This is a genomic window from Stenomitos rutilans, from assembly GCF_059505485.1.
This window is the reverse complement of record NZ_JCACKR010000116.1, coordinates 269,814-327,142: the sequence shown is the minus strand read 5'-3', so window position 1 is coordinate 327,142 and position 57,329 is coordinate 269,814. Positions and strand designations below refer to the sequence as shown.

General features: G+C 51.1%; 60 protein-coding genes (1 of these 60 only partly in view). 16 read left to right on the top strand and 44 right to left on the bottom strand.

Annotation, left to right across the window (positions count from 1 at the left end; all coding sequences use genetic code 11):
* Nucleotides 1-421, top strand: partial view of a hypothetical protein gene (locus AC5JLP_RS25295; RefSeq protein WP_496070602.1) — the final stretch only. It extends 914 nt beyond the left edge of the window; 421 of the gene's 1,335 nt are visible here — the last part of the coding sequence; its start codon lies beyond the left edge, outside the window; its stop codon occupies nt 419-421.
* 18 nt (nt 422-439) lie between these two features.
* Here the strand turns inward: AC5JLP_RS25295 and AC5JLP_RS25290 are convergent, their stop codons facing one another.
* Together AC5JLP_RS25290 and AC5JLP_RS25285 are read right to left on the bottom strand one after the other, a co-directional pair.
* The gene (locus tag AC5JLP_RS25290) at nt 440-2,350 is read right to left on the bottom strand and encodes a hypothetical protein (RefSeq protein WP_496070601.1); all 1,911 of its coding nucleotides are present in this window, start codon (nt 2,348-2,350) and stop codon (nt 440-442) included.
* A 32-nt stretch (nt 2,351-2,382) separates the two neighbouring features.
* Nucleotides 2,383-6,177, bottom strand: a complete 3,795-nt coding sequence (locus AC5JLP_RS25285) for a hypothetical protein (protein WP_496070600.1) — start codon at nt 6,175-6,177, stop codon at nt 2,383-2,385.
* A gap of 1,125 nt (nt 6,178-7,302) precedes the next feature.
* Here AC5JLP_RS25285 and AC5JLP_RS25280 point away from each other — a divergent pair.
* Nucleotides 7,303-8,004 (top strand): Crp/Fnr family transcriptional regulator, encoded by a 702-nt coding sequence (locus AC5JLP_RS25280; RefSeq protein WP_496070599.1) that lies wholly within the window; start codon nt 7,303-7,305, stop codon nt 8,002-8,004.
* A 16-nt stretch (nt 8,005-8,020) separates the two neighbouring features.
* On the opposite strand, the gene AC5JLP_RS25275 is transcribed toward AC5JLP_RS25280, so the two are convergent.
* Complete coding sequence (locus AC5JLP_RS25275) at nt 8,021-8,386, bottom strand: metal-sensing transcriptional repressor (RefSeq protein WP_496070598.1); 366 nt, start codon at nt 8,384-8,386, stop codon at nt 8,021-8,023.
* Between the two features lie 252 nt (nt 8,387-8,638).
* On the opposite strand from AC5JLP_RS25275, the gene AC5JLP_RS25270 reads away from it, so the two are divergent.
* Entirely contained in the window at nt 8,639-9,841 is a 1,203-nt protein-coding gene (locus AC5JLP_RS25270; RefSeq protein ID WP_496070597.1) for an HhoA/HhoB/HtrA family serine endopeptidase, read from the top strand.
* Nucleotides 9,842-10,134: 293 nt separating this feature from the next.
* On the opposite strand, the gene AC5JLP_RS25265 is transcribed toward AC5JLP_RS25270, so the two are convergent.
* On the bottom strand, nt 10,135-10,347 hold the full coding sequence (locus tag AC5JLP_RS25265) for a hypothetical protein (protein WP_496070596.1): 213 nt from the start codon (nt 10,345-10,347) through the stop codon (nt 10,135-10,137).
* A gap of 124 nt (nt 10,348-10,471) precedes the next feature.
* Between AC5JLP_RS25265 and AC5JLP_RS25260 the strand changes: the two genes are divergently transcribed.
* Both AC5JLP_RS25260 and AC5JLP_RS25255 read left to right on the top strand, forming a co-directional pair.
* A complete protein-coding gene (locus AC5JLP_RS25260) occupies nt 10,472-10,780 on the top strand; it encodes a hypothetical protein (protein ID WP_496070595.1) in 309 nt (102 codons plus the stop codon).
* Nucleotides 10,781-10,872: 92 nt separating this feature from the next.
* Nucleotides 10,873-11,055, top strand: coding sequence for a hypothetical protein (locus AC5JLP_RS25255; RefSeq protein WP_496070594.1), 183 nt, complete (start codon nt 10,873-10,875; stop codon nt 11,053-11,055).
* A gap of 193 nt (nt 11,056-11,248) precedes the next feature.
* On the opposite strand, the gene AC5JLP_RS25250 is transcribed toward AC5JLP_RS25255, so the two are convergent.
* The 3 genes from AC5JLP_RS25250 to rimO all read right to left on the bottom strand — a co-directional run bounded on the left by AC5JLP_RS25250 (nt 11,249) and on the right by rimO (nt 15,025).
* A complete protein-coding gene (locus tag AC5JLP_RS25250; RefSeq protein WP_496070593.1) occupies nt 11,249-12,079 on the bottom strand; it encodes a 3'-5' exonuclease in 831 nt (276 codons plus the stop codon).
* A gap of 41 nt (nt 12,080-12,120) precedes the next feature.
* A complete protein-coding gene (locus AC5JLP_RS25245; protein ID WP_496070592.1) occupies nt 12,121-13,563 on the bottom strand; it encodes a DEAD/DEAH box helicase in 1,443 nt (480 codons plus the stop codon).
* Between the two features lie 106 nt (nt 13,564-13,669).
* Nucleotides 13,670-15,025 (bottom strand): 30S ribosomal protein S12 methylthiotransferase RimO, encoded by a 1,356-nt coding sequence (rimO, locus tag AC5JLP_RS25240; protein ID WP_496070591.1) that lies wholly within the window; start codon nt 15,023-15,025, stop codon nt 13,670-13,672.
* Nucleotides 15,026-15,470: 445 nt separating this feature from the next.
* Here rimO and btpA point away from each other — a divergent pair, with 445 nt between their 5' ends.
* The gene (btpA, locus tag AC5JLP_RS25235; protein WP_496070590.1) at nt 15,471-16,316 is read left to right on the top strand and encodes a photosystem I biogenesis protein BtpA; all 846 of its coding nucleotides are present in this window, start codon (nt 15,471-15,473) and stop codon (nt 16,314-16,316) included.
* A gap of 19 nt (nt 16,317-16,335) precedes the next feature.
* On the opposite strand, the gene AC5JLP_RS25230 is transcribed toward btpA, so the two are convergent.
* Nucleotides 16,336-19,035: a non-ribosomal peptide synthetase gene (locus tag AC5JLP_RS25230; RefSeq protein WP_496070589.1), complete on the bottom strand. Its 2,700-nt coding sequence runs from the start codon at nt 19,033-19,035 to the stop codon at nt 16,336-16,338.
* 465 nt (nt 19,036-19,500) lie between these two features.
* On the opposite strand from AC5JLP_RS25230, the gene AC5JLP_RS25225 reads away from it, so the two are divergent.
* Both AC5JLP_RS25225 and AC5JLP_RS25220 read left to right on the top strand, forming a co-directional pair.
* Nucleotides 19,501-20,247, top strand: a complete 747-nt coding sequence (locus AC5JLP_RS25225; protein ID WP_496070588.1) for a DUF6875 domain-containing protein — start codon at nt 19,501-19,503, stop codon at nt 20,245-20,247.
* A 34-nt stretch (nt 20,248-20,281) separates the two neighbouring features.
* Nucleotides 20,282-20,638 (top strand): aminoacyl-tRNA deacylase, encoded by a 357-nt coding sequence (locus AC5JLP_RS25220; protein WP_496070587.1) that lies wholly within the window; start codon nt 20,282-20,284, stop codon nt 20,636-20,638.
* A gap of 315 nt (nt 20,639-20,953) precedes the next feature.
* Here the strand turns inward: AC5JLP_RS25220 and AC5JLP_RS25215 are convergent, their stop codons facing one another.
* Together AC5JLP_RS25215 and AC5JLP_RS25210 are read right to left on the bottom strand one after the other, a co-directional pair.
* Nucleotides 20,954-22,252, bottom strand: coding sequence for a S41 family peptidase (locus AC5JLP_RS25215; protein ID WP_496070586.1), 1,299 nt, complete (start codon nt 22,250-22,252; stop codon nt 20,954-20,956).
* Between the two features lie 190 nt (nt 22,253-22,442).
* On the bottom strand, nt 22,443-23,486 hold the full coding sequence (locus AC5JLP_RS25210) for an extracellular catalytic domain type 1 short-chain-length polyhydroxyalkanoate depolymerase (protein ID WP_496070585.1): 1,044 nt from the start codon (nt 23,484-23,486) through the stop codon (nt 22,443-22,445).
* A 436-nt stretch (nt 23,487-23,922) separates the two neighbouring features.
* Between AC5JLP_RS25210 and AC5JLP_RS25205 the strand changes: the two genes are divergently transcribed.
* The 4 genes from AC5JLP_RS25205 to AC5JLP_RS25190 all read left to right on the top strand — a co-directional run bounded on the left by AC5JLP_RS25205 (nt 23,923) and on the right by AC5JLP_RS25190 (nt 29,027).
* Complete coding sequence (locus AC5JLP_RS25205) at nt 23,923-25,911, top strand: protein kinase domain-containing protein (RefSeq protein ID WP_496070584.1); 1,989 nt, start codon at nt 23,923-23,925, stop codon at nt 25,909-25,911.
* Between the two features lie 407 nt (nt 25,912-26,318).
* Complete coding sequence (locus AC5JLP_RS25200) at nt 26,319-26,600, top strand: hypothetical protein (RefSeq protein WP_496070583.1); 282 nt, start codon at nt 26,319-26,321, stop codon at nt 26,598-26,600.
* Between the two features lie 64 nt (nt 26,601-26,664).
* Complete coding sequence (locus AC5JLP_RS25195; protein ID WP_496070582.1) at nt 26,665-28,665, top strand: ABC transporter ATP-binding protein; 2,001 nt, start codon at nt 26,665-26,667, stop codon at nt 28,663-28,665.
* Between the two features lie 197 nt (nt 28,666-28,862).
* A complete protein-coding gene (locus AC5JLP_RS25190) occupies nt 28,863-29,027 on the top strand; it encodes a hypothetical protein (protein WP_496070581.1) in 165 nt (54 codons plus the stop codon).
* 126 nt (nt 29,028-29,153) lie between these two features.
* On the opposite strand, the gene AC5JLP_RS25185 is transcribed toward AC5JLP_RS25190, so the two are convergent.
* The 33 genes from AC5JLP_RS25185 to rplC form a co-directional block, all read right to left on the bottom strand.
* Nucleotides 29,154-30,467, bottom strand: a complete 1,314-nt coding sequence (locus AC5JLP_RS25185; RefSeq protein ID WP_496070580.1) for a DUF4336 domain-containing protein — start codon at nt 30,465-30,467, stop codon at nt 29,154-29,156.
* A 214-nt stretch (nt 30,468-30,681) separates the two neighbouring features.
* Nucleotides 30,682-33,495, bottom strand: coding sequence for a TIR domain-containing protein (locus AC5JLP_RS25180; RefSeq protein WP_496070579.1), 2,814 nt, complete (start codon nt 33,493-33,495; stop codon nt 30,682-30,684).
* A gap of 538 nt (nt 33,496-34,033) precedes the next feature.
* Entirely contained in the window at nt 34,034-35,146 is a 1,113-nt protein-coding gene (gene prfA, locus AC5JLP_RS25175; protein WP_496070578.1) for a peptide chain release factor 1, read from the bottom strand.
* A gap of 130 nt (nt 35,147-35,276) precedes the next feature.
* Nucleotides 35,277-35,534, bottom strand: coding sequence for a 50S ribosomal protein L31 (rpmE, locus tag AC5JLP_RS25170; protein ID WP_496070577.1), 258 nt, complete (start codon nt 35,532-35,534; stop codon nt 35,277-35,279).
* Nucleotides 35,535-35,632: 98 nt separating this feature from the next.
* Nucleotides 35,633-36,043 (bottom strand): 30S ribosomal protein S9, encoded by a 411-nt coding sequence (rpsI, locus tag AC5JLP_RS25165; protein WP_496070576.1) that lies wholly within the window; start codon nt 36,041-36,043, stop codon nt 35,633-35,635.
* Entirely contained in the window at nt 36,043-36,498 is a 456-nt protein-coding gene (gene rplM / locus AC5JLP_RS25160) for a 50S ribosomal protein L13 (protein ID WP_496070575.1), read from the bottom strand. Before rplM ends, rpsI begins: the two co-directional genes overlap by 1 nt.
* 69 nt (nt 36,499-36,567) lie before the next feature.
* Entirely contained in the window at nt 36,568-37,416 is an 849-nt protein-coding gene (gene truA, locus AC5JLP_RS25155) for a tRNA pseudouridine(38-40) synthase TruA (RefSeq protein ID WP_496070574.1), read from the bottom strand.
* Between the two features lie 5 nt (nt 37,417-37,421).
* Nucleotides 37,422-37,772 (bottom strand): 50S ribosomal protein L17, encoded by a 351-nt coding sequence (gene rplQ, locus AC5JLP_RS25150; RefSeq protein WP_496070573.1) that lies wholly within the window; start codon nt 37,770-37,772, stop codon nt 37,422-37,424.
* Nucleotides 37,773-37,843: 71 nt separating this feature from the next.
* Nucleotides 37,844-38,791 carry a DNA-directed RNA polymerase subunit alpha gene (locus AC5JLP_RS25145; RefSeq protein ID WP_496070572.1) on the bottom strand — a complete coding sequence of 316 codons (948 nt, stop codon included), beginning with the start codon at nt 38,789-38,791 and terminating at the stop codon, nt 37,844-37,846.
* A 151-nt stretch (nt 38,792-38,942) separates the two neighbouring features.
* Complete coding sequence (rpsK, locus tag AC5JLP_RS25140) at nt 38,943-39,338, bottom strand: 30S ribosomal protein S11 (RefSeq protein ID WP_106256517.1); 396 nt, start codon at nt 39,336-39,338, stop codon at nt 38,943-38,945.
* A gap of 177 nt (nt 39,339-39,515) precedes the next feature.
* Nucleotides 39,516-39,899 (bottom strand): 30S ribosomal protein S13, encoded by a 384-nt coding sequence (gene rpsM / locus AC5JLP_RS25135; protein ID WP_496070571.1) that lies wholly within the window; start codon nt 39,897-39,899, stop codon nt 39,516-39,518.
* An 89-nt stretch (nt 39,900-39,988) separates the two neighbouring features.
* Nucleotides 39,989-40,102, bottom strand: a complete 114-nt coding sequence (rpmJ, locus tag AC5JLP_RS25130) for a 50S ribosomal protein L36 (protein WP_190342481.1) — start codon at nt 40,100-40,102, stop codon at nt 39,989-39,991.
* Nucleotides 40,103-40,224: 122 nt separating this feature from the next.
* A complete protein-coding gene (gene infA / locus AC5JLP_RS25125) occupies nt 40,225-40,452 on the bottom strand; it encodes a translation initiation factor IF-1 (RefSeq protein WP_496070570.1) in 228 nt (75 codons plus the stop codon).
* A 212-nt stretch (nt 40,453-40,664) separates the two neighbouring features.
* Nucleotides 40,665-41,213, bottom strand: a complete 549-nt coding sequence (locus AC5JLP_RS25120; RefSeq protein WP_496070569.1) for an adenylate kinase — start codon at nt 41,211-41,213, stop codon at nt 40,665-40,667.
* Complete coding sequence (gene secY, locus AC5JLP_RS25115; protein ID WP_496070568.1) at nt 41,213-42,520, bottom strand: preprotein translocase subunit SecY; 1,308 nt, start codon at nt 42,518-42,520, stop codon at nt 41,213-41,215. The genes AC5JLP_RS25120 and secY overlap by 1 nt, the downstream gene beginning before the upstream one ends.
* Before the next feature lie 147 nt (nt 42,521-42,667).
* On the bottom strand, nt 42,668-43,129 hold the full coding sequence (gene rplO, locus AC5JLP_RS25110; protein WP_496070567.1) for a 50S ribosomal protein L15: 462 nt from the start codon (nt 43,127-43,129) through the stop codon (nt 42,668-42,670).
* Nucleotides 43,130-43,229: 100 nt separating this feature from the next.
* A complete protein-coding gene (gene rpsE, locus AC5JLP_RS25105) occupies nt 43,230-43,751 on the bottom strand; it encodes a 30S ribosomal protein S5 (protein ID WP_496070566.1) in 522 nt (173 codons plus the stop codon).
* Between the two features lie 106 nt (nt 43,752-43,857).
* Nucleotides 43,858-44,220, bottom strand: coding sequence for a 50S ribosomal protein L18 (rplR, locus tag AC5JLP_RS25100; RefSeq protein ID WP_496070565.1), 363 nt, complete (start codon nt 44,218-44,220; stop codon nt 43,858-43,860).
* 2 nt (nt 44,221-44,222) lie between these two features.
* Nucleotides 44,223-44,762, bottom strand: a complete 540-nt coding sequence (rplF, locus tag AC5JLP_RS25095; protein ID WP_496070564.1) for a 50S ribosomal protein L6 — start codon at nt 44,760-44,762, stop codon at nt 44,223-44,225.
* A gap of 69 nt (nt 44,763-44,831) precedes the next feature.
* Nucleotides 44,832-45,233, bottom strand: coding sequence for a 30S ribosomal protein S8 (gene rpsH, locus AC5JLP_RS25090; protein WP_496070563.1), 402 nt, complete (start codon nt 45,231-45,233; stop codon nt 44,832-44,834).
* Nucleotides 45,234-45,256: 23 nt separating this feature from the next.
* On the bottom strand, nt 45,257-45,802 hold the full coding sequence (gene rplE, locus AC5JLP_RS25085) for a 50S ribosomal protein L5 (protein ID WP_496070562.1): 546 nt from the start codon (nt 45,800-45,802) through the stop codon (nt 45,257-45,259).
* 166 nt (nt 45,803-45,968) lie between these two features.
* Nucleotides 45,969-46,316 carry a 50S ribosomal protein L24 gene (gene rplX, locus AC5JLP_RS25080; protein ID WP_496070561.1) on the bottom strand — a complete coding sequence of 116 codons (348 nt, stop codon included), beginning with the start codon at nt 46,314-46,316 and terminating at the stop codon, nt 45,969-45,971.
* Nucleotides 46,316-46,684, bottom strand: a complete 369-nt coding sequence (gene rplN / locus AC5JLP_RS25075) for a 50S ribosomal protein L14 (RefSeq protein WP_106256528.1) — start codon at nt 46,682-46,684, stop codon at nt 46,316-46,318. The genes rplX and rplN overlap by 1 nt, the downstream gene beginning before the upstream one ends.
* Nucleotides 46,685-46,696: 12 nt before the next feature.
* Entirely contained in the window at nt 46,697-46,948 is a 252-nt protein-coding gene (gene rpsQ, locus AC5JLP_RS25070; RefSeq protein ID WP_496070560.1) for a 30S ribosomal protein S17, read from the bottom strand.
* 109 nt (nt 46,949-47,057) lie between these two features.
* Nucleotides 47,058-47,213 carry a 50S ribosomal protein L29 gene (rpmC, locus tag AC5JLP_RS25065; protein WP_496070614.1) on the bottom strand — a complete coding sequence of 52 codons (156 nt, stop codon included), beginning with the start codon at nt 47,211-47,213 and terminating at the stop codon, nt 47,058-47,060.
* 63 nt (nt 47,214-47,276) lie between these two features.
* Complete coding sequence (rplP, locus tag AC5JLP_RS25060) at nt 47,277-47,696, bottom strand: 50S ribosomal protein L16 (RefSeq protein WP_496070559.1); 420 nt, start codon at nt 47,694-47,696, stop codon at nt 47,277-47,279.
* Between the two features lie 70 nt (nt 47,697-47,766).
* On the bottom strand, nt 47,767-48,498 hold the full coding sequence (gene rpsC, locus AC5JLP_RS25055) for a 30S ribosomal protein S3 (RefSeq protein ID WP_496070558.1): 732 nt from the start codon (nt 48,496-48,498) through the stop codon (nt 47,767-47,769).
* Between the two features lie 79 nt (nt 48,499-48,577).
* The gene (gene rplV / locus AC5JLP_RS25050) at nt 48,578-48,937 is read right to left on the bottom strand and encodes a 50S ribosomal protein L22 (protein ID WP_496070557.1); all 360 of its coding nucleotides are present in this window, start codon (nt 48,935-48,937) and stop codon (nt 48,578-48,580) included.
* A 41-nt stretch (nt 48,938-48,978) separates the two neighbouring features.
* Nucleotides 48,979-49,257, bottom strand: a complete 279-nt coding sequence (rpsS, locus tag AC5JLP_RS25045) for a 30S ribosomal protein S19 (protein ID WP_496070556.1) — start codon at nt 49,255-49,257, stop codon at nt 48,979-48,981.
* 22 nt (nt 49,258-49,279) lie between these two features.
* On the bottom strand, nt 49,280-50,143 hold the full coding sequence (rplB, locus tag AC5JLP_RS25040) for a 50S ribosomal protein L2 (RefSeq protein ID WP_496070555.1): 864 nt from the start codon (nt 50,141-50,143) through the stop codon (nt 49,280-49,282).
* Between the two features lie 73 nt (nt 50,144-50,216).
* Entirely contained in the window at nt 50,217-50,519 is a 303-nt protein-coding gene (locus AC5JLP_RS25035) for a 50S ribosomal protein L23 (RefSeq protein ID WP_496070554.1), read from the bottom strand.
* Nucleotides 50,512-51,144, bottom strand: a complete 633-nt coding sequence (gene rplD / locus AC5JLP_RS25030; protein WP_496070553.1) for a 50S ribosomal protein L4 — start codon at nt 51,142-51,144, stop codon at nt 50,512-50,514. Before rplD ends, AC5JLP_RS25035 begins: the two co-directional genes overlap by 8 nt.
* A gap of 56 nt (nt 51,145-51,200) precedes the next feature.
* Entirely contained in the window at nt 51,201-51,836 is a 636-nt protein-coding gene (gene rplC / locus AC5JLP_RS25025) for a 50S ribosomal protein L3 (protein WP_496070552.1), read from the bottom strand.
* A 187-nt stretch (nt 51,837-52,023) separates the two neighbouring features.
* On the opposite strand from rplC, the gene AC5JLP_RS25020 reads away from it, so the two are divergent.
* From AC5JLP_RS25020 to AC5JLP_RS25005, 4 genes are all read left to right on the top strand, one after another.
* On the top strand, nt 52,024-52,182 hold the full coding sequence (locus tag AC5JLP_RS25020; RefSeq protein ID WP_496070551.1) for a hypothetical protein: 159 nt from the start codon (nt 52,024-52,026) through the stop codon (nt 52,180-52,182).
* 293 nt (nt 52,183-52,475) lie between these two features.
* Nucleotides 52,476-52,952 (top strand): NAD(P)H-quinone oxidoreductase subunit N, encoded by a 477-nt coding sequence (gene ndhN, locus AC5JLP_RS25015; RefSeq protein ID WP_496070550.1) that lies wholly within the window; start codon nt 52,476-52,478, stop codon nt 52,950-52,952.
* 197 nt (nt 52,953-53,149) lie between these two features.
* Nucleotides 53,150-54,409, top strand: a complete 1,260-nt coding sequence (locus tag AC5JLP_RS25010) for a Light dependent period protein LdpA domain-containing protein (RefSeq protein WP_496070549.1) — start codon at nt 53,150-53,152, stop codon at nt 54,407-54,409.
* A 100-nt stretch (nt 54,410-54,509) separates the two neighbouring features.
* On the top strand, nt 54,510-56,480 hold the full coding sequence (locus tag AC5JLP_RS25005; protein ID WP_496070548.1) for a R3H domain-containing nucleic acid-binding protein: 1,971 nt from the start codon (nt 54,510-54,512) through the stop codon (nt 56,478-56,480).
* A gap of 129 nt (nt 56,481-56,609) precedes the next feature.
* Here AC5JLP_RS25005 and AC5JLP_RS25000 read toward each other — a convergent pair whose 3' ends face one another.
* Nucleotides 56,610-57,104 (bottom strand): hypothetical protein, encoded by a 495-nt coding sequence (locus tag AC5JLP_RS25000; protein ID WP_496070547.1) that lies wholly within the window; start codon nt 57,102-57,104, stop codon nt 56,610-56,612.
* Nucleotides 57,105-57,329: the final 225 nt, after the last annotated feature.

Below are 57,329 nucleotides of genomic sequence, written 5' to 3'. Positions count from 1 at the left end.
GGCCGCCAAGATCTTTGCTCAAACAGCGCAGCAGCTTGATCCAAAGAGTCCTCATACGGCGATTGAGTGGGAAGAAAACCAAAAGCAATGGGCAACGGCGATCGATCGTCTCGAAAAAATCGACTTTAAAGACCCTGACTATCAGCAAGCTCAAACACTGCTGGCAAGCTACACACAAAGCCTCGGCAACGCAGAGATTCGGCTAAAAACTGAGCAAGCATCTACACAAGCCTTTGAGGAAGCGCAACGGCTACGAAACGCTTTGTTTGATACGATTCCAGCCAATGCAACAGCGCTTAGCCCATCCCAAACCGGTCAACTTCGAGTCATCGCCGATACGCTAGATGATGTCAAACCTGGTACCACCGTCTACACCAAAGCACAGGTAATGCTCAAAGCAGCTAACAGTCGCCTCAAATAGAGTTTCATCCCTCATCCTTCATCCCTCATCCCTTGCTTCAGCACCTAGCTCGATCGATAACGGTTCCGCTAACGTCTGATGCGCGTTTGTCAGAATGGCTGTCAGGTAGTGCTGAAGGCGATCGCGCATCTCAGGATAGAAGCCATAAAGCTGGTTGCTCTCTCTAGAAAACAGTGGTTTTGCTGCCAATGCCTGGTAATCAGCATTTTGGTCTACTTCGACCAGCAAACTCGCAGTCGCCCTGGAAGGCAGTAGCCCCTCTGGTAGATGCCCTTCGAGCAGGCTGAGAATTTGGCGCTGACAGAAATTGGTGTTAATACCTTGATTTTCTAGCAGTTGCAGAATGCGTCCAACCGAAAGCGGTTCCTGCGGCAAAATCCGCACCAGTTCATGCAGTAGGAAATAGTCGCTGTACTGATGGCGCACGGCATCTAGCATCTGTGGGTAGAGAGGCAATGTTGCCAAGCCCTGAGCAATTAGGCTAACCGCTTCTGACGTGTCATGAGCTTGAATTAAGCGCATGTTTGGTAGCTTTTGTTTGAGCCAGTAGGCGATCGCAGGCAGTGCTGTGGTTCTGCCTGTGCAAATCACTTGCTGTACAGACTGTACGGCAATACCACTCTGGTTAAGCAGTACATTGAGGTCTCGATTGAGCTGTTGAAGGTAAGGCACCATGACTCGGCTGTGCAGGTCTTGCTGACTAACTGTCCATTGCTGGTCATTGAGCTTAAAGGTGGCCGTATCTTGATGGTGCAGAGCCAACTTGAGCTGTCTAGCTGCATTTAGCAAATGTCGTCCCAGGTCGCTACTGCGTAATCTCTGCTGCAAGCGATCGCGGGCTTCCTGATCTGGCTCACCCGGTAGCGGCAAGTCTAGGCTTTGTAAATCCAAGCTGTCCCAGTTCCAGGCAGAAGGATATAGAATTTGGCAAATGATGTCCTGGTCAATCGCGTCTCCAGCATAGGCAAGGCTACGCAGGTAGAGGTGTTCGCGGGTTAGCCATTGACGATCGAGTGGCACATCAACCAACAAGAGTTCAGTGAATGTCGCACCAGCATTCATGACCAGCGTGCCCCCTTGCAGTGGCTCCTGAGGATGGCTGTAAGACGTACCCGCAGAAGACGGCTGACTTGCGGATAACGACGGATCGGATAGAGTGCCAACCAAAGCGGCGATCGCGTCTTCGACAAAGTAAATCTGCTCAGCACTGTCAACTAACCCTGTTACAAGCACCGCCTCTCGAAGATTAAAGCAGTAGGTATCCGACCATCCTGTAGGGCACCCGATGACAACGCTACTAATGCGTGCGATCGCCGCTTGAAACGCTTCTGGCGACAGTTCTGGAGTGGTGCTTGTTAAGCCAGCCACGCTTCCCTGCAATGTTTTGAGGAGCGCGACCAAGGCTTGCTGAATCCATCCTAGAGCAAGCCGTTGTTGATCCGACCATTGGAGCATTGGCTGCCACTGCTGAGTTTGTTCCTGCCAGTAGGGGATGCCCACTTTAAGTAAAGGCTTGAAGTTGCTCAGCAGCAGTCCTTCGGGCGCTTCCAATTGGGTGTCAATGGTAAATTCTGACTCTAACGCCTGATACCCCAAGGCAATAGGCACTTCGGGCGAGTGCTGTAGCTGTGTACCAGATAAATAGGCGATCGCAGGCAACCCAGACAACGGTGGCTGATCCAATGGCGCGGTTTCTTGCCAGACGATTGGGTAGAACTGCCCCGTCTGTAGACGTAACAAAGCGGCTGAGATTTCGGTCGTTCCAAGATCAACCCCCAGACACCAAAGGGAATCTGTGTCCTCTGTGGTTGCTTCTGTGGGCGGCTCGAATACCGTTCCCCCAATCTGTGGCTCACTGTTCTCCGGCTCAATAGTTTGCGGCTCAACCGTCTGCCCGATCGTTTCATCGGGGGGCAATTTTGGCTGCACGATGAGCGTCGAAGGATCTGAGTGATCAGGGGCTAGCTCATCCCCTTTTTTTTTTCAGGATCTTGGCTGTCTGCCCTATCATCACTGGCAGGTGATATTGGCTCGTCAAAGGCTCCCATCAGGCTGGCAAATGCCTGCTCTAGCGTGGCTGGTTCAGCGCTAGATAGGTCGGGTTGGGAGGATTCAGTTGACAGCTTTTCAGGTTCTAATGAGGGCGGTTGCAAGATTGGTGGTGTAGTTAAGTCTAACGCTGGATCTTCCAAAGAGCTGTCTGCAAACAAATCGCCCACTTGCTCTAAGGAGAAGGGCGTTGGAACTGCTTCAGAAAATGGCTCCGTCAGAGATGCTGCCTCTTCCGTCGATCGCACATTCAAAACAGGGCTTGCTTCTGAAGGCTTCTCTATAAAGAGACCACCAACCTGTTCTAGCGTAAACGGAGCCACAGGGGATGGCTCTAGCGATTGTTCTACAGGGGGAGCGATCGGCTCTTGAATGCCAATGTTAGTAGGAATATTAGTAGAAGGCACCTCAGCAGAAGGCACTTCAACAAAGAGATTGCCCACTTGTTCAAAGCTGAACGCAGCAGTGGATGCTGCTGGTTCTTGTGGTGGAGTTGTCGGTGCCACCTCAGGTGCCGGAGGTGTGTCTGCAACAGGCGGAACATCGGCAAACAGGCTGTCTACACCGTCTAACGTGAATGGTAGGGGCTGATCGGTTTCGGTGGGCGTTGATGGCAATGGCTCTGAAGGAACTCCTGGCACATCACCAAACAGATCATCCATGCCTTCGAGCGTAAAGGGAAGGGGCTGGCTAGCGGTAGGCAATGTCGGGGTCAACGGTGTCGTATCTGCCAGAGGGTCGGCAAATAAATCACTCATGCCCTCAAGCGTAAAGGCAGTCGATGGCTCTGCTGGCGGCGATACTGGCGGTGCAATAGGGACAACCGGAGGTTCTGTAGGCGTATTGGCAAACAGATCATCCATGCCTTCTAGAATGAATGCATCCGGCTGTGCCGCGATCGCCCCCTGGTTAACCTCAGGTGGTTGTGGTGGCGGTGGCGGTAAGACGCTAGAACCTTCATCCAGTGCAGCACTCCAATCCTCCAGCGATGTTGAGTCACCAGGTGCAGGTTCATCGGTCACGGTTGGGTCTGCGAAGAACGCTGGCTGATTCGCTTGTGGTTCGCCTACATAGGACAAATCAGACGGATCGCCGATCGCATCTTCTAGATTGAAAAGGTCTTCGCTCAAGCGGTTGAGCGTGCTTTCGTCCAACCACAATTCGGGATCGGGTTCTTCCTCAACGGCTTGGAGCGGCAGTAAGTCTTCTTCAGGAGATGCAGGCGTGTAGCGATCTTCCGTTAAGCGATCGCCGCCTGCCCCCTCAGAGGGAAGCGTTCCAGCAGTTGGCACAGGTAAAACCACCGGGGAAACATTGGCGGGAGGCACAGGCAAGGACTGGCTAGGCGTTTCTGCCGATGCCTCGATCGGGGCTTCTAGAGACACTTCCTCAGGTGGAGGAGTCTCGTCAAATAAATCAGTCAGAGTCGCAATTTCGTCGTGAGGCTGAGGGTCTCCAGCACCAGAAGGGCTGTCGGACACAGCCTCTGATACCACTTCTGAAGTTGGTTCTGCAACCAAGCTTTGCGGCTCGCTCGGAGCGATTGCTGCATCATCAAATGGGGGAAGATCATTCGTTTGGCGATCGCCCGTGACCACAGCGTCTCCAAGACCGAGTGGATCGTCGCCAGCAGGAGGCATATCCAGCGCGTCTAAATCGACCTCAGCATCATCAAGATCCCAACCGTCTAGTAGCTCATCTTCCAACAGCGCTGCTGGAATGTCTGGTTCGGCAAGCGGGTCGGTTGCTTTCCCAAGCAAATCCCAACCGAGTGTCGGATCAGCACTGGTAGACACCGAGGGCGGTACAACTACTGCCTCAGCTAAAGCCTCCTTAGGTGCCTGGGCTTCAGCCGGGAGCGTATTAATTGGTTGTAAGGTTGATGACGGCACATCTAAGGACTGAGCTTGAGGTTGAGTATCAGATGGCGCGATCGCATCAGCCGTCAAAAATGCTTGGTCTGTTGAGATTGAAGCATCTGTAACTGGAGTCTCTACAACTGGACTCTCTACAGCAGGCGTATCTGTAATTTGAGTCGCGACTTGCTCAGCGGTTGATGGCTCAGCCGCGATCGTCTGGTTTCCAAACAAGCTCTCATAGAACTCATCCAGTTCATCCTTTGCATCGTCAGGAATGCTGTCAGTCGTTGTGTCGCTGGGTAATGTAGAAGGACTGCTGAGCATCCGATCGATCTGGGCATCCGCATCTGCAACAGAGGTTGGTTGCTCCTGTAATTCTGAACTTAACTGCTCTAGCAGTTTTAGCGCGGCATCAATGTCTGCCGTGTCTTCAACGCTCGTCTCACCAAATGAAGGCTCAGCTACATTCGGTTGGCCTGATATAGCCGACGGTTCAGGTGCAAGTATTGGTTGAGGCGGTAGATTTGTGCCCAGCAGATTGGCATCTAATTCTAGGAGTGCGTTGACATCCTGAGCAGCCAATTGGTTGAGGTCAAATCCTTCTAGATTTAATTCAGCAATTTCTAAATCAACAGTAGATTCACCCTCAACGCTGCCAGCAGAACGAAGCCAGGAATCGATCGCGCTGTCTACAGGCTCAGCCACGGGAGGCGTGGTAGCTGCATCGGCAGGAACATTGCTGGAAAGCTCAGTACCAGGAAACGGCAGAGCCAGCGGTCGTACTGTATCAACACTGTTAGGCGATGCTGAGGCGTTAGGCTGTTCCAAGAACGATGGTACAGATGGGTTTGAAGACGATTGAGCCGTTTGTGCCGCCCTAGAGATTACTCTAGACAGAGGAAGAGTCCCTCGTGCAGAATCCAGACTTGAGAGCGTAGATGGCTGCAAGTAGGAAGAAGCTTCCTGACCAAGCTGACCCGCTAAATGGCTAATCAGGGCCGTAAACATCATCTCGCCCTGCTGTCCCAAGCTGTGCATTTTATTCAGCCCTTGAGACAGAGACTCTTCATACGCCTGTACATTGCGCTGCAAAGACTCAAACACCACGCTCAACGTGGAGTCCAGTTTAATCAGCAACTCGTCCGATTGTGATTGGGGAACCTGAATATTACCAAGCCCTGGGTAGGGTGCATCTGAGGTCGGGGCCACGACTGGAGCCGAGCCTGTCAACGCCAAGTTCGCGCCATAGGGTAATGATTGCTGCTGATTGCTACTCCGCAGAGATTGTGCCACTTGTTGCGGCAGTGTCTCTTGCAGCCGAGTCATCAACGCCTGCAAAAACTCTGCAATGACCTGCTGCTGTCCGGGTAACTGCCCTGCATACCCCTGACGCTGTGCCTCAAGCTGACGAATTTCTTGAACTAAGGCTTCTCGCTGCTGGCGCAACATCTCAACATCTGACTGAAGCGGCTGCATCAGGTTAGAGCGCAGATATCCCATTTCCTGAGCCAGCGCCTGCAACATTTGTTGGGCAGCAGCTTCACTTTGACCATAGGGCAGCGAGCGCTCAGCCTCTGCGCCTGCCTGGGGCGACTGGTAAGACCCTTGCGCTGGTTGATAGTAGATGTCATGCGCCAGTAAATCTGGTCTAGCGCCTGATGGCTCAAACCCTTCGCCAGCCATTTGCCGACGTTGAAAGGTCACTAGATAATTGCGCACACGCTCCAGAATTTGACGCTGCTGCGTCATCTCTCCAGACACAACCCACGGCAGACGGGGCGTTGTTTTCTGAAGCACACTGTCGATGTCTGTAATGAGCGCTTGAATTTGATCCTTCTGAGAAGTCACAATGTAACCCCTGACGAGTACTGAGCAGTAGCAGGCTGAGATGTTGCTGCCACTTCTAATATAGTTAGGCTTCCCGGAACAGCCCAAATTATGCCCTGGCTGAACTTGAAACCCCAAGTTGAGATGGCGATCGCACAGGCTAAAAGGCAGTCTAACCGGACGTTTAGTCCTATACTTGAACCACCTTGAACTAGAAAGGCACCTTAACGTTTAGTAACCTTAAAGGACATAGCCCTGAAGAACAAGCGTGCTTTCTGTCTAATGCGTCTGGTTACAAAGCGTAAGCCGTGGCTGAGTTTAAACCGCTTACACGTATGAATGATCTCTGTTGAAGATCATTTTCAGGTCGTTCAGTACCGCCATATCTGGACAAAGTGTACGTCAGGAAACTCGAAACGTGACAAATTCTCCTAAAAATACTGAGACAAAATTCGCGTCCAGACCGACTATTACCCAATTCGTGTCAAACTCGCCGCAAACGCAAAGCCGTCTTCGTGTAGAATACCCGGCCCCCGATACCCGACACCCCTCACCCGCCTTTAATAAAGCTGTAGCTTACTCGATCGAGACCTGTTGTAAAGCACCTGATCACACGGCACCTTCATACCACAACGCACTAGTGGGACTGCAATTCTGATGGACTAAAATCATTGCAGTGCCACACATCCCTTCACTGCGTTAAGCCCCAAGCATTAAATCCAGCGCTTTATGGCCTGAGTCTGCACCTGAGGATTCAGCAATAATAACTAGCACCGGGTATACCTTAGGTTATTATTGCTATAAAGCTTATCTGCCTGTCACATCTGTGCCAAGCTTCAAAAGCCTTTCTTGGTCATATTCCTGTTTATTGTCATAGTAAAGCAGGCTTGACCCGTGCATCACACCCTCCTTGGTTGCCCTTGTGCGCCTGTGGACAATCGCTCCAGACTCTAAGAAAAAAGAAAACGGCTCATTCAACGCTTGACCTTTTTGACAAACAGCGCCGCCTTTAACCGCTCAAGTTTTAGTCCATTGGGCCAGTGCCGGGCACAAGATTAAAATGGCGACTTCATTGTCAGGTTTATCGACCAGATTTGCACCCTTGCACTATCATTTACCCTGACTTGAGAATTACGACGCGGCCCCATGGAAGATCGGTATAATCCCAGAGATGCTCACGCAAACATATCGATTCGCTCAGCGCCCTTCTTTGAAGGACTCCCAGAGCTTGCGGTCGAGAAAGCTACCGCTCAGGTCGTGATGCGAAGCCACCCAGCAAATCAGGTCATTCTGCTGGAGAATGACTGGGGTAGCTCGGTCTATTTTATCTTGAACGGGTGGGTCAAAATCCGCACGTACAACTTGGATGGGAAGGAAGTCACGCTTAACATTTTGGGCAAAGGCGAGTTGTTTGGTGAAATGGCTCCTCTGGACGAAGTGCCGCGATCGACGGATGTGATTACCCTGGCACCCACTGTCATCGGTAACATGCCTGCCCAGGATTTTGTTAATTTGCTGCATACCGAACCACAGTCAGGCATTCGGCTCGCCCAGCTCATGGCACGTCGCCTGCGTCAGGTTAATCGTCGCTTGCGGTTACGCGAGTCTGACAGCACCTCACGCGTTGCAGACATCCTCCTGTTTCTGGCCGACGGGCAAGGCAAAAAAGTCTCCACGGGCACCGAAATTCCGAACTTACCGCACCGTGAATTGAGCAGTCTTAGCGGACTGGCGCGGGAAACCGTGACGCGTGTGTTGAGCAAGCTAGAGAAAAAGGGGCTGATCCTGCGCGATCGCGATACCCTCACCATTCCCGATCCGCATGCGTTAGAGCGCCTGATGATCTAAATCGAATCGCTGACAGCTAAAGCAAAAAGCGATCGAGGGCGGCCTTTAGTTCCTCAATTTCGGTTTCGATGTTGCCTTCTTTGGCAGCACGACCAATACACTCAGTCAAATGCTCATCCAGGATAATGCGGGCCACACGATCGAGTGCACCTCTGACAGCAGCAACCTGCACCAGCACATCGGGGCAGGGGCGGCTCTCTAACACCATTGTTTTAATCCCTCGAATATGCCCCTCAATGCGTGATAGCCGATTGACCACACGCTTGAGCGATTCTTCACTATGAACATGGGCATGATGAGCTGTGCCGTGCTCGTGGCGATGCAGAGGCTCATCCTCAAAGTGGTCACTATCTCGGCTCAGAGGACGTTCAGAGGTTGCCATTTAGAGTTGATGAAGTGGGCAAGGTTGACGGGTCAAACCACATATACATGCGATTCTAGCCCAGGTCGCCCACGAGACAGCATCAGTCGGCACAGTTTCAAGGCGTACAGTTAAAGGCTACACCTGTCAAAATGAGGAAAGGCTACGGTTACTACAACCTGGTTAAAGGCGATATCTGCCAAAATAAGCCGTGGTTTTGCAGTCAAAATAGATTAACACTTCAGCGACATTTGCTATTTGTAGGTCGATGCCATGCGATTCTCAACCCTTTCTCGCTCATTTCACCGCTCTTTGATAACGGTTCTAACCATTGGCTTGGCAGTGACGTTACTGCTGGTCACGCCTGCTCAGGCGAATTCGCTGCCGGATGCTGTTGCCGCGCCCTCGATCGCCGCTGTTAACCCAGCGCAGATCCCCGATACTGCTGGACAGGGTAGCTTCGTTGCCAAAGCAGTCAACCTCGTTGGCCCAGCCGTGGTTCGCATTGACACTGAGCGAACCGTCACTCGTCGCAGCAGTCCCGATCCACTCATGGAAGATCCGTTCTTTCGGCGCTTTTTTGGCGAAGAAGGTTTTCCGCAGTCGCCCCGTGAGGAGCATCTAAGGGGGCAGGGATCAGGCTTTATTATTGACCGTAGCGGCGTAATCTTGACGAACTCCCATGTGGTGAATGGGGCAGACAAGGTGACCGTGACCTTAAAAGACGGGCGCATCTTTGAAGGCAAGGTGCGTGGGGCAGACGAAGTGACAGACCTCGCGGTGGTTAAAATTGACGGCAGTGACTTGCCCGTCGCCTCGCTCGGTAACTCTGACCAGATTCAAGTGGGAGACTGGGCGATCGCTGTTGGCAATCCTTTAGGGTTAGACAACACGGTCACGCTAGGCATTGTGAGTACACTGAAGCGCTCCAGTGCCCAGGTTGGCATTCCTGACAAGCGCCTAGACTTCATTCAAACCGATGCTGCCATTAACCCAGGGAATTCTGGCGGCCCGTTGGTCAATGACCAGGGGCAAGTGATTGGGATCAACACCGCTATTCGTGCCGACGCGATGGGCATTGGGTTTGCGATTCCCATCAACAAAGCGAAAACCATTAAAGACCAACTCGCCAAAGGTGAACGTATTGTGCATCCATATCTGGGCGTGCAGATGACCGTGCTTACCCCAGAATTGGCGCGACAGAACAACAGCGATCCAAACTCGGCGTTTATGGTGCCAGAGGTGAATGGCGTGATTGTCGTGCGGGTGCTTCCCAATACACCTGCTGCCAAGGCGGGTCTACGTCGTGGTGATGTCATCACTCAGGTTGATGCCCAATCCATTACAACGGCAGAGCAACTACAGACGATCGTGGAAAATAGTCGCCTGGGTCAAACGCTACAGGTTAAAGTGCAGCGGGGTGATGTTACCAAGCAGCTACCAGTAAGAACGGCTGAATTGGAAGATGCTGCCTGAGCTAAGTGTGAAGGTAGAGGGCAGAAGAAAGGCGGAGAGAGTGGGGAGTCGAGAGTGGGTTAACGACTGACTGCTGACTGCTGATCGCTAAAGCAGTTGTTGGTTTTTAGTTGTTAGTTTTTAGAAAAAAGCTGATCGCTGACCGCTGACGGCTGATCGCTGACCGCTCTCTAACTCAAAACTGTTAAAGCTTGGTCGAGTGCTTCGTGCGTTCGAGCCTTTGCTGAACGCAGTAGCTGCTTGAGTTTTGACCAACAGAGTTTAAGCGGTGACAAGTTGGGGGCATAAGGCGGCTAAAACACAACCTTGGCTCCCACTGATTCAATGGCCGCTTGCACGACCTCAGCATAATGCACTGGCAGAGTATAGCCCTCAGCACGATCACCCCTACCCACAGTGGCGGCAGCAGCTCCTGGATATTCGCTTTTGGGCGGTTGATGATCATAATCATCAATTTTCAACGCAGTTAATTGAGTTAGCTTCCCGCGATCGCCTGAAATAATCATTCATCAAACTTCAGATTTACTCAGAGTCAAATGCCGATTGCAGAGCGTACAATCTTGCTATTTCTATGTACGATGATACCGCCGATTTCTTGCTGAACACTTCTCAGCCGACTTCGCCAGTTGGTTGCTGGGTAAACCTGTCACCCTGACAGAAATTCAACCCTCTGAACTCTCCCTCGACCCAATTCGCGCCGATGCCCTAATTTTCCTGGAGTCGGACGAATCCATTTTGCATCTCGAATTTCAAACGCTCCCCAAGGACAATATTCCGTTCCGTGTTTTAGATTACCGTGTACGAGGGTATCGCAGAAATCCAGCCAGATCCATGCGGCAAGTCGTAATCTACCTGAAACAAACGGGATCAGAGTTGGTTTATCAAACCAGCTTTGCGATGGAGCGCACTCATCATGAGTTTGAAGTGGTGCGCCTGTAGGAGCAACCTGCGTCACTGTTCCTGCAATATCCTGAGCTGATTCCTTTTGCCGTTCTGGGTCAAAGTGCTATCGCATATTACGGAGAGACATTATGCAGGAATCCACCGTCTATCGTTCGATCTTGTCGGAAGGAGGAGTTAAAAAACAGCGAGGAATCGCTATTAATCTCTTGCGTAGAGGAGTTGCGATCGACATTATTGCACTTTCCACAGGCTTATCAATTCAAGAAGTTGAGCAGCTTCAGCAGCAAATGAACGAATCCGCACAAAGCTAAAGGCCAAACTTGGTCAATGTGCGGGCAGTTGCTTGTGAGGCAGCGGCATAACAACCCCAATGCAGCGGACGAACAAAGTCTGTGCGCTTTGTTTCAGTCGTATCTGTCGCTGCTGATTGGGAACGTTAGCGCACAAGTAGGTTGGCTTCGCTGTCAGTGAGCAGTACGAAATGAAGCTGACGGCTGATCGCACTCACAACCACGAAAGCTGGATGGGTTCGAGCTGCTCTAAAACAACACGCTCCACGCGGCCACGTTGGTACATGGGCGTTTTGTGCCGACCCACGAATTTGGGAAAAACACCTGCTTTCTCAAGGCGCGATCGCGCCTGTTTACCCGAACAGCCTAGAAGCGCCGCCGCATCACCTAACGGCAACCACTGTTGAACAAACCGCTTGAGTAGCACCTCGTCTGGCTCATTTTGCACTTCGGTGAGCAGTCGTTCTGCAAGGAGCCAGCAGGCGATCGTATCGGCTTCGGCACGATGAGAATGCCCAACCGGAAACTGAAAATGTTTTACTAAATCGGGCAGGCTTCGGGATGGCAGATCGGGCAGCATCAGGCGAGCGAGAATCACAGTACAAAGCTGTTCAGCGGGCGATCGTGAAAACTCAATCCCTAATTGATCAAACTCTGCACACAAAAAAGCATAGTCAAATGCTAGATTGTGCGCGGTCAAGATGCCTGTGTTGAGTAACGGAAGATAGCTGTGCCAAACCTCTTCGGCGAGAGAAGCCTGATCGACCATTGCTTGATCAATCCCCGTAAACCGAGTGATCATCGCAGGTACAGGCACCTGTGGATTCACCAGATGCGTCTGCTGATGCAAAATGCCCTCTGCCAGCGTCGCGTGTAAAACGGACACCTCAATGACACGGCAACCACCAGAAGCACGATGCCCTGTTGTTTCCACATCTACCACAGTAAAGGACTGTTGGCTGACGCGACGATAGAACGCAAGCAAATCGGTTGACAACACGGGCAATGCCTCAAAGACGCTCAAACAAAACGGTAGGGTGTGCATTGCACACCCTACAGCTAACTACCTGCATCGTTCAGGTACTGTTATCGATCAAACGATGGTGACACCTGGTTTTCTGAGTTTCCAGTGTTGCGACTGCGCTTCACTGGCTTGGGCTTGGGTGAACCATGTCCACCACTGCTAACGCTTTGGGGTGGCTCGTCTGCATGGTCTTGCTGATTTGAGCGCATCCAGGTCGGGCGCGTCTGATCGTAGGCCATTTGCAAAGCGGCAGCGGCGATCGCATGGGGTTCGTATTCTTCTGACAGTTGCGCGACGATGGGCAAGAACGATGCCATCCGTTCGCCCACTAGAGCTTCCCGGATCTGACCCTGGAGCTTGTCAATTTGACGGGCTTCAATCTGAGCGCGAGTGGGAATGGAAACCACTTCTAACCGCTGGCGCATGTGATACTCAATGTCGCGCAGCTTACGGCGATCGAGGGAGTGGATCAGAGAGATTGCCGTTCCTTCCTTCCCAGCGCGTCCTGTACGACCAATGCGATGGACGTAATTTTCCACGCTGTCGGGCAAGTCGTAGTTAATCACGTGCGTCAGGTCATCGACGTGAATACCGCGTGCTGCAATGTCGGTTGCTACTACCCAACGTACTTGGCGCTGACGGAACCGGAGCAGCAGGCGCTCACGCTGAGACTGACTGAGATCGCCGTGATATTCATCCACGCTGTGACCAGCCGCTTGCAGTTGACTCGTGAGTTCTGCGGCAGCTTTCCGGGTGCGCACAAAGATCAGTGCGGCCTCCGGATCTTCTAGTTCCAAAATGGGCTGAAGGGCGCGCGCCTTCGTCCAACCACGGGGGATCATGTAAGCAACCTGATTAATGCGAGTCGGTGCTGTTTTCGGTTGCTCGATCGTCACCGTAATAGGCGATCGCAGAAACTTGGTCACTAACTTCCGCACCGAGGGTTCCATCGTCGCAGAAAAGAAGGCCGTTTGGCGCTCGATCGGTGCCTGACTAAGGATTCTTTCCACATCCTGAATGAAGCCCATGTTGAGCATTTCATCTGCTTCATCCAGCACCATCCAGCTCAATTGATTGAGCTTAAGATCACCCCGGCTAAGAAGGTCTAGCACCCGTCCAGGTGTACCTACTACAATCTGGGCACCGCGCTCTAGGCGCGAAATTTGCTGGTCGATCGCCTGTCCACCGTAAATGGTAACGACTTTTAGGCGGCGATCGTCGATAAAACCACGGATCGCTTGCCCTACCTGCATGGCTAACTCGCGGGTTGGAGTCAAAATAAGTGCCTGTACGGCTGGTAGCTTAACATCAATGCGATCCAAGATGGGCAGTGCAAACGCGGCTGTTTTGCCAGTACCTGTTTGAGCTTGTCCAACCACATCACGCCCACACAAGAGATGGGGAATCGCCTGTGCCTGAATCGCGGTAGGAACCGTAAAGTCCATCGCCTCCAGGTGACGGATACGAGCTTCGGAAAGACCAAGGCTATGAAACGAAAGGGTCATTGAATCTCCTAATTAAGAGTATGAGAGTACGTTGATTGCAAAGAATTGACAGCAAAAAGATGACGCAAGCAGGCTTGAGCAGATGCATTCAGCCCGCATCATGAACTCAAGGAACCGCCAGCGGCTGCATACGAATGAGGTCAGCCGCCATCGCAACATGACCGTATAGGTCATACACATCGGCATCGGCGATCGCCACCGGAACCAGCAATCCCAGGGCGGCGTGACCCTGGACATACACTAAGCCATCAACATCGGGGGAGAAACGAGCAGAGCGACCAATCAATTCGCCTGTTTCAGGGTTTTCTTGCTCGATCAACACATCAACCACCTTGCCCACTTCTAGCCGATTTCGCTTGAGTGAAATCGGCTGCTGAGCAGTCATCAAAGCATCCCGCCGCGCATCCATCACAGTCTGAGGAAGCTGATTGGGCAGGTGATAGGCAGGTGTGCCCTCCTCTGCTGAGAAAGTAAAAACACCCACATGGTCAAATTCATGGCGCTGGACAAATTCCAACAGGTGCTGAAAGTGCTCATCGGTTTCACCGGGAAACCCAGCAATGAACGTCGTCCGCAGTACAGCGTTGGGGATCGCGGCTTTAATGCGATCGATCACCCCATCATTAACGCGCCCTTGCCACGGACGATTCATTGATCGCAGCACATCAGGATGAGAGTGCTGAAGCGGTAAATCGAGGTAGGGCAAGACATTAGAGGTTTCCTGAATAGCGGCAATGATACGGGGCGTCAAGCCAGTTGGATAAGCGTAGTGCATCCGAATCCAGGGAATATCAACTTTACCCAATGCTCGCAAAAGTTCTGCCAGCCGAGGTTCGCCGTAAATATCCAGCCCGTAGTTTGTAGTGATTTGGGAAATCAAAATAATTTCCCGCACACCTTCAGAAGCTAAGCGTTCTGCTTCTGCGACGATGGATTCAATGGGGCGCGATCGCTGCTGGCCTCGGAGGTGAGGAATGATGCAAAAAGCGCACCTATAGTCACACCCCTCGGCAATTCTAAGGTAAGCGACACCCTCAGTGGTCGTGCGATAGCGAGGCGTAGTCTCATCAGCGATGTAGGTTGGTTCTTGAGAAACTTCCTGTACACGCTCTCCCGCTTCCGCCCGCTCAATGACGTTAACAATCTTGTGATAATCACCTGTTCCAACCAATGCAACGGCTTCCGGGAGTTCTTCTAAAAGCTGCTCCTGAAAGTGTTGCGCCATACAGCCTGTAATCACAATTTTTTTATCTGCTTCTGCCAGTTCTACCAGCGTGCGCACAGATTCCTCACGTGCTGCCTGGATAAAGCTACAGGTATTGACAATGACGTAATCGGCTAATGCTTCGTTGGTATCGACTTCGTAACCCGCCTGGACGAGAAGTCCCAGCATATGCTCTGTATCAATTCGGTTTTTCTCGCAGCCTAAATGTGCGACGGCAATCGTTGGCTTGTTGCCCATGAAATCCTATAACGGGTGGAATGGGAAGGGTAGTCAGTCGGTAAGCTGTAGCGATCGCTCATGCGACGGATTAACCCTTCGCCTCAAACTCGATAGCAGCGTGTAGAGCCACTATTTATCGCAATCGCCCAGATGTCAACAATCACTATGGTAGCGCAAAAACGGAAATATTACGATACTTTACGCAAGGGTCGATCCGCCTTCAGGAACGTCATTGTCGCTTTGCTAGCGTAGACCTGAGTGAATGGACATGCCCGACAACATCTTTACTATCTACTCATACTAGCGCATGATACGCTGCGTCTGAACCGAGGATGGTGAAGCAAGAGGTAACAGTACTTAGTGGTTCGATCGTCGATCGCGATTGACCGCAGATACAGGGGCAGTAAAAAGTTATGATTTTAGCAACCAGACCCGTTTCAATGAGTCCGAATTCTTAACGCACGTGGACTTAACTCAAATTTTCAAGACTCCGAATCCGATTATTGGTGTCGTCCATTTACTCCCGTTGCCCACATCGGCACTCTGGGGCGGCAGCCTGAAGACTGTCATTGATCGCGCCGAACAGGAAGCGACTGCTCTTGCTTCGGGTGGTGTGGATGGCATCATTGTCGAAAACTTTTTTGATGCACCCTTTCCCAAGGATCATGTCGATCCGGCTGTAGTCAGTGCGATGACCCTCGTCGTGCATCGCTTGCAGCAGATGGTGACCTTACCAATCGGCCTTAACGTGCTGCGAAATGATGCACGAAGTGCACTAGCGATCGCGACCTGCACCCAAACCCAATTTATCCGTGTCAATGTGCTCACAGGGGTGATGGCGACCGATCAGGGCCTCATTGAAGGCAATGCCCATGAATTGCTCCGCTATCGGCGTGAGTTGGGCAGCGATGTCAAAATCTTTGCGGATGTATTGGTCAAGCACGCTCGTCCGCTGAGTTCGCCCAATTTGACAGTTGCCGTGCAAGACACGATCGAGCGCGGTTTGGCCGATGCCGTGATTCTGTCCGGTTGGGCTACGGGAAGTCCACCCAATCTGGAAGATTTAGAACTCGCCACCGCTGCGGCCAATGGCACACCTGTTTTGATCGGGAGTGGTGCCGATTGGGAGAATATTTCAACCTTGATGCAGGCGGCGAACGGCGTGATTGCATCAACATCCCTCAAGCGGCATGGTCGCCGCGAACAGCCGATCGATCCTATTCGGGTCAGCCGTTTTGTAGAAGCGACTCGTCGTAGTGTTGCGGCGCTGGAAACGAAAGCCGTGCCATCTGTCCCCTTGCCCTCCTAATGCGATCGAGCCATTGAATTCAATTGATCGCGTCCTCACCTTGAGCTGAATCAAGATAAATCTGTAGCCCTTCTGCTAAAAGCTGAACAAAAGGCTCGAAGACCACATTAAAATGGTTGCACGGCAACTCATAAACCTCAACGCTATCAGCTAGCTTCGACCAACCTAACAAGGCATCAATCCTATCGGAAATCAAACGCTGCGCTGCCTCAGGTGGACGAACCGCTTTCAAAAGAGTAATCTGTCCCGGATAGGTTTGAGGAACATAGTTTTTCACCAACTGCTCATAAGCGGCTTCGAGCATCACAATTTCAGGACTAGGCTGTTGAGCCAAAGACAATGATTGACCGTCTGAATTTTTCTGAACTTCCTGCGTCAGTACCTTCCAGCCATAGTGCACTTTTTCCTTCAAGCGGCGCTTTTTTAGCTCAGCCCGATGTATGGGCAATCGTTTGAGCATATTAAGGTAGGTTGGTGTCCGCTTGAACCACGGCTTCCTCAAATTGTAGGTATCAACCATCGCTAGTAGGGCGATGCGCTCCCCTTGAGCGGCAAGTTGTCTCGCCATTTCATAGGCAACTAAACCCCCAAAGGAATAGCCCAATAAAAAATAAGGGCCGCTCGGCTGAAGTGCTCGTATCTCTTCGATATAGTCAGCGGCTATTTCTTCAACCGAGAGCTTGGAGAGGAGACTAACATCTGTTGTACGCGGTTGTAACCCATAAACAGGTCGATCGGGTTTCAAATGGCGCGCGAGTGGGAAATAATTCAACACATGGTGGTTTCTGGAGTGGATGCAGAAAAGAGGTGGTTTGATCCCATGCGGTTGAATCACAACCAGCGGCTTTTGGGTCATGGTTAAATCCTGCCGCCGTAAGCACTCAGCCAGGTTTTCTACCGTTGCTGCTTCCTGAAAGACAGCTAACGGTAGTTTTTGTCCGCGCATCGTTTCAATTTGGGCCAAGACGCGGGTTGCTAGCAGAGAGTCTCCCCCTAATTCAAAGAAGTTGTCTTTCACCCCGATCGGACGGACGTTTAGAATCTGCTCCCAAAGCTGTGTTAAATCATTTTCTAAAGCATCTTTAGGTGCTTCAAATGCGTTATCTAAGGCAACTTCTGATTCTGGGGCCGGCAGAACTTGGCGATCGAGCTTACCACTCGCATTTAGGGGCAAGGTTTTGAGCACAACGAAGGCAGAGGGCACCATGTATTCAGGAAGCTTTTCCTGCAAAAAGCTGCGTAACTCAGCGGTCGTTGGCACGGCTGCTTCAGATGGCACGACGTAAGCTACTAAACGATGGTTTCCTGGTGAATCTTCACGGGCAACAACCACAGTTTCAGTCAGCAAAGAATGCTGCTTGAGCGCAATTTCAATTTCGCCTAACTCAATCCGAAAACCCCGGATTTTCACCTGATGGTCAATTCGCCCCAGAAACTCAACATTGCCATCGGGCAAATAACGTGCCAAATCTCCCGTTTTGTAGAGACGGGCATTGATTTGATTGCTGTGTAGAGAAACGAACTTTTCAGCCGTTAGATTGGCACGGTTGAGGTAGCCACGAGCCAACCCGGCACCACTAATGTGTAGCTCACCGGATTCTCCAGACGCTACAAGTTGAAGGCGTTCGTCAAGAATATAGATTTGCGTGTTGGCGATCGCCCGACCGATAGGAGCAATTTGATGAGTGAAGTGAGGTTGACACGTCCAAAACGTCGCGTCGATCGAGGCTTCAGTTGGCCCATACACATTGTGTAACAGCGTACTGGGCCGAAAGCGCTGATAAAACTGTTCAATCAACTCAGACGGTAGCGCCTCTCCGCCACAAAAGACGTGTTTTAAGGAGGTGCATTGAGCAATCGATGGTTGGGCTAGTAATGCACGCAGCATAGAAGGCACCAATGCCATGACAGTGATCTGCTGCTGAGCCATTAACTGGATGAGATAGACAAGGTCTTTTTGCCCACCTGGAACTGGCAAGACTAGCTGCGCCCCGAACGATAACGGCCAAAAGATTTGCCAAACAGATGGATCAAAGCTGAAGGAAATAGATTGTAAAACTCGATCTGCTGGTGTGAGGGAAAAAGTAGTTTGTCTCCAGTAAAGTTGGTTCCAGATACCCACATGGGGAATCATGACCCCTTTTGGTTTGCCCGTTGAGCCTGAGGTGTAGATCACGTACATCAGGTTATTGGCGATCGCTCGTCCACTGGGATTTTTTAAAGTAGTTTGGCGCGTTTCCTCCCAATCTGAGTTTAAGCAGACAACTTTAGCAGGGGAGGCAGGCAGGCTGTCTACCAGATGTGCCTGAGTCAAAATGACAGGTACTTGAGTATCGTCCAAAATGAATGCCAAACGCTCTGCTGGGTAGGCGGGATCAAGCGGCACGTATGCTCCACCCGCTTTAAGAATACCGAGCAATCCGACAATCATCTCTAACGAGCGTTCAACACAAATGCCAACGAGTACTTCAGGGCCAACTCCTTGCTGGATCAGTTGGTGTGCCAGTTGATTGGCTCTTTGGTTCAACGCCCAATAGGTGAGGGTTTGGTTTTCAAAGACAACCGCGATCGCCTCAGGTGTTTTTTCCACCTGCGCTTCAAACAAAAGATGGATACATGTAGCCTGGTTGGTATCAATACGGATACCCTGCCTCATGGAAGGTCGCGTCTGGCGATCGGTTGTCAGAAGGCCACCCGATGGCTGTTCTTCCCATTGCATACTGTTTCGCTCCATCTTCACATTTGGCAACGGCCTCTTATTACCCAACGTTTCACTCCTGCCCTGGTTTGGCAGTCATTTCGCCTTCAAATTTGTTCAAACTTTATTGTTCGCAATAGTGCATAAAGTTTTGTTCAATCAAAGCAATCGCACGTAGGCGATCGCTCAACAAACGAGCCAATCTGTACCCATAAATTGCCCAAAAGAATATCTAGGATGTCTACGTTGAGCTAACTTTTCCCCGAAAGTTTCTCAAGTTATTTCGATAAGCCTTCTAAGTCAATCAATGGGGATGTGATGAACGCTCCAGACGGTGTCAGTACCATGTTCGCTACGTTTTGCTAGCGGCAGTGTTTTTTGTGCCTACCAGCTAACAGTTCATTCTCCAGCAGTCAATTTTTTGACCTGGCGAAGCGCTACTCAGCCTGACGCACTAAACCGTTAACGTTCTACGGACTTAAGAGCATGCAGCTTTTTGCACCTGCTGATCTCGATCAGCTTCAGCCAGATTTGGCTTACTTCACTGAAATGACAGAGTGGGTCAAAAATTTTTTGGGGAGACCTCATCCTGACTTAGGTCGATCGGGGCCTGTCTGTCCGTTTGTGCCCCGTGCCTTACAACTTGATACGATTCGGTTAGCGGTCATCCGTACCCAAGCAATGGGTCAATCTCAGATTGAAGAGATTGTTCGCCGTTATCGCGATCAGTTTTTAGAGCTAGAGCCTCAAAGCGGAGAAATGGCGTTTTATAAAGCAATTATGCTTGTTTTTCCAGACGTTTCCCCTGAGCAAGCACCTGAACTCATCGATGCTGTGCAGCAGAAGCTCAAGCCCTTTTTTGTTGAGCAGGGCCTCATGATTGGCGAGTTTCATCAGCAGAATGAAACGCCGGGGCTGCACAATCCCCATTTCCGCCCTCTACGCAGCCCGATTCCAATGTTGGCTATTCGGTTTATGGCAGAGTCAGACCTTCCCTTCCTGGAGCGCATGAGCGACCAACCTCAACTTCGAGTGAGATATCTGCAAGCGTATTTAGAACGCATGAGTTCCATCATTAAGGATGAAGCGAAGCTTAGCCATGCCCGAAAAGCACTGGCACTAGCACAGGCGCAACTTGCCCAAGGTCATCCGGTCACGATTCCACAAGACTACTTAGCCGCACCTAAGGTCAGCAAATGTCCTTTTGCTCGTTTAGCACGAGCGTTTGGGTAACCTGTCTACAGCTTTAAGCGTCAGAGTAGCCGTTATGCACGATCGCATCCAAAAAATTCTGGATGAGTTCAAAACTCCCTATCAAGTGCATATTCACAAGGACTTGCTGATACCAATTCGCAGCCCTCAAGACGTTGCTCAAGCGTTGGGTTACGAGCTTTCTCGCATTACAAAGACGTTATTGCTGGAGACAAAAGACCGAGAATACCGTTGTCTGGTGGTTGCTCCGATCGAGACGCGCTTAAATTTGCACCAGGTTGCTGAGCAGGTTGGTTGTAAACGGTTGCAAATAGTAGAGAGGACGGCTCTTTTAGAGTTACTCCATTATCCTCCCAATGGTGTTTCTCCCATCGGGGCCAATTCAATTCCTGTCCTGATGAATCGGCATTGAATGGACTCTCCAACTATATTGATCGGCGCAGGTGAGGCGGGTGTTGAGATTGAGCTATCCCCTCAATCGCTTCAAATGATCACCAACGCAATGCTTTTGTTACCATAATGGGCTCTGCCAGCACGCTTCTACCCTTGACTGACAAATCTTTGAGCGATCACCTGTCCTGCCCTGCATAGAAGTCCTGGCTCACAGAAGAAAGTCCTCTGTAGGCGTTTCATACCGTCACCCAGATTTTCATCACGGGCGGGTGAGCAACGGAGCCATCAGCCTTTCAGGAGTTCTGTCAGTCAATCAGCTTCTGCACTGTATGGTTCAGCGTAGAACGGCTCTAACGGGAGTACCTGTCTGAGTTGGAGCCGCTGCCTTGGTTTGAATTAGTTGCCCCAGGCTCACGAGCGCTGTAGCGTATTGGGGATCAGCCGTTGTCGCCACCTGTCGTTTTTGCACTAACGCCTTCTTTTGGGCATCGGTTAGCCCGACGACGACATCGGGCGTGATCCCAACGTGATTAATATCTCGACCTTTGGGGGTGTAGTACTTTGCGATTGTGAGCTTAATTGCAGAACCATCTCCCAGAGGCTGCACAGCTTGCACCAAACCTTTGCCAAATGTGCGCGTGCCTACCAAAACGGCACGCCCATCATCCTGAAGCGCACCCGCGAGGATCTCGCTGGCACTAGCAGAGCCACCGTCTACCAACACCACTAAGGGTTTTTGGGTCAGCGATCGCCCTTCTGTCTCATAGCGTTCCTTCACGGCTTGCCGATTGACGAGCGACACGATCGGGGTTTGCTCCATCCACATGCTAGCAATCTTGAGACTGGCATCTAGCAAGCCGCCCGGATCGGATCGCAAATCAAGGACATAGCCTTGAACGTTTTGCTTTTCAAGCGCCACAATGGCTCGGCTCATCTCAGTCGGAGCCGTTTGCGTAAATTCGGGCAGACGAATGTAGCCAATCTTGCCAAAGTCGGTTGTTTGTGTGCGATAGGAGACTGGATTCAGCGTAATGTTGGCTCTGGTGAGCTTAAAGGTCAAGTTTTGATGCCCTCGAAGAATCGTCAGTACTACCTGCGTACCTGCTTCTCCTTTAATTTGCTTGACGGCATCATTAATGTTCATTCCTTGCGTCGATCGTCCGTTGATCTTGGTGACCACATCAGCGGGTAAGATGCCTGCTGCCGCTGCCGGAGACTGTTCAATGGGGGCAACAACGGTTAACGCTTTCGTTTTTTCATCCGCTGCCAGTTCCAACCCCACACCAGAGAGATTGCCGCTAATTTCAGTGTTCAGCGCATTGTATGCCTGTGGTTCAAAAAACTCGGTGTAGCGATCGCCCAGCTTCGATACCATTTGCTGAATCGCTTTATACGCTTGCTCCCTAGAACTATAATTGCGACCCAAGTAATCCTGCCTGACGGCTTTCCAATCTTGCTGGTTAAAACTGCCGTCCACATAGTTTTGATCCAGAATGTGCCAGACCTCATCAACGAGCTGTTTTGGACTGGGTTGTGGCTCAGCCCAGCTTTTTGAAATACTGGCAGCGCCTGTAACAAGGACGGTCGTAGCTGCTAGGACGGCAGTTCTGGCGAAAAATTTTTGCGTAGTCATACGTTGATAAAACGAAGGGGACTAGGGACGTTTACGTTGGTCACAAGTAAGCAGCAAGGCAAAACAATATTGTGTAGAACGTTAGACTGTGCATTGCCGCTGGAGGTTCAATGTAATCTCAACCAATACTCTCAACTTAGGCATTCAAACAAACTTAGGGGTAGCAGCTTTAGTTTTCGATGCTGAAAGACTAACGAGAAGCAGCAGACAGCGTTTGCTTCGTTGTACTATCTTGCTGTGATGCTGTCGCTATCAGAGTGTGGCGCTGAAAGAACGCCCAGATCATTTGACTGGCATCTAGAAACTGCGATCGCCCGTAACCGCCACCAGGCCAAATATGAGTTGCTCCATTCAAGGCTACCAATTGCACGGTTGAGTGAGCTTGACAATTGGTGTAAGAGGAAGAGGTTACAAGTCGGTCAGCGCGTTGTTTCACGGTTACGGGTGCTCCACAACCATTATGTTTTTGCCAGAAATTAAATACAGCGGGAATGGGTGGAATGGAGAGATTACGACCTACTCGCACATCGGGCGGCTTACCACCTTGCCAGGGCACCACAGCATCAGCCGTGCCGTTAATCATTAACATCGAGACAGGTGTTTTGGTCTGGCATTTGGCTTGAAACTGCTCTGGTAAGGAGGCTGCAACCGTTGCAAAAGCGGCAATTTGTCCTGGATTCTCGCAGGCAAGCTTTTGAACTAAAATGCCACCATTGGATAACCCTGTCGCGTAGATGCGCTGATGGTCGATCGTGCGCAGTTGACCCAAATGAGCTATCAGCGCTTGCACAAAGGCAACGTTATCTTCTTGAGTCCCTGCCTGCCCCGATACATTCCACTTTGCATTGATGCCATCGGGGTAAACGATGATAAAACCTTCCTGATCTGCAAGCTGATTGAGTCCAGTGTGAGTTGCCATATCTTTGCCTGTGCCCTCTGATTCATGGAACGCCAAGACAAGTGGCAATGGCTGACCAGCTTTGTAAGTCGGTGGCGTATGCAGGTAGTAAGTACGCCGAATGCCCTGATCAATCAGCCCTCCCATAAAGTCTGTTTTGGCTGGTTGATGGGCAAAGGCACTCATCGGTTGAGCAGCAGGTGCAGTCTCGTTCTGGGTGAGTGTCACTTTCTCAGCGGCTGGTTCAGTTTGGATATGGTAACCCGCTGCCAAACCTAGTAAGAGAGCAGCCATCGAAGACGTAACCAGGACAGGTTTTGGCAAGGGAGAACTCATGGTAGGCGTGATAACAGCTTTAACGGCAGCGTTTTTCAATAGGCGCTTAAGCAGAGCAGTGAGCAGATTAACCTGATCGCTAGCTTTATGAAGCGGGGATGCAACGGAAGAGAAGCCGTTGCGCCTCAGTCTAAGGTAACAATGACTTAAACAAACCATTCGCTTGGCAGATCTGTCTACCTGATGATGGTTACCACTAGGTGAGGCGGCGTGTTTCCGACCGTTAGACCGCAGATGGTGTAAAAACGTTCAGTCTCTACTGTCTATGTACAGATGGTATGGCTAGAAAGCTATTACAATGCAAACCAGTTGCGCTCCTTTGCTGATCGTTGGTTTCATGTGCGATCGTGTCAGTGAGTCTTGGCGATCGCGCACGACTTTAGTGTAGAACGCAGCGAATTAGGGAAAATAGAGTACAAGTTCCTGGTGCATACGTATGACCTGCTGCCTCAATCCGGACTGCCAGCATCCCCAAAACGCTGATGATGCCGAGTTTTGCCTTAGTTGTGGCACTAAGCTGATACCATCGCTGCGAGGACGGTATCGAGTCATACGACCGATCGGACAGGGCGGTTTTGGACGAACGTATCTGGCAGAAGACGACGATCGCCTCAAAGCACGGTGCGTCATTAAGCAGTTTTCGCCTCAATTGCAAGGGACTAAATCGCTTGAAAAAGCTGTCAAGCTTTTTGAGCAAGAGGCCGTGCGACTTTATGAACTGGGCGAACATCCTCAGATACCGGCGCTACTGGCGTATTTTGCACACGACAAACGCCTTTATTTAGTACAGCAATTTGTTGAAGGCAACACGCTGTTGCAAGAACTGGCGCAAAATGGCGTCTTTATTGAACAACGTATTCGTGAAGTGTTAGCAGGCATCTTGCCGATTCTCAAATTCGTTCACGATCATCAGGTTATTCACCGCGACATTACACCGTCCAACATTATTCGTCGCAAGTTTGACAACAAGCTGGTGCTGATTGATTTTGGTGTTGCCAAACTTCTGTCGGTGGAAGCGTCTAACCAGCCGGGTACGAAGATTGGCACTGAGGGTTATGCACCGATCGAACAGTTGCGTAGTGGTAGAGCGTATCCAGCTAGCGATATCTATAGTCTGGGTGCAACGTGCTTGTTTCTGATGACTCAGGTTAAGCCAGAAGACCTCTACGACCCGTTGCAAGGGCGCTGGCTTTGGCGAGAACGTTTAAACGAAAAGGGACGGACGATCAGTGAGCCGATCGCGCAAATCTTAGACAAGATGCTGAAAGATCTGGTCAGCGAACGCTATCAATCTGCGGATGCGGTGATGAAAGATTTGCGAACAGCCTTATCTCGCCCTCCGATTGGGGCTACAGTTTCCCGTTCAAGACAACCAGCAGGCCAACCACCGATCGCAGCGTCGCTTTCTGGCAGCGCGATCGCGTCGCAGCCTGTGAGTCAATCCCAAATGGGGCAACCTCGGGTGTCTGGTACGCCACCTTCTAGACCACCCATTTCTAAACCTTCCGTGTCGAAGCCGCCACTTTCGAGTGCGCAAAAATGTCACTGCTTACATACCCTCGTTGGGCATTCCCGCTGGGTTACGGCAGTTGCCATTAGCCCTAATGCTGAGACGATCGCCAGCGGCGGACTGGACGACAATATTAAAATCTGGAATCGTGCTACAGGCGAACTGTTACGAACACTCACAGGTCACAACAAACCTATCAACTGCCTGAGCATTAGTCCCAATGGGCAGATTTTGGTGAGTGGCAGCGACGACGACACGATCCGTCTTTGGCATTTAGCGGATGGAAGACTGCTGCAATCGCTCACTGGACACACGAGAGATGTCAACTCAGTAGTGATCAGCGCCAATGGTCAACTGCTTGCCAGCGGCAGCGAAGATCGCACCGTGCGGTTATGGAAACTGACAACAGGTGAAGCTCTACGTTCATTTTCAGGTTTGGCGGGCATGGTGCGATCGGTGGCTCTCAGTCCTGATGGTCAATTCCTTGTCAGCGGTGGTTTGGATAATCAAATTAAGCTGTGGAGTCTCAAGACTAACGCCCCTGTGCGCACACTGCCGAACGGTCACTTTAATTCAGTCAATGGTGTTGTCATTACGCCTGATGGCAAAACCCTGGTCAGTGCCAGCAAAGATAAAACAATTAAAGTATGGGATCTTGCGAAAGGTGTAGTAGTGCGAACCCTTTCAGGACATATGGATTCGGTCAACGCGATCGACATCAGCCGCGATGGCAAACTCCTGGTCAGTGGCAGTAGCGATACCACTATTAAGCTCTGGAATCTGGAAATCGGCACTCTGATCGGTACGTTGACGGAACACATTAGCGCTGTGAATGCAGTCGCTCTTTCAGGCGATAGTAGTGTGTTGGTTAGCGGCAGTTCGGACAGCAAAGTGAAGGTTTGGCAGTTGGGATGAGAAGAAGGCAGGAGGCAAACGATAAAAAGGATAATTTTGAGTAGCGCTTTGCGCCGCTGAGTCTAAAAGACACGCTTCGCGAACGCTAGAAAGTCTTGAGTTCAATTCCTGTCCAAGATCTCATGTGGCAGACGTTGCTGGTAAGAAGTTTTTGTAGCTGCTGGATCGCTGCTGATCGATGGCTGATAGAGAATACCTTTCACCTGCTGACTGCTAACCACAATCATTGCTCACAACGTTCTTTTTTTGTAAAGCTCAACTCAGGGATACAAACAGTATCATTTGTTACGAAATCTCTTCGTCTATCTGCGTCTTTAGATAGATATTGTCCAATCTCAGGCGCAGGGGTGAGGGAGTATGCTCAAAAATATGGGTAGTCTAGAGGATATCCCTTCACACGCACCCTTATGGACTCTGTGCAGTACCCGTTTGGGAAGATTCATTATCTGTTTCGGAAAGCTGATCATGCCAAGTGGCATCGGCAGGAGAGTAAACGGCATATTCTACGATCGCAACTAGGCTTTACTGATGTGGCCCCCACCCGACCGAAACCATGTACTGGCTGTACAAACTATCACGGTGTGACGTATGGGTACAGCCGTGAAGCTCGCACGCCGCTAATTTGTGGATTTCATCCCTACGGTTGGGAGCGTGAAAGTGAGTGTCCTGACTGGTGTGGAGCACATTAGGGTGGAAAGTTAGCTAGAGTGGTTGGCAGTCTATTGCATCAACCATTCTGCTGCGAGGTCTGTTTTGGCTCGGTTTACTGCTCGTCCCTCTTCTCAGAAAGCGAACTCACAGGACGCGATCGCAGGCTCTCGCCAGTCGCACTCAACGACTTCTACTCAAAACCGTCATTGGCAGAACGCGCATTCACTCAAACGCCTGCTGGATTATGGGCAGCGCTACCATCAGCACACTCGCTGGGCGATCGCCTGCTCGATTCTCAATAAAGTCTTTGACCTGGCTCCTTCGGCACTGATCGGTACGGCGGTTGATATCGTTGTACAGCAGCAAAACTCGGTACTTGGTCGCTTCGGTATCAAAGATCTGTTTACGCAGCTGCTGATTCTCTCAGTCCTAACGTTCTGCATTTGGGGGTTAGAGTCAACGTTTCAGTATGCTTACGATCGCCTGTGGCGTAACCTGGCGCAAAATATTCAGCACAACTTGCGGCTCGATGCCTACGCTCACTTACAAGAATTAGAACTGGCTTATTTTGAAGAGCGCAGTACAGGTGGCTTGCTATCGATTCTCAATGACGATATCAACCAGCTAGAGCGCTTTTTGAACGGCGGCGCGAATGACATTTTGCAGGTCAGCACGACTGTCATCATTATTGGTAGTGTGTTCTTTATTTTGGCTCCCAGCGTGGCCTGGATGGCAATGCTGCCAATGCCGCTGATTGTATGGGGATCGGTGATCTTTCAGCGACGTTTGGCTCCACGCTATGCTGATATGCGCGAGAAGGTGAGTTTACTCAACGGTCGTCTGTCCAATAACTTGAGCGGCATTACGACGATTAAAAGCTTTGCAACAGAGGCATATGAAACGCAGCGGATTGCCCATGATAGTGAGGCGTATCGTCGGAGCAACCAACGCGCGATCGCCCTCAGCGCCGCGTTTGTTCCCTTAATTCGCATTCTTGTCTTGATAGGTTTTTTGGCAACGCTGCTTTACGGGGGGCAACTGGCGATCGCAGGTAGACTTTCTGTCGGTAGCTATAGCGTGTTGATTTTCTTGACCCAATCGCTGTTGTGGCCGCTGACTCGTCTCGGTGAAACCTGTGATTTATATCAGCGGGCAATGGCTTCGACAAAGCGGGTGATGGATTTGCTGGATACGCCGATCGCGATTCATTCGGGACATTTGTTGGTGGGGAGCCAGCAGTCAGCCAGCAGCCAGCAGCCAGCAGCTTTTCAGGACAATAATGCGAATGGAAAGGGAAACGCTAGCGGTGAGTGGTCACGCATCCCAACAATGAACCATTCAGAACCGACCACTCCGATTCAAGGTGATATCTACTTTCGTGATGTGACCTTTGCTTACACCGATCGTCAACCTGTGATTGAAGAGTTGTCGTTGCACATTCCAGCAGGTAAAACGACGGCGATCGTAGGCGCAACGGGATCAGGCAAAAGTACGCTGGTAAAACTGCTGCTGCGACTCTACGAAGTGCAAGCTGGAACGATCATACTGGACGGTGTGGATCTACGGGAATTGGAACTGCAATCGCTGCGACGGGCGATCGGATGGGTGAATCAGGATGTGTTTTTATTTCACGGCACGGTAGCAGAGAACATTGCTTACGGAAGCTTTAAGGCAACTCCGGCTGAGGTTAGAGCTGCGGCTGAGATTGCTGAGGCGCATGAGTTTATCCAGCAATTGCCGCAAGGCTACGACACCATTGTGGGCGAACGAGGGCAAAAGCTTTCGGGTGGACAACGGCAACGGCTGGCGATCGCTCGTGCCATTTTGAAAGATCCGCCGATTTTGATTCTAGATGAAGCAACGTCTGCAGTGGATAACGAAACAGAGGCAGCTATTCAGCGATCGCTGGAACGCATTACGGTGGGTCGTACCACCATTGCGATCGCTCATCGACTATCAACCGTGCGGAATGCCCACTGTATCTACGTAATGGATCACGGCAAACTGGTGGAATCTGGCAATCACGAAACGTTGCTAAAGAAACACAGCATTTACGCTAGCTTGTGGGCGATTCAAACTGGCGTAGCACTTGAGGAGCAGTAAGCGGCTCTTAGTCAGAGGATCGATTGTGAGTGAAAAAGAGCTAACCATTGACAGTTGATCGTAAACAGCTTTTCTAGCACGCTCTATTCTATGAACTGACTAGAGAAAAATGACAACTTGGTGACTGTCACATTTAACTTTACGCAAAATTTATACTCCCCCTAGAATCTGAGGACATTTCATTGGGGCTGCTTTTTATGTCTGCGATCGCAACGACGTTGGTGTTCCTTGTTGTGACATTCGGAGCTAATGCTTTTGTCACAATTTTTATGACTGCAAATCACGATGGCATTCCAGGGCGGCGTTTAGGAGGTGGTACTCGTTACGAAGCACCATCGCTGCCTTCCACGATTGATGCCTAGCTACGCAGACGATGGGTAAGGCAATCCGCAGCATGTGTCAAACGAGTTTTACACTCGCTCGGCTCGCTGCTCGGTTCTTGCCTCGATCAGGATGCATCCACCACCAAAATCATTCACGCCAAAAGCCTAGCTTAGCGGCTCCGCAAACGGTTCAGCTTTACCAAAACTTCTCATTTGTCGACTGACCTTCTCTTTCGCTGGTGGTACGATACCGAGGCGATTCAAGGTTTCATCGAGATCTCTAAGCAGGGCAAAGTCCTCTTCAGGCAGGAATTGAGCGTCGTTTCTGGTCATCCCTTCGCCAATTGCAGGAGCCTGTTCTAAGAACGCAAACGCCTGTCGGAATTGCTGTGGGTCTGCCTGAATAGGCGCATCAAAATGACAGGGAATAATTTGCTGAAACGCCCACTGAGTAAGGATATCTGCCCAATCGAGCGTTTCTTTTGGTGCTCGATTAAGAATCAAGGTTTGCAGAACAGGGGCGACTAGCAAGCGTCCATTGCCCCGTAAAGCTTTGAACGATCGCGGCCAATTATCGTGCCATTGAAACGGAAACAGCCCGAAATAGGCTTTTTTGGAGCGATCGGCGGCGTTCAAGGCGTTCGCGATCGTCTGCTTCAAACTCATTACAGACAACACGCTGGGTTGAAAAAAGAGTGTAAAAAGTGCAATACGCTGCCATCCTTTGCGGCGATGAGCAGGAGTGTCTACGACGACATCTGCTGCACACTCTCTGGCGTGAAAGAGCAGTGGATAGGGATCTAACTGCACGATCGCGGGTGGTTCAGCAGGAATGGAGACGATCGAGTCGGTAACGAGTAAGGTGCGCGTTTGTCGATGGAAAAAGGCCACTTCTTCAAACTGTCCTGGCCCAAGGGCGATCGGCCCTAGAATGGCGTAATCAAACTCATCTGCAAATGGAGCCTTGCGGCTGTCATCTGGAAGCGCGTGTGTACGTTTGGCAGGCAAACCCAGCCAACTTAGTGGCAGGTTCAGGGGAAAGCTCCACTGGTGGGGGGCCACAAACACTTGAGCATGAGAAAATTGGCGAGCAAATGGCCCGACGAAGACCTTATGTTCAATCCCCGAAATGGTAGGTAAAATGATGTACTTTACGTCGCCATGCACTGCGACTAATTCGTTCACGAGCCGCAAGCATTCTGGAGTGGGCGCTACGGGTGCGTAGACTAGAAGGCCGCCTGTCTCAAGCTTGACGATCGTCATCCGAATGGGCACCACCACGTAGAAGATGCCCTGAATCTGGTCAAATGTCCAGAGCGTGTCTCTAATCACCTCTGTACGCAGTGTTCGTCGCTGACTGTAAGGATAAAGCGGTACTGCCAACCAAAACCGCCATAACCAATCGCTGGAGTGCTGCTTTTGCAGCTCTGCGTCTGGTCGTATATTGTGTTCCTGCTGTTCGATCGTGGGTTTTTCCACGCCACGATTCCTCCCATACCAATGCTTGCGCCGTTTTGCTTCGATCGCTGAAGCCTAAAGTTTAGCAAATGCTTACCCGCTCAGTTGATGAGAACTTACGTATTCTGACCAGAACGTCGGAGGTTTAGCAACTACGTTTTGTTACGATGCCTGATGCTGGTGAAAACCTCCGAGGTTGATGTACGAAGGGCATCGGCATGAATTGTGTAAAGCATTAGTGTGGCCGGGAGGCATACCGCTGGCAGGTGCGTGCTGCATCCTCTTTTACTCTAGAGGGGAGGTAGATTGGATCATTTGCCACGGCTTTCATTTGTTCACAGGCTGTTGTTAGCCATTCAGACCATTTGCCTACATGCCATAGGCGCAGATTGCTATCTGCACTACCCGTGAGCAGTGAACGGCTATCAGGGCTAAAGACGAGCGTCGTTACAAAGTCCGCGTAGCCTCCTAGAGGTTCACCTAATGGTTGACCTTGCAAATTCCACAGACGTACTGTTTCATCCCAACTGCCGCTAGCAATCATTTGTCCATCAGGGCTGATGGCAAGCGCACTGACCCAACCGGAATGACCTCGGAAGGGTTGGGACAGCGGTTCCCCTTGCAAGCTCCAGCGTCGAATCGTACCATCATTACTGCCGCTGATGATGGAGTGACTGTCGGGGGTAAAAAGCACGGCTCTAATTTCATCTTGATGCTGAAAGGATTGTCTCACAGGCTTTCCTGATTGATCCCATAGGCGTACAGTGTGATCGCGGCTACCGCTGACAAGCAACTGCCCATCAGGACTAAAGGCGATCGCGGTGACTGCCCCAGTATGTCCCTGTAGGAGTGAACCCAGTAATTGCCCTTGCAAATTCCAGCGTCGAATCGTGCCATCATCACTGCCGCTCACCAGGGTTTGACCATCGGGGCTAAAGCTCAACGATGTCGCAACCGCCGTCAGTCCTCGAAAGGGGGTGCCGATCGCCTGCCCTTGCAGATTCCATAGCCGTATTGTTCGGTCAGCACCGCCTGTAGCGATCAGTTGACCATTTGGACTAAAGGCCGCTGGAACGACCAGAGTTCCGTAGTGATCTTTAGCGGCTGCCGTTTCTGGAAAGACATTCTCTTTGTAAGCCTGTAGCGGGATGGTCAGAGGTTCACCAGAAGTTTTCCAGATGCGTAGCAGCCCGTCTTCACTCACGCTAAGTTTGGTCTGAGCTTGCTGATCGAAGGCAACCACCTCAACGCGCCGTTGGGATGCTGTAGACTTACTCAGAAAAACTTCCCCGGCGGTATAGCTTTGCGGATGCCAGAGTCGCACCGTATTGTCATTCGCCCCGCTGACGATTGTTTGACCGTCGGCACTGATGGCAACCGATGTAACCCAGGCAGTGTGTCCTCTTAGGGGTGCACCTAGCTGCTGCCCTTGCCAATTCCACTGTCGTACTTCGTTGTCATGCCCACCACTGATGATCGTGCGCCCATCAGCGCTCACCGCCAGAGACATAATCATATTCTGATTGCCCTGAAACGGATCGCCGATCGCCTGTCCGCGACGGTTCCAAAGGCGGATCGTTTTATCTGTGCTGCCGCTCACGATCATCTGCCCATCGGGACTAAAGGCAACAGTGCTAATGGCCCGCTTGTGTCCCCTAAAGGGTTGGCCGATCGCGTTGCCTTTAAGATTTGAGAGCAGCAGTACGCTGGCTTCACTGCCGCTGGCGATCGTCTGCCCATCCGGACTGAATGCAACTGCTGTCACTGGTGCAGTATGGCGTGTAAACGCTTGCCCAATGGGGTTTCCCTGGAGATCCCATAAGCGTACCGTCTGATCCTTCCCACTGCTGGTAATCGTCTGACCATCGGGACTAAACGCAACCGCCAACACATTGCTTTTGTGTCCTTTAAAGGGACGGCTGGTGCGGCGTTGCACATCCCATAGCCGAAGCGTACCATCCACACTGCCACTGATGATGTATTGACTGTTGGGGCTGACTGCCACAGTGCTTACAGGGTCTGTATGTCCCTGGAGCGGTTCACCGATCGGCTGTCCTTCACGAGTCCACAGGCGCAGCGTTTGATCATCGCTACCGCTGACAATGAAATGTCCATCAGGACTCATTGCTACCGCGTTTACCACATCGGTATGCCCCAGCAAGACGGCTTGTTCCTGGTTCAGCGCGATCGCGCTCAAAAGGCTAGACTGTACTGGATCTAGCACCTGTCCGGTAAATATCTTTCTGCTTAAATTCAGCCCTGTCGCCTGAAGCGCTAGCATTAAAGCACCCGCTGGCTGCGTAGACAACAGATTTTTTGACTCGGCAGATTTTTCTCGCAGCGTGGCAAACGTTGATTCTTGAAAGGTCTTCACAGCTAAACCAGCCACGATCGCCAAGCCAACCGCCCCACTGATGAGTGCAAGGCGCTGTCGTTTGATTTCTGCCCGTTGTCGAAGCGTTTCAGCCTGATGGCTGGTATCCAGATAAGCACGCTGCAATGCCGTTGGCTGTGGGTCTTTTGCATAACTCTGCACAAGCCACTGTTGCACTGCTTCCAGGTCACTCCCTCGTAGCAAGTAACTGTCATTTTGCCCTTGCTGCTTCCACTCAATGGCTCGCTCTAAAAGCCTAGTGTGAGTGCGCACATAATCCAGGTCAGTATCGATCGCCTTAAGCAGCGATTGAAGCGCTTGCTCAAAGGGGTCTTGCTCACGAAAGAACAGCCAGTTGTGCTTCGATAGGGCTGGGTGAATCTGCTGCGGGTCAAAGCCCTCGCGTCGCACGATCGGGACTAAGCGCTTCTGGTGCTCTACCGCGTAGTCAACTTCTTCCCGACAGACCGCTGAAACAACCGAGTCAGGGCTGATCACAAACACAAATGCATTGGCTGCTACGATACCACGTTGAATCTCAAGCCACCAATCAGCCGTGAGAGGAATGTCTTCCCAGTCTATCCAGGTGTCTCGGTGCTGCATTTGCAAGGCTGTATGCAGCGTTTGCACAAACACCTTATCTTTGCGCGAGTAGGAGATGAAAACGTCACTCATGCAATCCTCTCAAACGATGTACTGTTTTAAGATCAGCACGTTAGCAGACGTAACCATTGTGCTGTAGGCATTTCAGCTTCGGTGAGCACCTTAACCACAAGCTGGTTACTGGCTTTACGCAGACTACTCATGGTTGCCTGTTTAGCCTTCTAGTTTGAACGTCAACTAGTTCCCCAACCGCAACAATGGGGCAAGTATCATACTGATTAAAAAGCAGCCACTTCTCTAAAGCCAAATGGTATGCAGTAGCAGCACGAAACTCTACTGTCTATGCGGGTTGAGAAACCAGTGTGTAGCAGTTGGCATTTCTAGAAAGCATGCTTTTGGAAGCCAGTTTACCAAAAGCGATCGAGCAATGCTTTCCTGATCTGGCGACCTTGTTTCGTGCAACCGGAAACAATAGACTTCCTGCATGAATCAGATTTTGCCCCCTATCCCCCCAAATTTGGGGGGCATCAGTTTTAGCTTCCCCCAAACTTGGGGGACGGGAGGAGGCCTTTAAGTATTCGCGCAGGAGGTCTAATGCTGTGACGGAAACTCAAACGGCAGATGGCTGACCGCTTGTTTCGGCAGCCAAAGCCTCCAGGCGTTCCTGCTGATCTTGAGAAATGCAGGTTTGAATGACCTCTTCAATATCGCCTTCAAGCACTGGCGCAAGTGAAAAATTTTGCCCTAACCGATGATCGGTGATGCGGTTGTCTTTATAGTTATAAGTGCGAATTTTTTCGGAGCGCGAACCTGTGCCAACCTGAGAGCGTCGCATGGAGGTAACCGCTTCCTGTTGCTCCCGCAATTTCATTTCGTAGAGCTTTGCTCGTAGAATTTGCATCGCTCGTTCACGGTTTTGCAGTTGCGATCGCTCTTCTGTACAAAAGATCCGGATCCCGGTCGGCTTGTGCATCAAGTCAACCGCTGTTTCAACTTTGTTGACGTTTTGCCCACCCGCACCACCGGAACGCGCTGTGGTAAGTTCAATATCTTTGGGGTCGATGTGAATCTCTACATCGTCCACTTCTGGCATGATGGCTACGGTTGCAGTAGAGGTGTGCACCCGACCAGACGCTTCGGTTACGGGAACGCGCTGCACACGGTGAACGCCTGCCTCAAACTTGAGCTTGCTATAAACGCGATCGCCTTGGATTTCCAGAATCGCTTCCTTAAAGCCACCCATATCTGCCAGAGACTCGCTTAAAAGCTTGACGCGCCAACTTTGGGTTTCGGCATAGCGTGAGTACATCCGCACCAAATCGCCCGCCCAAATGCTGGCTTCGTCACCACCTGTCCCAGCACGAATTTCCAACATGATGTTCTTATCATCGTTTGGATCGGTCGGCAACAACAAGATTTTTAGACGCGTTTCTAGTTCATCAGACTTGGCTTCTAATTCGGCGACTTCTAACGTCGCCATCTCCTGTAGCTCTAAGTCGCCACCTGCTTCTTTCAGAATTTGTCTGGCATCTGTGAGGGCTTGCTGTGTTGCTTTCCAGTCCTCAAAGGCATTAACCACTTCCTCTAAAGACGATCGCGTTTTAGCGACCCGCTGGAATTCACCAGGATCTTTTGCCACGTCAGGATCTGCTAACCGACGAGTCAGCTCGTTAAACGTCTGCTCAACCGATTGCAGTTTATCCAACAGATACGCTTCAGCCATAGGACAAAACCACCGAAAACCGTAGAGTAAAGGACTGACTCAAGACGCTGAACTCAAGATAGAGCCTGAACTTCTGACTCTTGATCTTAAAAGCTCCAATCAAAAAGCTCTGAATCTAAAATCAGCACATCTACCGTCTTTTTTTCTTTTGTGGTTGCGCCTCTGCTGCTGCGTCTTCACCTTCTAGCATGCCGTACTTCCGCAAGAAGCGATCAACCCGCCCTTCCGTGTCGATAATTTTTTGCGTACCCGTATAAAACGGATGATTACCAGACCATACATCTACGTGAAGCTCAGGCTTTGTGGAACCAATGGTCATCACCACTTCCCCATTGCAGTAGACTTTTGCATCGGGATACCACTTGGGGTGAATATCGGGCTTAGGCATCGTTAACTCTCCAACTTACCGTCTCATTACTTACCGTCTTATCACTCAATTTTAGCGTCCCAGGCTGCTCTCAAGCATTGAGCGCTAAAGACCAACTCTTAACGCTTCGAGAACTGAGGTGCTTTACGTGCTTTACGCAGACCATACTTCTTCCGTTCTTTCGCGCGTGGATCACGGGTCAGATAGCCCTCGATCTTTAGAGGTTTGCGGTTGTCAGGATCAAGCTGGCAAAGCGCACGGGCTACGCCCAGACGGACCGCATCGGCTTGTCCAGTTAAGCCTCCACCGTGGGCATTGACTAGGATGTCATACTCACCTTCAAGACCCAGAGTCTCCAAAGGCGCTTTAGCAACAGACAGATATTCGGCGTTGAACTGAAGATACAGATCTCCAGGCTTGCCGTTGATGGTCAATTGTCCATTGCCAGGCACTAAGCGTACCCGCGCAACCGCTGATTTCCGACGGCCAGTTCCTAAATAGACAACTCGACCCTGGTCTATAGCTTGCATTACTGCTGTCCTCCTGGAGTGGTCTGAATGGCTAGGGTTTGAGGCATTTGAGCCTGATGCGGATGGTCAGATCCGGCGTAAACTTTGAGTTTTGTGAAAAGCTGCCGCCCCAAGGCGTTTTTAGGCAACATACCCTTTACCGCTTGCTCAATGATGCGTTCTGGCAAACGTGCCTGCAGCTTTGCAAAAGTTTCCGTTTTCATACCGCCAGGACGGCCCGAATGGCGACGGTAAAGCTTCTGGCTACGTTTTCTGCCCGTCACATCAACTTTCTCAGCATTGATGACAATAACAAAATCGCCTGTATCTAGATGAGGCGTGAATGTGGGCTTATTTTTACCACGCAATACCATCGCAATTTCAGTGGCAAGCCGTCCAAGGCGCTGATCGGCTGCATCAACGACGTACCACTTGCGTTCGATCGAATCGACAGGAGGAAGATAAGTCTTGGTCATAACGGTCTCTATGCGTGTGCTTGAACAGTAAGTGGCAAAACGTGAAAGAGTTGATAAATAGGAAAGTGGTTAAACTACCAGCGATCGCTCAGGCAATGTTGCGAGGGTCAAGGCTGGTTGGGTGTCGTACCAAACTTCAGGCGGAAACGGAAAGTCTGGATAGCCAACCCGTAGTAAACACAATCCCTGAGCGGGTGCTGCATACTTTACTTGCTCTCGCTGCTCGGTTGCCCAAATTTCAGTGAAGCTAAGCGGCGATCGCATCCCACGCCCTACTTGCACCAACATGCCGACCAGCAACCGCATCATGCCGTAAAGAAAGCCACTTGCCTGGACTTCAATATAAACGAGTGAGCCATCACGTTTGCATTCTGCTGCCTGTACATTGACCCAGGAGTGAGGTCGATCAGACCCTGCACGATGAAAGGCCGACAGGTGATGCCGTCCAAGCAGTGGACATAGCGCCTCCCGGATCAGCACTTCGTCAAGCGGTTCATAATAGTAGTGCCATGCGAAGGGACGAATGAACAAATTGGGGCGGGGATCAGTATATAAAGTGTAACGATAACGCCGCCAGAGCGCGGAGAAGCGGGCATGCCAAGTTGGGCTAACCAAAGATGAGGCGCGGATGAGCACATCGCTGGGCATCCGCGCGTTGAGAATCGAAGCCCAACGATCAGCCGGAATGTGTAAAGGAGCGTCAAAATGGGCGACCTGAGCCGCTGCGTGCACACCCGAGTCAGTTCTGCCAGCGGCATGAAGGCGAACAGCATGCCCTACAATGGCTTCTAAGACCGTCTCGATCTCTTCCTGAACGGTACGCTGCTGCGGCTGTCGCTGCCACCCATGAAAGTGAGTACCCAGGTATTGGATTACTAGAGCAACTCGCTGGGTTGGTAGGGGTGCAGAAGGCAACATGGAAATCAGGTAAGTTCAATGATGGCCATCTCAGCGTTGTCGCCGCGACGGTGAATAGTACGAATAATGCGGGTATAGCCACCATTACGATCGCTGTAGCGAGACGCCGCCTGTTCAAATAAAGCATGCACAAGCTGCTTATCGAACAAATAACCCAACGCCTGACGACGCGCAGCTAAAGAACCATCTTTAGCCAGCGTGATCATGCGATCGGCTTCTGAACGGACTGCCTGAGCACGAATTTTAGTTGTTTTGATGCGGCCATTGCGGATCAACTCCGTGGTCAGCGATCGTAGGAGTGCACGGCGTTGATCAGCAGGCTTACTAAGTAGAGGAACACGACAGCGGTGGCGCATGAGACTTCACTTTTGAGGGTTAAATAGTGGTTAGAGTTAGCTAGCTCTTTTCAAGGTATGAACGCCTTGTGCTAGCTAGGTTTTGAGGATTTTTCCTGTGGCAGCGTGATGCCTAGACGCTGTTGTAACGCTTCCACAACTTCTTCGGCAGATTTTTGACCAAAGTTCTTGATCTCTAACAAGTCCTCCTGGCTATAGTCCAGCAGATCTGCTACGGAGTTGATTTGGGCGCGCTTTAGGCAGTTATAGGCGCGGACTGAGAGTTGCAGCTCCTCAATTGGAATCTGATTAGCTGGATTCTCTTCATCGCTATCATCATCATCTGATGGTTCAAAGGTAATTTCTTTAAGAGGATTAAAGAGATCAACCAAAATATTCGCCGCCTGACTTAGTGCTTCTTGCGGCGTCAAACTTCCATTGGTTGAAATTTCCATAATCAGTCGATCGCGCTCAGCAGAACCACCCACGCGGGCATCCTCAACGGTGTAATTCACTTTACGAACCGGCATAAATAGCGAATCAATCTGGAGGAAGTCTAGAGCGGTTGTCTCATCTCGCCCTCTGTCAACAGTGCGATAACCCTTCCCTCGCTCAATCCGGAACTCCATTTCTAGGGTTGACCCCGCCGACAATGTCGCAACATATTGGCCCGGATCAACTAGTTCTACTTCTGAGGGCAGATCGAATTGATCGGCTGTAACGGTTGCAGGCCCTTGGGCAAGCAAACGCCCAATCTGAGGTTGAGATGAGTAACTTTTGAGGACAATTTTCTTCATATTCAGCAAAATATCAAGCACATCCTCACGGACACCCGGAATCGTTGCGAACTCGTGATTCACGCCTGCAATCCGCACCGCTGTCACGGCAGAGCCTTCTAGGTTGGAGAGCAATACGCGCCTCAAAGCATTGCCAAGCGTGATTCCTTGCCCACGCTCCAGAGGTTCAATCACAAATCTGCTATTCTGGCTTTGATCCCGCTCCGTTTTAGATTCAACGCATTCGACCTGAAACTGTGCCATGTAGCAACCTCCCCGCTTCTTGATGAAAGGCAAACGCCTTGCTGACTTAACCCAACAATGAACTCAATTCCTCAAACCGATAGGCAAGGCCATCTTTAGACCGCTGCCAATCAAACCTCATTCCTGAAACATCGCATTGCACTACCGATGTTCAAACTCGGCGACGTTTAGGAGGACGGCAACCATTGTGTGGAATGGGTGTCACGTCTCGTATAAGAGTGATTTCTAGACCAGAGCCTTGCAATGCCCGAATGGCTGTTTCCCGACCTGCGCCTGGACCACTTACCATGACTTCGAGTTGACGCATGCCCTGATCAGCCGCCCTGCGAGCAGCGCTTTCAGCAGCAGTTTGGGCAGCGAAGGGGGTACCTTTTTTAGCGCCTTTGAAGCCACTTGAGCCAGCAGAGGCCCAAGAAATGACCTCACCGTTGGTATCTGAGATTGTGACGATCGTATTGTTGAAGGTTGACTGGATATAAGCAACGCCACTCGGTACATTTTTCTTTTGCTTGCGTGCTCCAGTTTTTCGAGCTGGTTGTCGAGCCATGATTCAGTTCTCTAGGTTGTATTAAGGTGTTTGATTCAGCGAGTAAGATTTTGCTTAATGGAGTGAAAGTAAAGACAAAGGCTGTCATTCTACCGTCAAGTGAAGCAGGGCACGACATTGCACTGATAGAGCAGAGCCTGCCTGATTTTGCAGCCACCGAAGAGGGCTTCCAGCAATCTACTTCTTGCTCGGCGCTTTCTTCTTCCCAGCAACCGTTCGACGTCCGCCCCGTCGTGTGCGGGCGTTCGTGCGCGTGCGCTGACCACGAACAGGGAGACCAAGCCGATGACGGCGACCACGATAAGTTCCAATATCCATCAATCGCTTGATGTTCATCGACTCAAGCCGTCTCAGGTCGCCTTCAATTTGGTAGTTTTCTTCAACTTCCTCACGCAGCAGCGAGACGTCAGCATCGCTCAAATCCTTCACGCGAATGTCTGGATTAACGCCAGTTGCTGTCAAAACGTCTTTTGCGCGAGTTGGCCCGATTCCATAAATATAGGTCAGACCAATCTCAATCCTCTTATCACGAGGTAAGTCTACTCCGGCAATCCGTGCCACGCTTTTCTCTCCCAGTCTTCTACTGCTAAAACTTCAGCTTCACCTGCCGACATAATCTTGCACTAACTGCGTACACTTTTACAGTGCACTTAGCCTTGACGCTGCTTATGCTTGGGGTTGGAACAAATGACCATCACTCTGCCACGACGTCGAATAACGCGACACTTTTCACAAATCCTACGTACCGATGCCCGAACCTTCATGGCTTAATCTCGCAGCATTACAAACATATAATCTTATCAACCAAGAGCAGCCTTTGTCAAATGAATTTTTAAGAGCTATACTGCTGAGGCGTTTTAGTCTGGTTTGACAGTTCTCAAGGGAGCTATTTTTTATTACGGAGCCGATAGGTGATGCGCCCTTTGGTCAGATCGTAGGGGGTTAGCTCTACTTTGACTCGATCGCCAGGAAGTATTTTGATATAGTTGCGTCGAATTTTGCCAGAAATGTGAGCAAGTACGTTGAACTCGTTATCTAGCTTGACTCGAAACATAGCGTTCGGTAGCGATTCTGTTACCGTTCCTTCCATCTCGATTAGATCTTGTTTGGACAATTTGGATTCCTCCGAAGCAGTCGTTTTCAGTGTTGAGCTTGTAATGATTTGACGCTCACTCTTTGAGTTTAGATCATTGACGATGGGCAAGGCATCTATAAAAGTGTGCTTTGAGAAGGTTACTTGATACACGCCAACAGGTGCCTTTAGGGCGGTAAGACTTCTGTTGATTACCTGCTTGAATGATGGCGAATGACGTGAACATGAATCGACTAAAGAAGGCTTTTGAGCTTGTCTAAAACTGCTTCTGGAGTCACGTTTCCGTCAATCGACACCAGTTTGTGTCGAACCTGATAGAAGTTGATTAAGGGAGCCGTTTGATGATGGTAGACCTGCAAGCGTCGCCGAATGACCTCCTCTGTATCGTCCGCCCGTCCGCGACCCAGCATCCTTTGTACAAGAACGTCATCAGGAACCTCTAGGTTGACAGCATAGCGATAGACCTGATCCATCTCTTCAAGCAGTTCGTCAAGGAACGCAGCTTGAGATTCATTGCGGGGAAACCCATCTAAAATCCAGCCTGTTTGAGCGTCCGGTTGGCTTAGTCGCTCTCTAATGAGGGCTATGACTAGGTCGTCTGGAACTAGATTCCCCTGCTCCATATACGACTTAGCTTTCACACCTAACGCCGTTTGATGAGCAACAGCTTCTCGTAAAATATCGCCAGTAGAGATGTGAGGAATCTGTACCAAAGTGGCTAATGCTTTGGCTTGAGTGCCTTTGCCAGCACCCGGAGCACCCAGAAGAATAAGACGCGCCACTACTGTTTCACCATCCCTTCATAGCGTTGGGATATCACATAGGTTTGTACCTGTTTGGCGGTATCGATCGCAACGCCAACCAAAATAAGCAGCGAGGTCGCTCCAATACCTTGAAACGTTCGTACATTCGTTGCTCCTTCTACTGCTGTTGGTACGATCGCTACCAAACCCAAGAAGATAGCTCCCAAGAACGTGAGGCGGTTCAGGACACGCTCAATGTAATCGCTGGTTGCTTTGCCTGGACGAATACCTGGAATGCTGGCTCCCATCTTCTTCAAGTTTTGAGACATATCTACAGGGTTAACGACCAGGGACGCATAGAAGTAGCTAAAGAACAGGATTAACAGTAGGTAAAGACCCGCATGAACCCAAGGCGCACTGCCGTTGGGACTCAGGTAATTAGCAACCTGAATGGCAATATCGTTTTTTGTAAACTGAGCCAGCGTGATCGGTAATACCAGTACTGCCGATGCAAAAATGATGGGCATGACGCCGCCTTGATTGAGCCGTAGCGGTAGGTAACTGTTGCGCTCCATGTAGGTGCGCCGCCCAACCTGCCGACGCGCCGAAATAATTGGTATGCGACGGCTCCCCTCCTGAACAAAGACAATGCCAACAATCATGACGAGGAAGACGACCAATAGCATCACCACGCCACTGACCACGCTGCGATCGCCACTCTGTGCCAATTCCAACGTTTGACCGACAGACGTTGGCAAGCTGGAAACAATGTTGACAAAAATTAGTAAGGATGCACCATTGCCAATACCACGCTCAGTAATCAGTTCGCCGACCCACATAACGAACATGGAGCCTGCTGTGAGAGCCAGTACGGTTTGAACGATAAAGAGTGGCCCCCAGTTAGCGGCATAGGGACGTACCCAAACTGCGATCCCGATGCTTTGCACGATCGCCCATCCAAGGGAAACATACCGAGTAATTTGCGAAATCTTGCGACGACCTGCTTCACCCTCGTTCTTTTGCAAGTTTTCGAGTGATGGCAACGCAGACGTTAAAAGCTGCAAAATAATTGAGGCGTTGATATAGGGTAGAATACCGAGTGCAAAAATACCCAGAGCAGCAATACCGCCGCCAGAAAAGACATTTAAGAACCCAATGAGAGGGCTGTTTTGAATACTTTGACCAAATGCAGCTCTGTCAATCCCTGGTAGAGGCAGAAACATGCCCAGACGAATCAGGATGAGCATGCCGATCGTCAGGAGAATACGACCTCTTAGACCCGCAGCCTGAGCCATTTGAGCAAACGTTTCCTGAGCACTTGGTGTTCGATCTCGACTACTATCCATGAAGCCGTTCCTCTACGTGTAAGTCGTTCAAGCACAGAGCTAGTTTGTTGTGTTATGAGGCTCTTGGGAGCTAGCCTCGGAGCAAAAGTAGCTAACCGACATGACTATAGGCTTGCGTGAATTTAACTTGGCACTGGTTCAGCCGAATCAAGAAGCTGAATCGGCACCTAGCAACACGCACGTTCCTTTGACTGCTTCAATCTTAGCGCGAGCAGAGGCACTAAAAGCAGCAGCATGCACGGTCAGGGGCACTGTAACTTCCCCATCGCCTAGCAGCTTCAAAGGCCCGTCATCACTGGTGACAATACCCGTTTCGATAAGGGAACTGAGCGTCACCTCGGTTTTAGCAGGCAGAGTGGATAGCGCTCCAACATTGATGATGGTGTAATTCGCGCGGTTAACAAGCGGAAATTGCTTCAACTTGGGTAGGCGGCGGTACAAAGGAATTTGTCCACCTTCAAAGCCAGGACGAGTGGGTCGTCCTGACCGTGACTTTTGACCACGCATCCCAAACCCACAGCTTGCTCCTTGACCTGCTGCAATGCCTCGCCCAACCCGGCGAGAGCGCTTTTTAGAGCCATCTTGTGGCGCAATATCATCAAGTCTCATCGTCTTAATCCAGTTGTTGTTACTTAATCCAGTTGTTGGCTATAAGCTGTTGGTTTTTGATCTGAACGTTGATTACTGAAAACGAACAACCAAAAGCTGTTTATGCGTAAAGGTTTTCAACCGGGATGCCACGTTCTTCTGCAACATCAGCGAACGTACGCAGCGTTTCAAGTGCATTTACCGTCGCTCGTGCGTTATTGAGCGGGTTCCCAGAACCAAGCTGCTTAGCCAGCACATTGCGAACACCTGCGAGTTCTAAAACGGTGCGAACTGCGCCCCCAGCAATTACACCAGTACCGGGGGCGGCTGGACGCATCATAATTTTGGCACCGCCCCCGGTTCCGTTAGCAGGATGGGGAATCGAGTTCGCTTTGGTCAGGGGAACGTCAACTAGGTGCTTTTTGCCATCAGCGACCCCCTTTTTCACGGCTCCGATGACATCGCTGGCCTTACCGACCCCGACACCAACTTGGCCGCGCTCGTTGCCAACGACCACGATCGCCCGGAAGCTTAGCTTCTTCCCGCCCTTCACCACTTTGGTAACACGACGAATTTGAACGACACGCTCCTGCCAATCTGTTTCTTTTTCGCGACTCTTAGGAGTTTTACGACCCTTTGCCATAACTGCTTAACCTCAATTGTTTCAAATGCTATTCGGTGAGGCAATCAGCGCTCAGCTACCAGCAATCAGCTTGTCCACTGACGACTGACGGCTGCTAGCTGACAACTTAGAAAATTAGTCCTGCTTCACGAGCCGCATCCGCCAATGCTTTGACTCGGCCATGATAAAGGCTACCACCACGATCGAAGACAACTTGCTGAATGCCTTTAGCAATCAATCGTTGAGCCACAAGCTTACCGACCTCACTCGAAGCATCACAGTTCGATCCAGAATCAAGCGACGTTTTTAAGTCTGGATCAAGCGTAGACGCTGATGCCAGCGTGTGTTGCAACGTGTCGTCAATGACTTGAGCATAAATATGCTGATTGGAACGAAAGACCGCCAAACGAGGACGCTCGGCGGTGCCTGTGACACGGCGGCGGACTCGACTGTGGCGACGACGCGTTGATTCTTTACGAGTTAGTTTCATAATTACTTCTTCCCTGCCTTACCAACTTTGCGTCTTACCGCTTCACCGGCATAGCGAATGCCTTTGCCCTTGTAGGGTTCTGGTGGTCGAACCGCTCGAATGCGAGCAGCCGTGTTGCCCACAACTTCTTTATCAATACCGCTAACAACCACGTTTGTGTTGTTTTCTACTGCTACTTGAATGCCCGTCGGAGGTTCTAGCTCAACGGGCTTGCTGTAGCCGACGTTCAAGACTAAATTCCGCCCCTGCACCTGAGCACGATATCCAACGCCCTGGATCTCCAGACGGCGTTGAAACCCTTGAGAGACGCCTTCAACCATGTTTGCAACGAGCGTCCGGCAAAGACCATGACGTTGGCGCGCTGCACGGGACTCATCCTGGCGAGTCACCAGGATAGTTTCACCTTCCTGAACGATCGCCACCTCACTAGGCAGCACTCTAGAAAGCTCACCTTTGGGGCCTTTTACCGTCACAGCCTGACCATCAATGGCTATGGTCACTTTACCGGGAATATCAATGGGGCGTTTGCCAATACGAGACATACCTGACTACTCCTACTTAAAACAGTTGTTAGTTTTCTAAAAACTAATTGCCAAAGACTGACAACTGGCTTACCAGATGTAGCACAGCACTTCACCACCCAGCCCGGTTCGGCGTGCTTCGCGATCGGTCATAATGCCACTTGAGGTGGAAATAATCGCAATGCCGATACCACCCAGAACACGAGGCAGTTCTCGTCGATTGGAATAAACCCGAAAGCCTGGTTTGCTGACGCGCCGCAACGTGGTGATGATGGGTCGCTTGCCCTTACCTTTGTACTTCAGCGCAATGACCAAATTCCGCTTAACGCCCTCGCCAGCTTCGGCAAAGTCAGCAATGAAGCCTTCATCCTTCAAAACCTTGGCAATGCTGCGGGTCATTTTTGTGGATGGAACCTCGGTCGTTTGATGACGCGCGAGGTTTGCGTTCCGAATCCGCGTCAGCATGTCTGAAATAGTGTCGTGTGCCGCCATAGTTTTCCCTTGATAAAGCTGCCTTAGTTATCCCGGAAGGGCATGCCCAGTTCTTTCAGCAAGGCGCGACCCTCCTCATCGGTGTTTGCCGTTGTGATGATGGAAATGTCCATACCACGGACTTGGTCAACGCTGTCGTATTCAACTTCTGGAAAGATGAGCTGTTCGCGCAAGCCCAGTGTGTAATTTCCCCGTCCGTCAAAACTTTTGGGGCTGATCCCACGAAAATCTCGAATGCGTGGCAGGGTTAAATTGATGAGACGATCGAGAAACGAGTACATGCGTCCAGCGCGCAGCGTTACCATGATGCCAACGGGCATCCCCTGACGGATTTTGAACCCTGCGATCGCCTTCTTCGCTCTTGTGACTACAGGCTTTTGCCCAGTGATAAGACTGATTTCTGCCAGGGATGCTTCGAGAGCCTTCGCATTCTGGGCGGCTTCACCCATCCCTCGGTTGACCGTTACTTTGATTACCTTGGGTACCTGATGGATATTGGTGTAGCTAAATTGCTCCATGAGTTTTGGAACAATTTTTTCTTGATAGTGGGTCTTGAGTCGTTCTGCCATAGTGGTCGTTCCTTCATTGCCCCTGGTCTTGGTCAGGGAAATAAATAGTGTTTGGCTGTTGGTTGTTAGTTGTTAGTGTTCTAGAAGTAAGTTTCAAGTGGGTAAAGCTAGAAGTAATGGGCTTTCTCGTTCTAAAAACTAACAACCAATCGCTAACAACTTAAAATTAGTCGATCGTTTCACCCGTTTTTTTGAGCATACGCACTTTGCGACCGTCCGCGTCAAAGGTGTAGCAGACACGACTGGCAACCTTTTGCTTCTCGGAATAAAGCATCACATTTGAGCTGTGAATGGGAGCCTCACTGGTAACAATTTGCCCCGATTCGCCTTCTTGCTGCGGCTTAACGTGCTTTGTGCGAATGTTCACACCCTTAACTACAATTTTGCTTGTCTTGGGCAGCGTTTGCAGCACTTCGCCTACTTTGCCTTTGTCACTACCCGCAATAACCTGGACGGTATCGCCTTTCTTGACGTGCAGTTTGTAGCGAGTGGGGGTTGAATCAGTCTTTGCCATTACAGAACCTCCGGTGCGAGGGAGACGATCTTAGTGAAATTTTTGTCTCGTAGCTCACGGGCAACCGGGCCAAAGACGCGAGTCCCTCTGGGGTTGCCATCGTTGTTAATGAGTACGGCTGCGTTATCGTCAAAGCGAATGCTCATACCACTATCACGGCGAAGCCCTTTGCGAGTGCGCACAATCACGGCGCGTACCACATCCGACTTTTTGACCGCCATGTTGGGGATGGCATCTTTGACGACAGCGATGATGATGTCGCCGACACCGCCATAGCGACGGTTGCCACCACCAATCACACGAATGCACATGAGCTTACGCGCACCGCTGTTATCTGCCACATTCAGGTAAGACTCTTGTTGGATCATGGGTTCCTCCGACTATGCTTGAGTCGCTGTAGTAAGAACGTCAGTCACGACCCAGCGCTTTGTGGCGCTCAGTGGTCTCGTTTCCTGAATGCGGACGCGATCGCCCACACGGCACTTGTTCTCTTCGTCGTGTGCCTTATAACGCTTGGTTCGGGCCACAATCTTGCCGTATTTCGGATGCGCAGAACGACTTTCAACGGCCACCACGATCGTTTTTTCCATTTTGTCGCTAACGACCAAACCAATTCTCTCTTTTGCAGCCATTGGATAACTCCGGGGAAAGGATAAAGGATAAACGATGAAGGATTAAAGTTTTAGCGGAGTCGAGCAACAGTGGGGTGCTAGTGATCGCCAACCGTTTAGCCCTTAGCCTTTAGCCTTCATCCTTTAAAGCTAACTGCCGTTCGCGCTCAAGCGTGAGCAACTGAGCAAGCCGATGGCGAGTGTGCTTAAACCGATGGGATTTATCCAGTTGGCGGGTGCCTTTTTGAAAGCGGAGATCAAAGAGTTCACGTTTCGCAGCGACGATTTGCGTTTCCAGTTCTTGATCACTGAGGTCGCGGATCTCGCTCATTTTGGGAAGAGGCATGACTTAGGACTCCTCCGTTGCACGGGTAACAAATTTCGTTTTAATCGGCAGTTTGAACGAGGCAAGCCGCATAGCTTCTCTAGCCGTTGCTTCAGGTACACCTGTGATTTCAAACATAATTCGACCTGGCTTCACAACAGCCACCCAAAATTCGGGAGCACCTTTACCCGAACCCATACGGGTTTCAGCAGGTCGCATTGTGATCGGCTTATCAGGGAAGATCCGAATCCAGATCTTGCCGCCACGACGAATGTAGCGGGTCATTGCACGACGACTGGCCTCGATCTGACGAGACGTAATCCAGGATGGCTCTTGTGCTTGCAACCCAAACTCACCGAAGTTAAGTTCGTTGCCACGAGTTGCCAACCCGCTCATCCGTCCGCGCTGCTGCTTCCGAAATTTTGTTCTTCTTGGACTTAACATGACTCAGTACCTTTGTTGAGTTTTGAGTTTTGAGTTGAAAAGCTTTAACTCAAAACTCATCACTTATTCTCTATCCTTCATTCGATCGATCTTCAAACTGCTGACGGCGACGCTGCTGACGGCGACGTGGTTGGTTATTGGTGGGCGCAGGCTCTGGCTCTTGCCCAGGAATGATTTCGCCTTTGAAGATCCAGACTTTAATACCCAGCGTGCCGTAAATGGTCTGAGCTGTGCAGTAGGCGTAATCGATATCAGCCCGCAACGTGTGCAGGGGAACCCGCCCTTCCCGTGTCCATTCGGGTCTGGCAATTTCAGCTCCGTTCAAGCGTCCGCTCACCTGTACCTTGATACCTTCAATCCCCGCTCGTTGTGCGCGTTGAATGGCCTGCCGTACAACCCGTCGGAAGGAAACCCGCCGCTCTAGCTGCTGAGCAATGTATTCCCCGATGAGTGCCGCATCTGCATCGACTCGTGCGACTTCAACAACGTTGATCCGAATTTGACGATCGCCCCCGCCCAGCACGTCCTGCAAGCTAGCGCGCAAAGACTCAATCCCTGTACCGCCTCGACCAACCACAACACCCGGACGAGCTGTTTGCACTTCGAGATCGATTTGATCTGCCTTACGCTCAATGCGGACTGACGAAATGCCTGCGCTGCTAAGGTTTTTCTCAACAAAGCGGCGGATCTTGTAGTCTTCTTGCAGCAGTTCAGGATATCGCTTATGGTCACCAAACCACCGAGAACGGTGCTCTTGGGTGATGCCCAGGCGGAACCCAGTTGGATGAATTTTCTGTCCCACGAATGCGTCCTCTAGTAAAAGCAGTAGGGTATCAAGAGTGGCTCTAAGCAGCGGTCAAGCGCCATACAGTCTGATTGACTTATTCAGCAGCACCAGGAGCCACCGTAATGGTGATGTGGCAGGTAGGCTTCCGAATTTGATAAGCCCGACCTTGCGCTCTTGGGCGAAACCGCTTTAAGGAAGGACCCTGGTCGGCAAAGGCTTGGCTGACCAGCAATTCGGCTCGGCTCAGCCCTGCGTTGTGTTCGGCGTTGGCGGCGGCTGAGCGCAGCACTTTGAGCACAGGCTCACACGCGCGATAGGGCATGAACTCTAGGATAATGAGGGCTTCTCGATAGGAACGCCCTCGAATTTGATCCAGCACGCGCCGAACTTTGTGAGGAGACATGCGAACGTATCGAGCGATCGCCTTAACTTCATTGGTGGTGTCAATAGCCATACGGTTTTCCTTTAACAAAAGCGATTTGTCAATCGCCCAATTTATCGACGCGCTTTTTTGTCGCCACCCGCATGACTGCGGAACGTTCGGGTGGGTGCAAACTCACCCAGCTTATGTCCAACCATCTGCTCGGTGACGTAGACCGGCACGTGCTGTCGTCCGTTGTGCACCGCGATCGTGTGACCAATCATCTGCGGCAAAATGGTCGATGCGCGAGACCACGTTTTGACCACTTGCTTATCGCCTTTGACGTTGAGTGCTTCGATCTTGCTGAGCAAATGATCGGCAACAAACGGACCTTTCTTCAGTGAGCGAGCCATCCTTTTACCTCCCGTCAATCATTTATGAATCTCGTCCGCCTCTGCCTCGCTTAGAAGACTTCCGGCGACGACGCACAATCAGGGCGTTGCTCAGCTTCTTCTTCTTGCGAGTTTTGTAGCCCAATGCGGGTTTACCCCAGGGGGTGACAGGGCCTGACCGACCGATCGGTGCCCGACCTTCACCTCCACCGTGAGGATGATCCACCGGGTTCATCACGCTGCCTCTCACCTCTGGGCGACGGCCCTTCCAGCGCTTACGACCCGCCTTGCCAAAGCTTGTGTTGCGAATATCGGCATTGCCTACCGACCCGATCGTGGCGTAGCATTCTCGCCGAATGAGACGCACCTCACCGGACGGGAGCTTGAGCGTGACAAAGTTTCCTTCTTTAGCTGCGACCTGAGCGCTAGCACCCGCTGCTCGCACAATCTGTCCACCTTTTCCAGGCACCAGTTCAACATTGTGAACCAGCGTACCCAACGGCACGTTGCCCAGCGGCATTGCGTTACCCACTTCAAAAGGCGAGTCGGGGCCAGATTGGATAATGGTGCCAACAGGTAAATTGGCTGGATGAAGGATGTACCGCTTTTCGCCGTCCTGATAGAAAACTAGGGCAATCCGCGCATTCCGGTTGGGGTCATATTCGATCGCAACCACTTTGGCAGGAACATTATGCTTGTCGCGCTTAAAGTCGATGACGCGATAGAGGCGTTTGTGCCCACCGCCCCGATGGCGGCACGTGACAACCCCCCGGTTGTTGCGCCCTTTGGGACGATGCCGTGAGTGCGTTAGAGACTTCTCTGGCTCACTCTTAGTGACTTCAGAAAAGGCAGAGACTGTGCGGGTACGAGTCCCAGGGGTCATTGGTCGATAAATACGGATGCCCATACGTTAAGCTCTTGGGGGTTTGCGATTTTGAAGGTCAGGCTTGAGGGTCTAAGCGCTATGTACTGGCAATACGTCAAACTTCTGGGAACAGCGTGATCGAGTCTCCGACTGCTAGCGTGACGACAGCTCGCTTGTATTGGGGACGATGACCCGCAAACTTACCCACCCGTCGCGCCTTACGAGGAGGGTTTTGAGTGCTGACATTCACTACTTTGACCTCAAACAGCGTTTCGATCGCGGCCTTGATTTCTGGCTTTTTGGCGCGAGGATCGACTTCAAAGGTGTACTGGTTGTTCTCCAGTAAGAGCGTTGCTTTTTCGGTCACAATTGGGCGACGCACGAGATCGGCGAGAGCACCAGCATTATAGTCAGTCATTGTAGACCTCCTGAATTTTGGTCAACGCGGATGCCGTTGCCACGATGCGATCGGCGGCCAGCAGATCAAACACATTCAAGTTGCTGGCAGAAATCACCCGCAAATTCTCAATGTTGCGAGCCGACAAATAAACGTTTTCGTTTCGTTCGGCGACAATCAGCAACACTTTAGCTCTCGGCTCAACTCCCCAGCCTGCCAAAGCCTTCGCCACTTCCTTAGTTTTGGGACGGGGCAACTGCTCTGCAAAATCTTGTACCACTACCAAGTCTTCAACCCGGCTTTGAATTGCAGTACGAAGTGCTAGTCGGCGCTCTTTACGGTTCATCTTGATCGTGTAGTCTCTTGGCTTAGGCCCAAAGATGACACCACCACCACGCCAGAGGGGCGATCGGTTAGATCCCGCACGAGCACGTCCAGTACCTTTTTGACGCCAAGGCTTCCGACCACCACCGCTCACTTCTGCTCGCGTTTTGGTAGATGCTGTCCCCTGACGTATATTTGCCAGTTGGCGAGTCAACGCACGATGAACAATGTGAGTCGCATTTGCTTCACTTGCCACTTTTAAATCCAGAGAAGCCGTGCCTACTTCCTGCCCTTGCCAATCTTTAACGACGCAATCAACCATAGTCTTACCCTTGTCTCTCATTCAATGTCGCGATGCATCTGTGATACACGGCACGACTAGCGGCCAACCAGCGTTGCAGGGACGATATTCACCAGTGCACCGGGCTTACCAGGAACTGCACCTTTGATAAGCAACAGATTTCGCTCAGCATCAACTCGCACGACCGTTAACTTCCGAATGGTCACTTGTCCGCCGCCCAAACGTCCTGCCATCCGCTTGCCAGGGTACACACGACCAGGTGTGGTTCCTGCACCAGTAGAACCAGGCGCGCGATGGTTTTTGGAACCGTGTGCCATCGGTCCACGCCTAAAGTTGTGACGCTTCTGATAACCGGCAAAACCACGACCAATACTTGTGCCGATGACATCAACAACCTGACCAACTTCAAAGGTATCCGCTGTAAGCTGTTGGCCTAGTTCAAATTCACTGGAGCGATCGAGGCGATATTCATGCAGGTGTCGCACAGGAGACGCACCAGACTTAGCAAGGTGGCCCAACTCTGGTTTCGTCAGCGCCTTTTGAGACACGTCACCGTATCCAACCTGGATAGCGGAGTACCCGTCTGTCTGGGCTGTTTTCACTTGCGTGACAGTGCATGGCCCCGCTTGAATCACGGTAACAGGGATAGCTTTCCCCGTTTCGTCAAACACCTGGGTCATGCCGAGCTTTGTGCCGAGGATACCAACAGACACGGTGACTAGACTCCATTTCTACACAGTACAAAGGCGCACTGAACAGATCTCAAGGCTGGAAGCAACCTCAAGGCTGTCCTTCTCTCAACGGCAAGCTCAAAGCAAGAAACCCTTCTGAGACGCTCTAAAGACGTTAGAAGGAGTAGTCTTAACCTGACTCAGGCAACCAGTAGCCACCCTGAAGCCGATGGAATTCGATAAACGCTACATCTATCACTCTTTTTCGCCAGGACTTGAGCAGCAAGCCACTCAGTATCCACTTAAGCGAGGGCAAAGTTCCGACAGGCTAACTTGCTACAACTGGGCAAATTTGAGCCTGAACATGAAACGCCGTTGGAATAAATAATTCAGCAGCAGTTATAAACTATAAAACAGTTTCTTCCAAATTGTCCAGTGGTTTAGAAGGATTTCTGTGGCACTGGTAACGACCTGACGCCTTGACAGCAAATTCTTCTAGTCGATCCGGTCGGCGGGAGCAGAGAGGTCATATAGTATTACTGAGATCGTTGGTCACAGCTAATCACAAGGGTTGCATTAGCTGACGGCGTGAATGGCGGTTCTACTGGGTAAAATGCGACGGGCTTTAAGTAATCAGGTAGCGTTCAGAGCCAACCTAACAGGTAGATGGAGTGAAGATTGATGGCACTACTTACGACTGGCAAGCAGCTTATTCGTGATCTAGAAACCTTGGGTGCTTTGGGTGTATTCGTTCCGTTGGAAGGTGGCTTTGAAGGACGCTATCGACGACGGATTCGGACAGCAGGATATGTCTCGCTGAGCATCACTGCACGAGGGCTGGGTGATTTGGCGGCTTATTTAACTACTGTGCATGGGGTACGTCCGCCTCATCTAGGTAAGAAGAGCACAGGTGCAGGTGCTGCTGTTGGCTATACCTACTACATTCCACCCATTGTGAGCTACCAAATCGAGCAACTGCCTGCACAGTCTAAAGGGTTGCTGTTGTGGATCATTGAAGGTTCTATTTTATCCAATCAAGAGCTTGAGTATTTGGCTGCCTTACCCAAGCTTGTGCCTCGTTTGAAAATAGTGGTTGAGTTAGGGGGCGATCGCACGTTTCGCTGGATGCCTCTGACGCAAGCGCTGCTTTCAGCTTGAAGCCACGATCTTTGGGAAAGAGTTCTTGTGAATGCCTCGTAATTTTGTGAATGGGGCACTAGGATGGAGGGGTGACTGATCTGTACTACCCTTTGCGATCCCTGAGGGAAGGTCACTGGTTTAAACTCATTTGCGGAGCCAGTTTCCAACACCTCCCAGCTATCCGAACCCTGGTAATGGCCTACACGCTAGCCGGGGTGGATTGTATTGATATAGCCGCTGATCCGGCTGTCATTTCAACAGCCAAAATAGCACTCGACCTTGCGACTTCTCTCGCGAAGGCAGATGGTGGGAAGCGCTCGTATACCCATGCAGTGCCTTGGCTGATGGTCAGCCTGAACGATGGCGAAGATCCTCATTTTCGGAAAGCTGAGTTTAATGCAGCAACTTGCCCGTCTGGTTGTGCACGCCCCTGTGAGCAAATTTGTCCGGCTCAGGCGATCGTCTTCGAGGCACCAGCAGAGGTTGCCCGTGGATCAGGCTTAGCAACGATGTTACGAACCGATGCTCGTGAAAGCTTGGCGGTGATCGACGATCGCGCCTCTGGTGTGTTGAGCGATCGCTGCTATGGTTGCGGTCGCTGTTTGCCGATTTGTCCCGTGCAGCAGATTGTGACGCATTCCTACCAATCAACGCCAGCGGCAATGGTGCCATTCATCATGCAGGCAGGCATTGATGCGATTGAAATCCATACGCAGATTGGTCATATAGATGAATTTTGTCGCCTTTGGGCTGCGATCGAGCCGTGGCTTGACAAGCTAAAGCTGATTGCGATTAGCTGTCCCGATGGTGACGGTTTATTGGATTATTTACGCGCCCTGTACGAGAGCATTTCTCCGTTGCCCTGCGCTCTCATGTGGCAACTGGATGGTCGTCCCATGAGCGGTGACATCGGGATTGGTACAACAAGAGCTGCGGTCAAACTGGGTCAAAAAGTGCTAACGTCCGGGCTTCCGGGTTACATTCAGCTAGCAGGAGGCACCAATCATCACACGGTTCCCAAGCTCAAAGCCCTGAACCTGCTGCACCCGCGTTTACAGAATGCTGCCACAACCGCTCCGTCTGTTGCTGAGCCGTTGTTAAAGTCGGATCAGGCGTTAGACGCGTCCCAGGCAGTTCAGGGGTATGCTCACGATCAGGCGACCGCTTACGTTGCAGGAGTCGCTTATGGCAGCTACGCCCGCACGTTGCTGATGCCGATTCTCAACCAGCTAGATGCGATCAGATTGGAGATGGCCGAACCCGAAGCACGGGCGGTTGCCTCTGGATCAGCGCGATCGCCCTTAGCGATCGTCAATCCTGCTTTTTCAACGGCCTTTTCAACGACTGAGCGCTCGCAGCCTCTGGGCTTAGAAGACGCTCCCGATCTTCTCTGGCAAGCGGTTGGGCTGGCACGATCGCTGGTGTCGCAACTCAAAGCCTTTAACACCGAGCACCCAATGCGCTTGGATCTCTAGCAACATGCTCTTGAACAATTTCCGGCCTAGACTGCTACCGACCTTATAAATCCGCTGCGCTTGTTCTTCCCTTATCGAGCAAATGGTAAACCCTAACGGTATGAATCCTTCCGACCAGCAAACTGCCTCCGCTTTGGAGCAGCCTTCGCTTGCATTGGAATCTCGCCACGATTTGAGCGCTACCGCTGCGAACTCTCACCCTGTAGGCATGCAAATTACAGACGATTTGACGAAACTGCTAGAAATTCTGCCTGATGCGATTCGGCAGCGGCTTGAACAGCATCCCCACAAGGATATGTTGGTTGAAGTGGTGTTAGACATTGGTCGCCGCCCTGAAGCACGGTTTCCTGGTCAGGCAGAATACTTGTCTGAAGATCTGGTGTCGCAAGCCGATCTCGATGAGTGCATTAGCAAAGTTGGTGATTTTGGGGGTGATAACCGAGCAGGCATTGAACGGACGCTGCATCGCATTAGCGCTATTCGTAATCGCCGTGGAGATGTGATCGGGCTGACCTGCCGTGTTGGTCGAGCCATCTTTGGCACGATCGGCATGATTCGTGATTTGGTGGAAAGCGGACGATCGATTCTGATGCTGGGTCGCCCTGGCGTGGGTAAAACGACTGCACTCCGAGAAATTGCCCGCGTGCTGGCCGATGAGCTAGAAAAGCGCGTGGTCATTATCGACACATCGAATGAGATTGCTGGGGATGGTGATGTGCCTCATCCGGCGATCGGGCGTGCCCGTCGCATGCAGGTCGCCCGTCCCGAACTTCAGCACCAGGTCATGATTGAGGCTGTGGAAAACCACATGCCGGAAGTGATTGTGATTGACGAAATTGGGACGGAGCTAGAAGCTCTTGCAGCCCGCACCATTGCCGAACGGGGTGTGCAACTGGTCGGCACGGCCCACGGCAATCGTCTGGAGAACTTGATTAAGAACCCCACCTTGTCTGACCTCATTGGCGGCATTCAGTCGGTCACATTAGGGGATGATGAAGCTCGCCGACGCGGTAGTCAAAAAAGCGTTTTGGAGCGCAAGGCCCCACCCACGTTTGATATTGCAGTAGAAATGCTAGAACGCCAGCGTTGGGTGATTCACGAGCATGTAGCTGAAACGGTGGATAGTTTGTTGCGGGGTCGCCAACCAAATCCTCAAGTGCGCGCGCTCAGCGAAACAGGCAAAGTGGTGATTACCCACGAGTTATCGAGTGCAGAACCGGATGCTCAAGTAGGTCAGCGACGACGGGGTGGCTTAACGCCAGCACGCGGCACGTTGAACCCTTTAAGTGGTCAAGGTGATTTTAGCGATCGCTCTAGCCTGGTGAGTTCTGGACGGCTAGGCGGAGTACAAAGTCGCGGTTGGCGATCGTCTGGGCAGATGCGTCCGCTGTCCCCCCTCAGCCCATCCGACCTCTCACCGGATGAACAGCAGTTTGAGCAAATGCTGGATGCATCCTTGCAAGCCCGCTTTGACGGTGGGGATGCCGCTTTCTTACACGATGTGTTGGAGGGCGACCCCGATGCGGCCTTTAGTGGTGTTGAGCAGCGTGTTGGTCCCAACGGTGAAGATATGCTTCATGTCTACCCCTATGCGGTCAGCCGTCATCAGTTAGATCAGGTCATTCGGACGCTCAGCCTTCCCGTCATCTTGACGAAGGATATTGACCATGCCGATGCAGTTCTAGCATTGCGATCGCACGTCAAAAATCATTCTAAGTTGCGCCATATTGCCAAAGCCCGTCAGGTACCGATCCACACCATTAAAGCCAGTACGATTCCCCAAATCGCGCATGGCTTGCGACGCATGTTAGACATGGATGATACTGGTACGCCAGAGATTGCTGACCTCAGCTTGTTTTCGAGTAGTGGTAGTGATGATGAAATCGAGGCCCTTGAAGAAGCCAGACTTGCGGTTGAGCAAATTGTAATTCCTAAAGGACAGCCTGTTGAATTGCTGCCGCGCTCTCCGATCGTGCGTAAAATGCAGCATGAACTGGTGGAGCACTACCATCTCAAGTCGCGTAGCTTTGGGGATGAACCGAATCGGCGCTTGCGCATATACCCAGCGTGAGGGTGATCAGGTTTGAAAGCTTACATTCGCTAATTTGAGCCTTGTAGAGCAGGAGGGGAAGCTATCAATACAGCATTCATTGTGCAACAGGCGTTCAACGCTTGGTCGGATCCAGTGCCTTGATTTACCTTATAGCTTGACTCTCAACTCAAGATTGTCAGGATTACGTCGCATCATTCTAATCGTTTGAGGCAATACACCAACCAAAAGCGCAAAGGCTTCATCCGGCAGTTGGGCTACTATTTCGGCACCGAAATAGTTCTCAAATTGGTTCAAAATCATCTGCGCTCGCTGCAATGGCACAGGGTTGTCCGTCAACTGCTGGGTTAATCTAATCCACTGCCGTCGGATCAGGTATGCTTTCTGGCGCTCTTCCTGGTTTTCGGGATGCACAAGCGACAAATCTCCTACGGGGACAGCCCGCTGACAATCCACATCGAAGAAACTGCCTACAGCTGCACCAGGGCCAGCGAACTCAGCGTGAAACCGCTTGTAGATGATCAAGCCATTACGTCTGCGGCTATTGACCACTAAAAGTTGTCCACTGTTTAACTGTGTCAAAATATCGCGGACATTTGCATACTCAATGAGATCTTGCTGTCGATCTAGGGTTTCATCTCTCATATTGGCGAAACCCTGAAAGCACTAGCATTAGCCCTGCCAAAGGCATTATCACAAGGGAACGTAGGCATTACCATCATTGACTTTTCTCTTATTCAAACCTGTGCCACGACGTGAAATATAGCTGCTGACCGATCGCTTAAATGACTAGGCTTGAAAGGACATTAGCGGCATCGTACCCGATTGGAGCCTTATCCCTCGTCCTAATCAAAATGACTGTCGCTATAC

Coding starts and splice junctions, on each gene's coding strand:
- AC5JLP_RS25280 (WP_496070599.1), top strand. CDS start 7,303: ATGGAAGATCGGTATAATCCCAGAGATGCTCACGCAAACATATCGATT.
- AC5JLP_RS25275 (WP_496070598.1), bottom strand. CDS start 8,386: ATGGCAACCTCTGAACGTCCTCTGAGCCGAGATAGTGACCACTTTGAG.
- AC5JLP_RS25270 (WP_496070597.1), top strand. CDS start 8,639: ATGCGATTCTCAACCCTTTCTCGCTCATTTCACCGCTCTTTGATAACG.
- AC5JLP_RS25265 (WP_496070596.1), bottom strand. CDS start 10,347: ATGATTATTTCAGGCGATCGCGGGAAGCTAACTCAATTAACTGCGTTG.
- AC5JLP_RS25255 (WP_496070594.1), top strand. CDS start 10,873: ATGCAGGAATCCACCGTCTATCGTTCGATCTTGTCGGAAGGAGGAGTT.
- AC5JLP_RS25250 (WP_496070593.1), bottom strand. CDS start 12,079: ATGCACACCCTACCGTTTTGTTTGAGCGTCTTTGAGGCATTGCCCGTG.
- AC5JLP_RS25245 (WP_496070592.1), bottom strand. CDS start 13,563: ATGACCCTTTCGTTTCATAGCCTTGGTCTTTCCGAAGCTCGTATCCGT.
- rimO (WP_496070591.1), bottom strand. CDS start 15,025: ATGGGCAACAAGCCAACGATTGCCGTCGCACATTTAGGCTGCGAGAAA.
- AC5JLP_RS25230 (WP_496070589.1), bottom strand. CDS start 19,035: ATGCAATGGGAAGAACAGCCATCGGGTGGCCTTCTGACAACCGATCGC.
- AC5JLP_RS25225 (WP_496070588.1), top strand. CDS start 19,501: ATGCAGCTTTTTGCACCTGCTGATCTCGATCAGCTTCAGCCAGATTTG.
- AC5JLP_RS25220 (WP_496070587.1), top strand. CDS start 20,282: ATGCACGATCGCATCCAAAAAATTCTGGATGAGTTCAAAACTCCCTAT.
- AC5JLP_RS25215 (WP_496070586.1), bottom strand. CDS start 22,252: ATGACTACGCAAAAATTTTTCGCCAGAACTGCCGTCCTAGCAGCTACG.
- AC5JLP_RS25210 (WP_496070585.1), bottom strand. CDS start 23,486: ATGAGTTCTCCCTTGCCAAAACCTGTCCTGGTTACGTCTTCGATGGCT.
- AC5JLP_RS25205 (WP_496070584.1), top strand. CDS start 23,923: ATGACCTGCTGCCTCAATCCGGACTGCCAGCATCCCCAAAACGCTGAT.
- AC5JLP_RS25200 (WP_496070583.1), top strand. CDS start 26,319: ATGGACTCTGTGCAGTACCCGTTTGGGAAGATTCATTATCTGTTTCGG.
- AC5JLP_RS25190 (WP_496070581.1), top strand. CDS start 28,863: ATGTCTGCGATCGCAACGACGTTGGTGTTCCTTGTTGTGACATTCGGA.
- AC5JLP_RS25180 (WP_496070579.1), bottom strand. CDS start 33,495: ATGAGTGACGTTTTCATCTCCTACTCGCGCAAAGATAAGGTGTTTGTG.
- prfA (WP_496070578.1), bottom strand. CDS start 35,146: ATGGCTGAAGCGTATCTGTTGGATAAACTGCAATCGGTTGAGCAGACG.
- rpmE (WP_496070577.1), bottom strand. CDS start 35,534: ATGCCTAAGCCCGATATTCACCCCAAGTGGTATCCCGATGCAAAAGTC.
- rpsI (WP_496070576.1), bottom strand. CDS start 36,043: ATGCAAGCTATAGACCAGGGTCGAGTTGTCTATTTAGGAACTGGCCGT.
- rplM (WP_496070575.1), bottom strand. CDS start 36,498: ATGACCAAGACTTATCTTCCTCCTGTCGATTCGATCGAACGCAAGTGG.
- truA (WP_496070574.1), bottom strand. CDS start 37,416: ATGTTGCCTTCTGCACCCCTACCAACCCAGCGAGTTGCTCTAGTAATC.
- rplQ (WP_496070573.1), bottom strand. CDS start 37,772: ATGCGCCACCGCTGTCGTGTTCCTCTACTTAGTAAGCCTGCTGATCAA.
- AC5JLP_RS25145 (WP_496070572.1), bottom strand. CDS start 38,791: ATGGCACAGTTTCAGGTCGAATGCGTTGAATCTAAAACGGAGCGGGAT.
- rpsK (WP_106256517.1), bottom strand. CDS start 39,338: ATGGCTCGACAACCAGCTCGAAAAACTGGAGCACGCAAGCAAAAGAAA.
- rpmJ (WP_190342481.1), bottom strand. CDS start 40,102: ATGAAGGTTCGGGCATCGGTACGTAGGATTTGTGAAAAGTGTCGCGTT.
- secY (WP_496070568.1), bottom strand. CDS start 42,520: ATGGATAGTAGTCGAGATCGAACACCAAGTGCTCAGGAAACGTTTGCT.
- rplO (WP_496070567.1), bottom strand. CDS start 43,129: ATGAGACTTGATGATATTGCGCCACAAGATGGCTCTAAAAAGCGCTCT.
- rpsE (WP_496070566.1), bottom strand. CDS start 43,751: ATGGCAAAGGGTCGTAAAACTCCTAAGAGTCGCGAAAAAGAAACAGAT.
- rplR (WP_496070565.1), bottom strand. CDS start 44,220: ATGAAACTAACTCGTAAAGAATCAACGCGTCGTCGCCACAGTCGAGTC.
- rplF (WP_496070564.1), bottom strand. CDS start 44,762: ATGTCTCGTATTGGCAAACGCCCCATTGATATTCCCGGTAAAGTGACC.
- rpsH (WP_496070563.1), bottom strand. CDS start 45,233: ATGGCGGCACACGACACTATTTCAGACATGCTGACGCGGATTCGGAAC.
- rplE (WP_496070562.1), bottom strand. CDS start 45,802: ATGGCAGAACGACTCAAGACCCACTATCAAGAAAAAATTGTTCCAAAA.
- rplX (WP_496070561.1), bottom strand. CDS start 46,316: ATGGCAAAGACTGATTCAACCCCCACTCGCTACAAACTGCACGTCAAG.
- rplN (WP_106256528.1), bottom strand. CDS start 46,684: ATGATCCAACAAGAGTCTTACCTGAATGTGGCAGATAACAGCGGTGCG.
- rpsQ (WP_496070560.1), bottom strand. CDS start 46,948: ATGGCTGCAAAAGAGAGAATTGGTTTGGTCGTTAGCGACAAAATGGAA.
- rplP (WP_496070559.1), bottom strand. CDS start 47,696: ATGTTAAGTCCAAGAAGAACAAAATTTCGGAAGCAGCAGCGCGGACGG.
- rplV (WP_496070557.1), bottom strand. CDS start 48,937: ATGGCTATTGACACCACCAATGAAGTTAAGGCGATCGCTCGATACGTT.
- rpsS (WP_496070556.1), bottom strand. CDS start 49,257: ATGGCTCGCTCACTGAAGAAAGGTCCGTTTGTTGCCGATCATTTGCTC.
- rplB (WP_496070555.1), bottom strand. CDS start 50,143: ATGGGCATCCGTATTTATCGACCAATGACCCCTGGGACTCGTACCCGC.
- AC5JLP_RS25035 (WP_496070554.1), bottom strand. CDS start 50,519: ATGACTGACTATAATGCTGGTGCTCTCGCCGATCTCGTGCGTCGCCCA.
- rplD (WP_496070553.1), bottom strand. CDS start 51,144: ATGGTTGATTGCGTCGTTAAAGATTGGCAAGGGCAGGAAGTAGGCACG.
- AC5JLP_RS25020 (WP_496070551.1), top strand. CDS start 52,024: ATGGAATTCGATAAACGCTACATCTATCACTCTTTTTCGCCAGGACTT.
- ndhN (WP_496070550.1), top strand. CDS start 52,476: ATGGCACTACTTACGACTGGCAAGCAGCTTATTCGTGATCTAGAAACC.
- AC5JLP_RS25005 (WP_496070548.1), top strand. CDS start 54,510: ATGAATCCTTCCGACCAGCAAACTGCCTCCGCTTTGGAGCAGCCTTCG.
- AC5JLP_RS25000 (WP_496070547.1), bottom strand. CDS start 57,104: ATGAGAGATGAAACCCTAGATCGACAGCAAGATCTCATTGAGTATGCA.